Below are 57671 nucleotides of genomic sequence, written 5' to 3' on the forward strand. Positions count from 1 at the left end.
CGCTACGGCAGCCCCGTCGCCGCCTGGAACTTCTGGCAGACCCACGGCTGGTACTGAGCCGCGAAGTCAGAAGGTGATCGGGTCGCGCACGATGGGGCAGGTCATGCAGTGACCGCCGCCGCGTCCCCGGCCCAGCTCGGCCCCCACGATCGTGATGACCTCGACCCCCGCCTCGCGCAGCAGCGTGTTGGTCTGCGTGTTGCGGTCGTAGGTGAAGACGACGCCGGGTTCGAGGGCGACGGCATTGTTGCCGCTGTCCCACTGCTGGCGCTCGGACGCGTAGACGTCCCCGCCGGTCTCGATGACCCGCAGGCCGGGCAGGCCGAGCGCCTTCGCCACGACGTCGACGAAAGGCGTACCGCCCTCGTCGGTGATGTGCAGCCCCGGGGCCTTGTCGCCCGGCCGCAGCGTGAACGTGTGCACCGAGTCCATGATCTTCGGGTAGAGGGTGACGATGTCACGGTCGGCGAAGGTGAACACGGTGTCGAGGTGCATCGCGGAGCGCAGCCTCGGCAGGCCGGCGACGATGACGCGTTCGGCGGCGCCGTTCGCGAAGAGCGCGCTCGCGACCTGGGTGATGGCCTGACGTGAGGTGCGCTCGCTCATGCCCATCAGGACCACGCCGTTCCCGACGGGCATGATGTCACCGCCCTCGAACGTCGCCTGTCCCCAGTCCTGTTCGGGGTCTCCCCACCACACCGCGGAGCCGGCGAAGTCCGGGTGGAAGGTGTAGATCGCCTTCATCAGCAGCGTCTCGTCGTGCCGTGCGGGCCAGTACAGGGGGTTGAGCGTGAGTCCGCCGTACAGCCAGCAGGTGGTGTCGCGGGTGTAGAGCGTGTTGGGCAGCGGCGGCATCAAGTACTCGCGCACACCTGTCGATTCGCGCGCCAGGCCGACGTAGTCCGACCGGTAGTCGTCGGGGAGGTCGGCCGTGGCCAGGCCGCCGATGAGGAACTCGGCGAGCTGCCGCGCGTCCAGGGACTCCAGGAAGGCGCGGGTGTCGTCGACGAGGCCAAGGCCGACCTGGTTCGCGACGATCTTGCGTTCCAGGAGCCAGGACTTCGCGTCGGGGATCTCCATGGTGCGGGCGAGCAGGTCGTGCAGTTCGACGACCTCGACGCCCCGCTGCCGCAGCTTGCCGACGAAGTCGGCGTGGTCGCGCTGGGCGTTCTCCACCCACATGACGTCGTCGAAGAGCAGGTCGTCGGAGTTGGTCGGTGTGAGCCTGCGGTGTGCGAGGCCCGGCGCGCAGACCAGGACCTTGCGCAGCCGGCCCACCTCGGAATGGACGCCGTACGAAGCGGAGACGGGGGTGTCGGTCACGGCGGGGGTGTCGGTCACGGGGCCCTCCCAGGGGAGTCAGAGGCTGATCCAGCCGACGGCCAGGGCGACGACGCCGATCACGGCGCCGACGACGGAGACGGCGAGGATGATCAGTTCGCGCGGGGAGAACGGACGGCGCCCCTGTTCGCGCCGCGCCATCACGAACAGGACCGTGGCCGGGGCGTAGAAGATGAACGAGACCAGCACGAACTTCAGGCCCGCCGCGTACAGCAGGAAGGCCGTGTACACGGTGGCGAGCACGGCGACGACGAGATCGCCGGAGAACCCCGTGCCGCCGCCGACGGTCCTGCCGTCCGGGCGTACCGCGATCTTCAGGGCGAAGGCGGCGGCCAGCAGGAACGGGATCAGCGTGAGCGCGCTCGTCAGGTCGAGGGCGAAGTTGAACGCGTTGTCCGAGAACATCGTGATGACCAGGACGATCTGGGAGAGGGCCGTGGTCATCAGCAGCGCGGGGACGGGTACGTCCTCGGCGGTGGAGCGGCTCAGGAAGCGCGGCATGTCCTCGTCCTTCGCGGCGACGAACAGCACCTCGGCGGCCATCAGGGTCCACGCCAGATAGGCGCCGAGCACGGAGACGATCAGCCCGACGCTGACGAAGACCTTGCCCCATGTCCCGACGGCCTCCTCCAGGACCCCCGCCATCGACGGCTGGCGCAGTTCGGCGATCTCGGCCATCGGCAGGATGCCGTAGGACACGATCGTGACCGACGCGAAGACGCAGAACACGCTGACGAAGCCCAGGATCGTCGCCCGCCCCACGTCTGAGCGCTTCTTGGCATGCCGGGAGTAGACGCTCGCCCCCTCGACCCCGAGGAAGACGAAGACGGTGGCCAGCATGGTGCCGCGCACCTGGTCGAACAGGGAGCCCGCGTAGTCGGCGCCGCCCCAGTTGTCCGCGAACACCTGGGGGTCGAGGCAGAACAGGGCCAGCAGCACGAAGACCAGGATCGGCACGACCTTGGCCACCGTGACGATCTGGTTGATCGCCGCGGCCTCCTTGACGCCACGCCGGATGAGCAAGAAGAACGCCCACAGGCCGACGGAGGACAGCGCCACCGCGAGGAGCGTGTCGCCGTCACCGAGCGCCGGGGCGATCGCCCCGATGGTCGACATGATCAGCACCCAGTACGTCACATTGCCGACGCAGGCGCTGGCCCAGTACCCGAACGCGGAGAAGAAGCCCAGGTACTCGCCGAAGCCCGCCTTGGCGTACGCGTAGACGCCCGCGTCCAGGTCGGGTCTGCGCAGCGCGAGGCGCTGGAACACGAAGGCGAGCATCAGCATGCCGGTGCCCGCCACCAGCCAGGCGATCAGGGCACCGGCGACACCCGTCTCGGCGGCGAACCGCCGGGGCAGCGAGAACACGCCCGCGCCGACCATCGAGCCGACGACCATCGCGGTGAGCGTGAAGAGCGTCAGCTTGGCAGCGGGCGGGGACGCCGAGGGGCCGGCGTCCGGGGAGGTCTTCTCCATGCCGTTCAGGCCAGGCGGCAGGGGACCGTGAGGTCCTCCGTCAGGTGGTAGGCGGCGCAGACCCGGTGGTAGCCGTCGGCGATGATCAGTCCTTCGGGACGGCGGACGAGCAACACGGGGGAGAGTTTCTTGCCGCGCATGACCTTCTCGATGTTCTTCCTGACGTGCAGGTTGTCGGCCGGGAGCAGATCGACGCCCGAAGCCCGCATGATGTCCTTCGCCTTCCTGAGGCGGGTCTTCTCGTCCCGGAGGCGACGCACCGTCTCCCGCACCGGCTTCTTTCCGTAGAGCAGCGACAGGTAGTCGGCGGCCGCCGGAAAGTCGTGCTCCTCCGGTTCGCTCATCCAGATGCTGTCCCACTGGGTCCGCTTCGTGAACAGCGGGCCCTTCGCGCTGCTCTTCGCCTTCTTCTTCCCGGCCACGGTGTCAGCCTTCCGACGGGGTGGGGGATATCGGTGCCGATCATGCTGTCCTTCACCGTGGCACAGGGGCGGGGTTCGTGCGACGCGGACGGTCGCCGGCTCGGCGCTCGGCGGCCGAGAGCCGGGCAGCGATCACTCGACCCGCGCGGCGATGACCCGTGCGCAGTCGAGCGCCTCCGTGCGGGTGGTGTCCACCTGTACGTCGTAGGCCACACCCTGGTGGACCACCTCCGCCTGGGCGGCGGCCATCCCGACGGTCCGGTCGCCCCGCGCGACCTCGCGGCCGGCGGCCACCGTCGCGTCGCACCTGACGCCGACCCACAGCACCCGCAGGTCGCCCAGGGCTTCCTGCCACCGCCGCTGTGAGTACGCGCCTCCGAGAAAGACCTCGTCGACGATGACCCGGGCGCCCGCACGCGCCATCGCGGCGACCCCCGCGATCCACGCCGCCTCCAGCCTCCGGAACTCGGCACCGACGACCACCTCCCCGTCCGGAGCGAACTCGATCCCGCCGTCCGCCGCCCGCATGGACGCGGGCATCGCCTCGACCAGCGTGTCCGTCCCGAGCGCCAGCCACGGATCCGGGAGCACGGCCTGAAGACACCGGACGATCCCCGATTTCCCTGAGCTGGACCCACCGTTGAGAATGATCACCTGAGTCATCATCACGCCACAGTAGAAGCGCCGGATCCGCGCTCGAAACGAATTTCCGACTGCCCGGTGGGAGACCGGACTGGGCACCGACTTCCTCGACACCGAGGACGGCGGTTTGCTGCGCCGGGACTACGGGCTGGTGGAACTGTCGTTCCAGGAGGAGAACGGCTTCTGGCCGTGCTTCGGGGTGAGCGTGCGGGTGCACCGCCTGCGGTGGGACACCGTGGCCGGCGTACCGGCGGCCCTGCGTGGCAGGTACGGCGACTTCGCCGACTCGACGCGCTGGGCGGACCTGGCCGATGCGATCGTGCGGCTGGGCTGCTCGGTCGAACCCGAACCGGACGAGGCCGGAACCACGGGGGACATCCGCCGCTACCGGGTGCCCGAGTCCGGCGTGCGGATCTTCGTCCGCGGGGGCGAGGGCGCCCAGGGGGCGGCGGGTGAGGTCTGGAGCCTGAGTGTGTCACCTGCGTGGTGGCGCGAGGGCGGCTGACCGGACCCGTGGGGTGGGCCTCGCCGGGTCGAAACCCAATGGCCCAGGCCACCCTGCGGGCAGCGTGGGCGCGGGATAGAAACGGTGCATGGACCAGTCATCGGCACAGCCTCCTGTTCTCATCAGGAACGTGCGGGTCTTCGACGGTGTGAGCGACCGGCTCAGCGACGTACGGGCGGTGTACGTCGAGGACGGCCTGATCACCGAGGAGCCGGAGCGGCTCGACCCCGGGGCGGTCGTGGTGGACGGCGGAGGCCGGGTGCTCATGCCCGGCCTCACCGACGCGCACGTACACCTCTTCGCCGCCGGGGCCACCATGCCGGAGATGCTGTTCGCACCCACCGGTGTCCTGTACTACAAGGCCCTGGCCGAGGCGCAGCAGATGCTGATGCGTGGCTTCACGACCGTACGGGACATGGGCGGGGACACCACCTGTCTGCGCCAGGTGTTCGACGCCGGGCTGTTCCCCGGGCCGCGCGTCTACCCCAGCCAGGCCGCGATCTCACAGACGAGCGGACACGGGGACTTCTCCGACGTCCACCAGGCCGCCACCCTCTTCGGCGGAGTTCCGTCGCGTGCGGAGACGCTGTCGTTCATGCGCGTCGTCGACGGTCCGGAGCGGATCCTGACGGCGGTGCGCGAGCAGCTCAAACACGGCGCCACCCAGATCAAGCTCATGGCCGGCGGCGGTGTCACCTCGGCCTACGATCCGCTGGACACCCTCCAGTTCACGCAGGAGGAACTGCACGCCGCGGTCCGGGCGGCGGCCGACTGGGGCACGTACGTGTCCGTGCACGTCTTCACGTCCGACGGTGTCCGCCGAGCCGTGGACGCGGGCGTGAAGTCGATCGAACACGGCCAGCTCGCGGACGAGGAGACCATCGCGCACCTGGCCCGCAAGGGCGTGTGGCTGAGCACCCAGCCGCTGCTGGAGAGCGATCACACCTTCGACTCGGCGGACTCCACGGCGAAGAACCGCCTCGTGTGCGACGGGGTGCCCCGCACGCTCGGCTGGGCCCGTGCCCACGGCGTGAAACTCGCGTTCGGCACCGACTTCCTGCTCGACCCCGCCTCCGCCCCCAAGCAGGGCGAGACGCTCACCCGCCTCGCGACACAGTTCGGGTTCAGCCCTGTCGAGACCCTGAGGATCGCGACGTCCGGCAACGCCGAACTGTTCCGCCTCTGCGGGGAACGCGACCCGTACCGCCGGGCACCCCTCGGCGTGATCCGCCCCGGCGCCTGGGCCGACCTCCTGGTCGTCGACGGCGACCCGACCACCGACATCACCCTGCTCGCCGACCCGGAGGCCAACCTCTCCCTCATCGTCAAGGGCGGCCGGATCCACAAGAACCGCCTCGGCTGACGCGGGCCGGAACCGACGACAACGACGGTGTCCTCGCGGTCACTTGTAGATCGTGCCGGGCTCGGCCTCGCCCGGGGCGAGCAGTTGGGAGATCGTCACGAAGGTGTAGCCCTGTTCGTCGAGTGCCTTGAGGATGGCGGGCATGGCCGGCACGGTGCCCTTGTGCAGCGGGTGGAGCAGGACGATCCCGTCGCGACCGGCGCCCGCGAGCACGCGCTCGGTGATCAGCGCGCTGTCGTCCGTCTCATAGTCCTTCGCGGTCACCGTCCACAGCACCTGAGCCATCCCGAGTTCTGCCGAGATCCTGGAGACGCGGTCGTCGGTACGGCCCTGGGGCGGGCGCATCAGCGTCGGCTCGCTGCCGGTGATGCCGGCGATGGCCCGTGCCGTGCGGCGCAGCTCGTCGCGGATCCGCGCATCGGAGACGTCGGTCAGCACGGCGTGCGTCCAGGTGTGGTCGCCGATCTCGTGGCCGTCCTCGGCGATCCGCCGCACCACGTCCGGGAACTCGTGGATGCGCCGGCCCTCCAGGAAGAACGTCGACGGCGCCTTGTACTCCTTCAGCAGGTCCATCAGCCGGTCGGTGGGTTCGCCGGGGTTGCCGTCGAAGGTGAGCGCGATGCACTTGGCCTTCCGGCAGTCCACCTGCCCCGACGGTATCTCCGCTCCGGGCGCGGCCCGGTCACGTTCCGCGCGCGGGGAGCGCGTATCCATGGTGTTCGCCCGGATGACCATGCCGACGGTCACCGTCACGGCCGCGACGACGGCCAGGGTCAGGAGGATGAGCAGGCGGGTCCGCCTTTTGAGGATCTTCATCCCAGGGAGAAGAATTCAGCCCCGGACGGGTTGTCCGGCGGCCGCGATAGTGAGGCAGGACACGTGTGTACTGCACCGAAGGGTCGCGCTTCGGGGTCTTACCGAGTGGTGACGTCACCCGCGGGTCGCGGGACCGGTGGTCGCCGCGGATCTAGCGTGGCCGTATGCGTGTACTGGTCACCGGCGGTGCCGGGTTCATCGGGTCCCATGTCGTCGACGCCCTGCGGGCGGGCGGTCACGAGCCGCTGGTGTACGACGTCCGGGAGGATCCCGGCGCCGATGTGCGCGACCCCGTCGCCGTGGCCCGGGCGCTGGCGGGCGTCGACGCCGTCTGTCACCAGGCGGCGATGGTCGGGCTCGGGAACGGCGTCGCCGACGCGGCGGAGTACGTCTCGCGCAACGACCTCGGCACCGCCGTACTCCTGGCCGCCATGGCCGAGGCGGGCATCCGGCGTCTCGTGCTGGCCGGGTCGATGGTCGTGTACGGGGAGGGGCGGTACGCGTGTCCGCGGCACGGGGTCGTACGGCCCGGGCCGCGCGCCGTCACCGATCTCGACGCGGGGCGGTTCGAGCCCACGTGTCCGCGGTGCGGGGCCGACCTCGTCCCCGGTCTGGCGGGCGAGGACGCCCCGGCCGATCCGCGCAACGTGTACGCCACGACCAAGCTCGCCCAGGAACACCTGGCCGCCGCCTGGGCGCGCTGCACGGGCGGTTCGGCGGTGTCGCTGCGCTACCACAACGTGTACGGGCCCCGGATGCCCCGCGACACCCCGTACGCGGGCGTGGCCTCCTTCTTCCGGTCCGCACTGGCCCGGGGCGAGGCCCCTCGGGTCTTCGAGGACGGGCGGCAGCGCCGGGACTTCGTGCATGTGCGCGACGTGGCGGCCGCCAACACGGCCGCGCTGGAGGCCGGTTCGGGCGCCGGGGCGCTGACCGTGTTCAACACCGGCAGCGGGGAGCCGCGTACCGTCGGGGAGATGGCGCGGGCGCTGGCGGCGGCGCACGGCGGACCGGAGCCCGTCGTCACCGGCGAGTACCGGCTCGGGGACGTCCGCCACATCACCGCCGACTCGTCACGGCTGCGGGCCGAACTGGGGTGGAAGCCGGCGGTCGGCTTCGAGGAGGGCATGCGGGAGTTCGCGGCGGCGGGGTGAGAACAGCCCGTCGCGGACCGGACGTTACGGCGCCGTCGGCAGCAGCACCTCGAAACGGCAGCCGCCCGGGATGTTGCGGACGGTGGCCCGCCCGCGGTGCGCCTCGACGATCCCTCGGACGATGGCGAGGCCCAGGCCCGCGCCCGCCGGCGGGGTCCGGGCATGGGTGCCGCGCCAGCCGGTGTCGAAGACCCGGGACAGATCCTCCTCGGGGATGCCGCCGCAGCCGTCGGTCACCGACACCACCACACCCTCCGGTGAACGTTCGGCGGCGATGGCCACCGTGCCGTCGGCGGGCGTCCGGCGGATCGCGTTGACCAGGAGGTTGCCCAGGACCCGGCTCATCTCCTTGCCGTCGACCTCCACCGGGACCGGCTCCACCCGGTCACCGACCAGCCGGACGCCGTACTCGCGGGCGAGCGGGTCCGCGCCCGCGAGGGCGTCGCCGACGAGGTCGTAGAGGGAGATCCGGGAGCAGGTCAGCGGGAGGGTGCCGGCGTGGATGCGGGAGAGTTCGAAGAGGTCGCCGACCATGCCGTCGAGGCGCTCGACCTCGGTGCGGATCTGCCGCAGATAGCGGTCGGGGTCGGCGGCCACGCCGTCCTCCAGCGCCTCGGACATGGCGCGCAGCCCGGCCAGCGGGGTGCGCAGGTCGTGCGAGATCCAGGCGACGAGTTCGCGCCGTGACGTCTCCAACGCCCGTTCGCGGTCGCGGGATTCGGCGAGTCTGGCGCTGGTCGCCGCCAGTTCCCGGCTGAGCGCGTCGAGTTCGGCGGTGGCGGGTCCCGCCGGGGCGGCGAAGTCGCCGCTGTCGCCGAACGAGCGGGCGGCGACGGCGAGTTCGCGGCTGCGGGCGACGACCCGGCGGCCCAGCAGCAGCGCCGTGGCCAGGGAGACGACCGCCGCCATCGCCACCACCGTGGTCACCACGGTCAGGTCGTGCGGCGACAGGAACATTGCCCGGGCGACGGCGAGGGTGCCCGCGAGCATGGCGATCACGCCGACCGCCGCCACGACGGTGAGGGAGGCGGTGAGCGAGCGGCGGCGCAGCAGGCGCAGCGCGGCCGCGCCGGCCAGTCCGGTGGCCGCCGCCCCGGCGAAGGCGTACAGGGCGATGAGCATGGTGTCGCGCACGGTCACTCCCCGTCCGGTTCGAAGCGGTATCCGACGCCCCAGACCGTCCGGATCAGCCGGGGCCGGGCCGGGTCGTCCTCGACCTTGCCGCGCAGCCGACGGACATGGACGGTGACGGTCGACAGGTCGCCGAAGTCCCAGCCCCAGACCTCCCGCATGAGGTCCTCACGGCCGAACGCCCGTCCCGGGTGCCGCAGGAAGAACGCGAGCAGGTCGAACTCGCGCAGGGTGAGGGCTAGTTCGGTGCCGTCGCGGGTGACGCGCCGGGCCGCGGGGTCGACGGTCAGCCCGCCGGCGGACAGGGTCCCGGCGTCGGCGGGGGCCTCCGCCGCGGGGTGCGGGCGGGGCCGGGCGCGGCGCAGGACCGACTCGACCCGCAGGACCAGTTCGCGCGGGCTGAACGGCTTGGTGACGTAGTCGTCGGCGCCGACCTCCAGGCCGAGGACGCGGTCCTCCTCGTCGCCGCGCGCGGTGAGCATGATCACCGGGACGGGGCCGTGGCCGCGCATCCGGCGGCAGACCTCCAGGCCGTCCATGCCGGGCAGCATCAGGTCGAGGACGACCAGGTCCGGCCGGTGCGCCGCGGCCCGGGTCAGGGCCGTGGGGCCGTCGTCGGCCCGGTCGACGGTGTAGCCGGCCCGGTCCAGATAGCCGGCGACGACCTCCGCGACGGTGGGGTCGTCGTCGACGACCAGGACCCGGGCGGCCCCTGTGTTCTCGTCTCGCTGCTGCATGCCTCCACCCTCCCACCGCGTCCGGGGCCGCACGGCCCGGGAGCGGGGGAAGGGGCCTCGACGTCCGCGTTTCGTAAGGAGCCGAAGCCCGGTATGTCCGTTTCGCGTTCGTAGGGTGAAGCCGTGACCACCTCACCATCGCCGCCGGGCGAAGTCGACGTCGTGCTCCCCTGTCTCAACGAGGCCGAGGCCCTTCCCTGGGTCCTGGCCCGGATCCCGGCCGGCTGGCGCGCCCTCGTCGTGGACAACGGTTCCACCGACGGCTCCGCGGACCTCGCCCGGAAGCTCGGCGCGACCGTGGTGCACGAGCCGCGGCGCGGCTTCGGTGCCGCGTGCCACGCCGGACTGGCCGCGGCCGCCGCAGACGTCGTCTGCTTCTGCGACTGCGACGCCTCCCTCGACCCCACCCTGCTGGTGCCGTTCGTGGCCGAGATCCGGGCCGGCTCGGCCGATCTCGTGCTCGGCCGCCGGCGTCCGCGCGGCCGGGGCTCCTGGCCGGTGCACGCCAGGACCGGGAACCTCGCGCTGGCCCGGCTGCTGCGCCGCCGCACCGGCCTCGCCCTGCACGATCTCGGCCCGCTGCGCGCGGCCCGCCGCGAGCCGCTGCTCGCCCTCGGCCTCACCGACCGGCGCAGCGGCTACCCGCTCCAGATGGTGGTGCGCGCCGCCGACGCGGGCTGGCGGATCACCGAGCGGGACGTGCCCTATCTGCCGCGGGCGGGCGCCTCGAAGGTGACCGGCACCTGGCGCGGCACCTGGCAGGCGGTGCGGGACATGAGCCGGGTCCTGAAGGAGACCCCGCAGCGGGAGGGGGCGGCCCGATGACCACACTGCTCGTCATCGCCAAGGAGCCCGTGCCGGGCCGGGTCAAGACCCGGCTCACACCGCCGTTCACCCCGGACGAGGCGGCGTCGCTCGCGGCGGCCGCCCTCGCGGACACACTGCGGGCGGTGGCCGCCGCCCCGGCCGCCCGCCGGGTCCTCGTCCTGGACGGCGCCCCCGGCCCCTGGCTCCCGCCCGGCTTCGACGTCGTACCGCAGTGCGCGGGAGGTCTCGACGAGCGGCTCGCGGACGCCTTCGCCCGGTGCGCCGGGCCCGCGCTGCTGATCGGCATGGACACCCCGCAGGTCACACCCGAGCTGCTCGGCGTCGACTTCGCCGGCTGCGACGCGTACTTCGGGCCGGCCGAGGACGGCGGCTTCTGGGCGCTCGGGCTGGCCGAACCCGATCCCGGCCTGCTGCGGGGCGTGCCCATGTCGACGCCGGTGACCGGGGCCGTCCAGCGGGAGCGGCTGGCCGCCGCCGGGCTGCGGGTGCGCGAACTGCCCCGGCTGCGGGACGTCGACACGGCCGCCGACGCGCACGCCGTCGCCGCCCTCGCCCCGCACGGCCGCTTCGCCGCCCGGCTGGCCCACTGCACGGCGGGCACCGCCCGGTGAGCGCCCCGCCCGACGCCCGCACACCGGACGCGCCGCACACCCCGCTCCCGTACGCCGATGCGTACGAAGGCCCTGACGCCGACGGGTACGACGACCGGTACGACGTCCCGTGCGCCGACGGGTACGACAGCCCGTCCGCGGCCTGGGCGGCGGCCGATCCGTACGCCGCCGCCCTGCGCGCCGGCCGGGGCCCGCTGTTCCTGCGCCGCGCCGACGGCCGGCTGCTGCCGCTGGAGGTGGAGCGCTGGTGCGCCCGGCCCGACCCGGTCGACCTGGACGTACTGGACCGCTGCGAGGGCGCCGTGCTGGACGTGGGCTGCGGCCCCGGCCGGCTGGTCGCCGAACTCGCCGTCCGGGGCCGGACCGTCCTCGGCGTCGACGTCAGCGAGGCGGCCGTCGAGCACACCGCCCGGCTCGGCGGTCCGGCGCTGCGCCGCTCGGTGTTCGAGGCGCTGCCCGGGGAGGGCCGCTGGGACACCGTCCTGCTCATGGACGGCAACATCGGCATCGGCGGTGATCCGCGCGCCCTGCTCGCACGGACGGCGACGCTGCTCGCCCCGGGCGGGCTGCTCATCGCCGAGACCGCGCCGGTGGACGTCGACGAACGCTTCCAGGTCCGGATCAGCGACGCCCGTCGCACCAGCGGCGCCCCGTTCCCGTGGGCCCGGCTCGGCGCGCCGGCCCTGCTGCGGTACGCGCGGGGCTGGCGGCGGGCCGGTCAGTGGACGGCGGGCGGCCGGCGCTTCCTCGCGCTGCGCAGCCGCAGGGCCAGCAGCAGCGCGGAGCCGCCGAAGAGGACCGCCGTGATCAGCAGCCAGCGGGCGAGGAAGCCGTCCGGGGAGAGCCCGGTGGCCGACCGGTAGCGCCGGTCCACCATGCCGGCGATCAGCGGGAACCACACGAGCAGCAGCAGACCGGACAGGGCCGCCGGGACGCGGACGTACATCGTCCACGCCCGGCGGCCCGCCGTGTCGAGGCCGCGCATGAGCGCCCGGTCCGCCGCCGCGTACAGCGGCAGCAGGACCAGGTCGTGCAGCACCGCGGCGCCCACGATCCACAGCGCGACGCCGAACCAGTCGTCCGCGAGGAGCCGTACGCCCGCGTAGGCGGCGAGCGTGAACGAGCAGGCGAGCAGCAGCAGTTGCCAGGGGCTGCCCCAGGGGATCGGGCGCGGCATCACAGGTCTCCGAAGGTCATCCGGGCCACCCACTTGGTGTTGAGCACACCGGGTGCGGCGGGCACGATGACCCGTGCCGGGTGGCCGTGGTCGGGGGACAGCGTCTCGCCGTTGACGGACAGGGCGAGCAGGGAACGCGGGTCGGCGACCTGGTTGGCGCGCAGGGCCGCGTGCCGGAAGGCGCCGTGCCGCTGGAGGGACTCCACGAACAGGTCCGGCGGGTCGTCCTCGTGGCCGACGAGCGCGGCGAGGTCGCGCAGCCGCACCCCGCGCCACCACTGGTCGGAGGTCGACCAGCCCTCGACGCAGGCGATGGGCAACGCCGCGCTGTGCTGCGGGAGTTCGGCGAGCTGGGCGCGGCTGAGCCGGACGGTTCCGGTGCGTCCGACGATCTCCAGCCGCCAGGCGTCGGCGCTCGTCTCGGCCGGGTCGATCCCGGCGTACGCGGCGGTCTTGTTGATCTGGAAGGCGTTCGGTCCCTCGCCGGGGTCGGCTCCGCCGTGCGGGGCGAGGAGCGCCGTGCGGCGCAGGGCGTCGGAGCCCTGCCCCACCGTCGTCGCGAACAGCAGCAGGGAGCCGCCCCCGACGAACCACAGGGCGCCGCGTCGGGAGACGGTGGGCTCGGCGGGGCGGGGGGACACGAGGTCGTCCCCTGTGTCCACGTGCGGTTCGTCGCGCAGACGCCGCAGATTGCGCAGGGCGAGGGGCGTCTTGAGGACGGCGTGGGCGACGAACGCGGCGAAGAACACCCAGGCGCCGTAGAAGTGCAGCGGATAGAAGGAGCCGGGGAAGACGTAGTCGAGCTGCACGTTGAGGACGCCGGTCACGAACTCGAAGAGGCCGCCGCCGACCAGCAGGAGCAGGGAGATCCGCTCCAGGGCGTGGGCGAGCGAGCGGGCCGGGGGCAGCGCGAACAGCCTCGGCACCACCGACCACAGCTTGGCCAGCAGTACGGGGATCAGGGTGATGCCCAGGGTGACGTGGACGCCCTGGGTCAGCCGGTACAGCCAGTGTGGGTGGGTCGGCCACGCGAACAGGTAGAAGCCGAGGAGCCCCTTGTCCGGTGTCTTGTCGTTCACCGGCGACAGACCGGGGTTGTAGGCGGCGTACGAGAGCAGGCCCGTCACGAACAGCACCGTGACACCGACGAGCAGGACGACGCCGAGCAGGGAGGTGAACCAGGTGCCGCGCAGCGGGCTGCGCCAGAAGCCGGGGGAGGTGGGGAGCCGTGGATCGTCTCGCATGCGCCGACCGTAGGCCGGGACCGCCCCCGAACGGGCCGCGCGACCCATGACGAAACGCTGACGTCCGGCCCGGACGGCGGCCCGCGGCCCGCCGGTCGGCCTAGCGTGCCGGTGTGAACCGCCCCCTCTCACGTGATCTGTGCGCCGCCGCGGCCGCCGCCCTGCTCGTTGTCACGGCCGTCCTGGTCGGCCGTCACCTCCAGGACGCGCACCACACCCTGTTCGTCAACTGGCCCCCGCTGCTGGCCTCCTGGGGTCCGCACGCCGGTCCCGGCACCCCGGCCGCCCTGCTGGTGGCGGCCGCGGTGGCGGCGTACGGCCCGCGGGTGGCCGCCCGGCTGCCCTGGCGCGCGCTCCTCGCGGCGGCCTTCGGCACGGCCCTGGCGTGGATCGTCTCCCTGGCCCTGGTCGACGGCTGGCAGCGGGGCATCGCCGGCCGGCTCACCACCCGTCACGAATACCTGCGCGTCGTCGACCGCTTCCACGACGTCCCCGCCGCCCTGCGCGACTTCACCGGGCACATCCTGCTCGACTCGCCCGACAACTGGCCCGCCCATGTCGCAGGCCATCCTCCCGCGGCCACGCTGACGTTCGTCCTGCTCGACCGGCTCGGGCTGCGCGGGGGCGGCTGGGCCGGGATGTGGTGCGTCGTGGCCGGTGCGACCGCGTGCGTGGCTGTGCTCGTCGCGGTCCGGGCGCTGGCGGGTGAGGAGAGGGCGCGGCGGGCGGCGCCCTTCCTGGTCCTCGCCCCGGCGGCGGTATGGCTGGGCACCTCCGCCGACGCGTACTTCGCGGCCGTCGCGGGATGGGCGGTGGCCTTGCTGGCACTGGCCGTCACCGGCCCGGCACGGAACCGTTCGGTGGTCCAGGCGGCGGGCTCCGGCCTGCTGTTCGGGCTCGCCTGCTACCTCTCCTACGGCCTCACGCTCTTCGCGCTCCTCGGCGCGGCGGTGCTGCTGCTCGGCCGGGGCGGGGTCCGCGAGCGGCCGGTGCTGCTCGGGGCCCTGCTCGCCGGACTGGCGGTCGTCCCCGCGGCGTTCACGCTCGCCGGGTTCGACTGGTGGGAGGCGTACCGGCTGCTGGTCACGCGCTACCACCAGGGCGCGGGCGGCATCCGGCCCTACGGCTACTGGGTGTGGGCCAATCTCGCGTGCACGGTGCTGATCACGGGCCTGGCGACGGCGGCGGGACTGCGGCGGACGGGCGCCGTGCTCCTCGGACGGCGGACCGCGCCGCGCGCCGAGATCCGGCTCGCCCTGCTGGTGGCCGCCGCGCTCGCCGCGCTGCTGGCCGCCGACCTGTCGGGCATGAGCAAGGCGGAGACGGAACGCATCTGGCTGCCGTTCGCCCTGTGGCTGCTCCCGTCCTGCGCCTTCCTGACCCACCCCCGCGCCTGGCTGACGGCCCAGGCGGTCCTCGCCCTCCTCCTCAACCATCTCCTGCGCACCGGCTGGTGAGCCGACGATGCGCCGCCGTGCACCCAATGGGCTAGCCGTGCGCGCCACCGGCCCTGACCTGCTCATACGCTCGAAACGGCAAGGCGCCGGGCACGTGATGCCGCGACGCGGCAGGGCCCGGCCGCCGTGCTCATCGGTGCCGAGACGTGAGGAGTGCTGCCGCATGTCGTCGCAGATTGGGTTCGGATTCGAACAGCGCATCCGCGAGGGGGCCGTCCTCACGTTGAGCGATTTCATGGACGGGATTCCCGAGTCGCAGGTCCCCAGGGTCTTCGAGCATCACGACTTCAAGGGACGGGCAGCCGAGCTCGGGGCGGGAACCTACACCGTGCTCACCGATCAGCAGGTCGGTGACAACATCATCAGCTCGGTACGAGTCCCGGCCGGATGGAAGGTCTCGCTCTTCACCGACCCCGGCCTTCAGGGAAGGTCGCTGGTCCTGACGGCCGATCTCGCCCGCCTGGACGGTGAGTTCGACGACAAGGTGTCCTCGATCAAGGTCGAGAGGAACTGATCCGGACGGGCATGCCCTGAGCATGCCCGTGCAGCCCGCACCCGGCCTGACAGCCCACGGCCGTGAACCACCGCACCGCCGACGAGCCCGAGCCGTTGCTCACATCGACAACTCCCGCTCCAGACCCGCCACGAGCGTCTCCACGGACGCGGTGAAGGACGCGTCGATGCGGGCCGACTCCGATTCCCAGCGCTCGCTCTCCGCCGTCAGCTCGGGGCCGCCGGGAAGGTGCTCGGGCCAGGACTGGCGGTCTCCGGAGCGGGTGAGGGCCGAGCCCAGGGTGAGCGCGTCCACCAGGTCGATGACCTGTGCGGCGCGCGTGGGGGAGAGGCCGCTGGCCATGAGCTTGTGGCCGAGCTGTGTGTACGACGCCAGGACGCGTTCCGAGTCGATCGGCACCTGGGCCAGGAGCTGGATGAGTCCGGGGTGGTCGACGAACACCCTGTGGTGCGTCGTCGCGACGGTGCGGACGGCGTCCTGCCAGCTCATGAGGTCCAGGCCGTCCGTGGGGTAGGCGGCGACGATCCGGTCCCGGAGGTGGTTGACCAGCTCCTCCCGGGATCCGACGTGGTTGTAGAGCGACGACACATGGACGCCCAGCTCACGAGCGACGCGGCCGACGCTGAACGGCTGCCCCTCCCGGACGAGCTGCCAGGCCGTCTCGACGATCGCGTTCTCGGTCAGCAGGGGGGACGTCGGCCGGCCTCGCCGGACACGGCCCTGAGGTGGGGAGCTGGTCATCTCACCAACATAGCCAGGAATCGAAGCGTGCGTGCGTCTGGTGCTCCCCACCATTAACCAATAGCATCTGTTTCCGTTAACCAAGACCGTTGGTTAACAGCGTGGCGGCCGCCATCAGGCCGCGCTGACCAGCGAGAAGAGGCACGAGTGCTAGCCCCAGAGAGCGCCACCATCTCCGAGATCCAGGACGCCGTCGCCACGGGCGCCCTCACGCGCCGCGAGGTGGTCGCACGCCACCTGGAGCGCATCGAGGCCCACAACGGAGCCATCAACGGCTTCGTCGAGCTGCGCTCCGACGAGGTCCTCGCCGAGGCCGACGCCGCCGACGCCGCCCACGGACGGACGATCGCCGGGCCCCTGGACGGCGTCCCCTTCTCCGTCAAGGACTCCTACTCGGTGGCCGGGCTCCGCAGGACGGACGGCCTGCCCGTCAACAAGGACAACGTCCAGGACACGGACGAGCTGACCGTGCGGCGCCTGCGCGACGCCGGCGCCCTGATCCTCGGCCACGCCGCGATCCCTGACCTCTGCATCCGCTGGAACACCGTCAGCGGTCTGTACGGCACCACGGTCAACCCACGCGACCGCACGCGCACGGCCGGCGGCTCCTCCGGCGGCGACGCCGCCAACGTGGCGGCGGGCTTCGCGACGGTCGGCATCGGCGGAGACCTCGGCGGTTCGATCCGCGTCCCGGCGTCCTTCTGCGGCGTCTACGGCTTCCGGCCGGGAGCCGGCCGGGTGGCGGAGTTCAACCCGAACCACGTGCCGGAGGACGGGATCTCCCACGAAGTCATGTGCGAGACAGGTCCGTTGGCGCGCAGCGTGCGGGACATCCAGATCACCTACGACGTGATCCAGGGCCACCACGAGCGGGACCCCGCCAGCGTGCCGGCCGGCTCGCGACCGACGCGGGAACCCGGACGGGTCGCCGTCCTCCGGCACGAGACGGGTGCCGTTCTGGACCCGGTGATCGAGCGGTCCCTCGACCACGTCGCCGAGATCCTCACCGCCGAGGGATACGTGGTCGAGGAGCAGGTGCTCCCGGACCTGAGCCGCGCCCCCGACGTATGGGCACAGATCATCGGCACCGAACTCATCCGCGACTACCTCCCCGTCATCGGGGACAAGGTCATCGACAGCGGGCGCGTCCATATCGAGGAGATGTTCGGCGCGTACGAGACCGGCTCCGACGTCAGCGCCTACCTCGCGGCGTGGCGCGAGCGCCGGGCCCTTCAGGACACCCTGCTCGCGGCGATGGAGGACCACCCCCTCGTCATCGCCCCCGTCGCCGGGATGCCCGCACCGCCTCTCGACTTCGACCACCACATCGGACGCGAGGCGTCCGTCGCGCTGCTGGACAGGATGCGCTGCGTCCCCTGGGTCAACCTCTTCAGCCTGCCCGGCCTCGCCCTACCCAACGGCATCCAGATCGTCGGCCGCCGCTTCGCCGAGAACGAGGTGCTGGCGGCGGGATTCGCCGCCGAACGGCACCTGCCCCGCGTCGACATCGCCCCCCTCTGACGCCTGCACCGACACCGGCACCACGAAAGGCATGTCCATGAGACGTTCGCCCACCAGACGTCCGCTCACCGCTCTGGCCGCCGTGGCCACGCTCACCCTCCTCAGCTCCTGTACGACGGGAGGCCAGGAAGCCGCCGGCGGCACGACCGCCACCGTGACCATCGACGCGCCCAACTCGATGGATCCGCGCAAGGCGCTCGCGCTCCCGGACTTCCAGCTCGCCCGGCTGAGCTACGACACCCTGGTGCGCAGGGACGACGGCGGCCTGGTGCCCGGACTCGCCGCCACCTGGAAGGCCACGCCGTCCCGGGTCGACTTCACGCTCCGCGAGGGCGCCACCTGCGCCGACGGCACGGCCATCACCGCACGGATCGTGTCGGACTCGATCAACTCCTTCGTCAAGAACGGCGAGGCGTCCACCCTGGCCGCCATCTTCGGCGGAACCAGGCCGACCGCCACCGCCGACGGCGCGTCGACCGTCGTGGTCGAGACCGACGCGCCGTGGGCCGAACTCGCCCAGGCGTTCAGCGTCGCCGCCACCGGGATCGTCTGCCCGAAGGGCCTCGCCGACGACAAGGCCCTGGCCGGCGGTCCGGTCGACGGCTCCGCGTCGGGCCCCTACACCCTGACGAGCTTCGAGAAGGGCGTCCGCTACGTCTACACCCTGCGCGACGACTACACGACGTGGCCGAAGTGGCGGACGAAGCTCGACGGAACGCCCCCGAAGACCGTCGAATACCTGGTCGCCCCGGACCCCTCCGCCACGGCCAACATGGTCATGTCCGGAGACCTCGACCTCGCCCGGATCATGCCGGACTCCCGGACCCGCTTCGACGGCTCACCCGACGTCACGCTGACGAGCTACCCCTTCGGCACCTTCTTCCTCGTGTTCAACGAACGCAAGGGCAGCCCCTTCGCCGATCGCGCCAAGCGGGCCGCCGTCGCCCGGGCCGTCGACCGCAAGGCGCTCAACCAGTCGGCGCTCGACGGCACGGGAGCACTCGGTGTGACCCTCGCCAACCCCGGCAACACCTGTGTCCCGAAGACGAACGACTCCCTGATCGGCCAGGACCCCGAGGCCGCGGCCCGAGCGCTGGACGGCGTGAAGATCAGGATCCTGGGCGCGCAGGTCATCGGATCCGGCGGCGCCGGCAACGTCTACCTCCAGGAAGTCCTGCGCAAGGCGGGCGCCGAGGTCGAACTCGACAACGTCGACATCGGAACCTGGGTCTCCAAGGCGTTCAGCCAGCCGAACACCTGGGACATGACGATCTTCCCCGATCTGAACTTCCTCGGCTCGCTCGCCAACACCCTGCCGCTCTTCCTCGGGCCCGACGTCCTCGAAGGCGGCCCCAACCTCGGCGGCGTGAACAACACCGTCACCTCGGACGCCTTCGACCAGGCACGCGCCGACACGGACGAGACATCCCGGTGCGCCCTCTACAACAAGGCCACCGACGCGCTCATCGAGCGGGCCGACGCCGTACCGCTCGTCACCGAGCAGTACATCTACGCGCAGCGCGAGGGCTTCAAGGTCTACATGCTCGGCGGCTCGCTGGACGACCACATCTTCCGCATCACCGGCTGACCTCGCACCCGCCCCGGGCCGGACCGCCCGTCCGGCCGGCCCGGGCACGCCCCTGGAGACCTCACAGTGAGCACCATGATCCCGGTGTCGATCGACACCCCGCCACGAGGCCGGCCGGCCACCGGCCGGCGCGCGTTCGCCCTACGACGCGGTCTCGGCTTCGTCCTGTCCGCCGCCTTCCTGGTGCTGGTCACCTTCCTGATCGTGCCGCTGCTTCCCGGTGACCCGGCCCGAGCCGTGCTGGGCACCCGGGCGACCCCGGAAGCCGTCGCCGCACTGCGCGACAGGTTCGGCCTGGACGAGCCCCTGCCGGCCCGGCTCGCCGACTACGTCGGCGGCCTCTTCCACCTCGACCTCGGCGTCTCCTACCGGTACGGCACCTCGGTGTCGGAGACCATCGCCACCAAACTGCCCTACACCGTGACGCTCACCGCCCTGGCCATCGTCGTCGTACTCCTGGTCAGTGTCCCGCTCGGCATGACCGTCGGCGTCCTCACCCGCGGCGGCCGCCGCCCCCGGCTCGGCCTCGCCTTCGGAGTGATCGCGGGCTTCATGGCCTCCGTGCCCGGCTACGTCACCGGCACCCTGCTCATCGTGATCATGTCGATCTGGCTCGACCTGCTGCCGCCCGGCGGCGCCATGGAACCGTCGAGCGCGATCCTGCCCGTGCTGTCCCTCGCCCTCGGACCCGTCTTCGCCGTCGCCCGGGTCGTCCGCCAGGAGACCCAGAACGTCATCACCCAGGACTTCATGCGCACGGCCCGCGGCCGACGGCTGAAGGCCGTCAGGCTCTACACCGTCCACGCCCTGCCCAACCTGCTCACCAGCACGCTGACGCTCTGCGGACTGATCATCTCGGGCATGATCGGCGCCGCGGTCGTGATCGAGAGCGTCTTCAACTACCCCGGCATCGGACAGGAGATCGTCCAGGCCATCATCTACAAGGACTATCCGGTGGTGCAGGGGATCGTCCTCGTCCTGGGACTCATCGCCATCCTCGTCAACCTGCTCATCGACACGGTCCTCGGACTCCTCGATCCCCGCACGCTGGGAGACCGCCATGTCTGACACCCGACGCCGCCCCGTCCCGCTCGTGGTGGGCATCGCCATGGCCGCGGTCCTCGTGCTCGTCGCCGTAGCCGCGCCGCTCCTCCTCACGGACGCCGCGACCTCGCTCACCGACCAGGTGCGCCAACCCCCTTCCTCCCAGCACTGGTTCGGCACCGACCAGTTCGGCAGGGACATCCTCGCGCGCGCTCTCGTCGCCACACGGCTGACCCTGATCATGGCGGTCTCCGCGACCGCGCTGTCCGTCGTCCTCGGCGTCCTCCTCGGCGGACTGGCCGTCCTGCTGCCCTCGGGCGCGAAGGAGGCCGTACTGCGCTGTATCGACGCCTTCGTCGCCTTCCCGCCGTTCATCCTCGCCCTCGTCATCGCCGCCGTCCTCGGCCCCGGAACCTGGTCCGCGGTCGTCGCGATCGGCGTCGCCGGCATCCCGGGCTTCGCCCGGCTCAGCTCCACCCTGAGCGCGTCGGTGCTCGCCAAGGACTTCGTCGTCACCGCACGTCTCCTCGACGTCCGCCGGCCGGCGATCTTCAGCCGGCACGTCCTGCCCAACATCGTGGGCGCGCTGCTGATGGTCGTCACGTCCAGCTTCGCCCTGACCCTGCTGGAGATCTCGAGCCTCTCGTTCCTCGGACTGGGCGTGCAGAGCCCGCAGTTCGACTACGGCCGGGTCCTCAACGAGGCGCTCGCGACGATCTACGTCCAGCCGTGGGGAGCCGTCGCCCCCTCGATCCTCTTGGTGTACGCGGGCATCACGTCCATGCTCATCGGGGACGGACTCGGAGCACGTCTCCACCCGTCGTCCACCCCGCGCCGACGCCCGCACCCGTCCCGGAGCACGGACCGGGGCCCGTCCCGCCCCGAAGCGCTGGTGGAGGTCGACGGTCTCTCGGTCACCACCCCCGACGGCAGAGTGCTCGTGGACGGCGTCTCGCTCTCGATCGCCCCCGGCGAAGTACTCGGCCTGGTCGGCGAATCGGGCTCGGGCAAGTCGACCACGGCCATGGCGATCGCCCGCCTCCTCCCCGAGAACCTGTCCGTCCACGCCTCCACCCTGCGCCTTGACGACCTCGACCTCCTCGGCGAACCGCCCGCGCGACGCCTGGCGGCCGAGATCGGGCTGATCTACCAGGACCCCGGTACGACCTTCAACCCCGCTCTCCGGATGGGGCCCCAGCTCACCGAGACCGCCCGCGTCCACCTCGGGAAAAGGCGGCGCGACGCCGAGCGGACGGTGGTCACCGCCCTCACCGGCATCCAGGTACGGGACGCGGACCGGCGGATGCGGCAGCACCCGCACGAGCTGTCCGGCGGGATGCTCCAGCGGGCCACCATCGCGACGGCGATGCTCACCGACCCGAAGATCATCATCGCGGACGAGCCGACCACCGCCCTCGACGTCACCGTCCAGGCGCAGGTGCTCAGGCAGTTCAGGCGCATCAACCGGGAGAGCCGCACAGCGATGCTGTTCATCTCGCACGACATCGCCGTGGTCACCGCGTTGTGCGACCGGGTCCTCGTCATGCGCGACGGACGGATCGTGGAGGAACTCCGGGTCGCGGACCTCGAAGCCGGAGACGTCTCCCACCCCTACACCCGTCAACTGCTGGACGCGACACCGGCGTTCATCACCGTCAGCCAGGAGAGGACCGAGACGTGAACACCGGAGCATCCGTGGACGGACACCCTCGCCTCCTCGAAGTCGACGCGCTCGACGTCCACTTGGGCACGCCCAGGAGACACATCCTCAAGGACGTCGGCCTCGCCGTGGCCGCCGGCGAGACCGTCGGACTGGTGGGCGAGTCCGGTTCGGGCAAGTCGACGCTGGCCAAGACCCTCGTCGGCGTCCACCGGCCCACGAGCGGCAGCATCCATTTCGACGGAAGAGACTGCCTGCGGGCCGGCAGCAAAGACCGCGCACGCCTGCGCCGGGAGATCCAGTACATCCCCCAGGACCCGTACTCGTCCCTCGACCCCCGGCGGACCATCGGCGAGATCATCGCCGAAGCCCTCGATCCCCGGCGCGCCCGGGTGTCGAGACACCGGCAACGGATCCTCGAACTGCTCGAACTGGTCCGGATCGACGGCTCCTCTCTGGACCGCCGTCCCAGCGAGTTCTCCGGCGGTCAGCGCCAGCGCATCGCCATCGCCAGGGCGCTCGCCGTGGAACCCTCGCTCATCGTCGCGGACGAGATCACCTCGGCGCTCGACCTCTCCACCCAGGCGGAGGTCCTGAACCTCCTGGCAGACCTGAAACGCTCGATCGGCCTGACGCTCATCTTCGTCTCCCACGACCTGGCCGTCGTCCGGAGCATCAGCGATTCCGTCCTCGTACTTCTGCACGGCGAGGTGGTCGAGTCCGGCAGCGCCCGGGAGATCTTCGACGCGCCGACGGCCCCCTACACCCGCATGCTGATCGACTCGGCACCCGGCGGACCCGGCTTCTCACTGGACTGAGGGGGAGGGAGCTGGCGCCGCACGCGCGGGGGAGCGGTACAGACCGAGAAACTGATCGTCTCGACCGCCGTGGAACTCATCCGGCCTGGTGACGTCCGGCTTCCTGCCCCGGAAAGAGATCTCTGGTGCGCTAGTCGTACAAATGATCTAGGGTCGCGCTGTTCTCGAGGTGAGGGGGATGAACGCATGGTGCGTGGGAGCAGGTGGACTGTGCTGTGCGCGGCCACGATGCTGATGGTGGCAGGATGCGGGCAGCGAGCGGCGGAGCCCGACCCCGCGTTTGCGAGCGTGGAGGAACTGCCGGAGAAGCTCGGTCCGGACGGCGTCACCATCACCGTCGGCGATCCCGCCGCGCAAGTGCAGGTACACCTGTATGAGGACCCCCGCTGCCCGTACTGCGAGGAGTTCGAGACCGTGGGCGGAGGCCCGCACCTGCGGGAGGCGATGCTCCACCGGTGGGCCAGAGCCGAGTACACCCTGGCCTCCTTCCTGGACGACCGGCTCGGCGGGAGCGGGTCGAAGAAGGCGGTCAACGCGCTGCGCGCCGCGCTGGAGGAGGGCAAGTTCGCGGAGTACCACGAGGTGCTCTACGCCAACCAGCCCGAGGAGAGCGTCGACGGCTACACCGACGCATATCTGCTTCAACTGGCCGACAAGGTGGAGGGCCTGCGCAGTCCAACGTTCGACGCGGCCGTGAAGACCATGAAGTACCGCGCCTTCGTGACCGCCTCAGAGGCCGCCTACGAGAAGGCCGGAGGGACAGAGGACCCCGAAGGCCCCGGCACACCCACCGCGGTGATCAACGGCAAGTTGATCCCGGCGCAGTACAACGGCCTCCTCTTCCAGGGCGTCGCGTTCGCCGATCTGCTCCAGCAGATCTACGACAAGCCGTGGAAGTGGGAAGACACCACTCTGTGAACCCGGGGACCGACCACGAAGATCCATCTCGCCGCAGACATCCGCTGTCGCCCGCTGCGCATCGTGCTCACGCCCACGGTCGGAGGCACTCTCCCTGCGGGTCGAAGCAGACGAGACCGTGTTCGCCGGCCAGCTCCGCGGCGTACTCGGACACTTCCTCCGCCTTGCTGTAAGACATGAGCAGGTACACGATCGGGCCCGATGCCTCCTCGATGACCGGCGGTGAGGCCCATACGATGCTGCGGTCGTCGTCCGGGTAGCGCGCGACGAGGGCCTCCACGTACGCCACGATGCGCGGCACCGGAGGCACGACGACATCGTCCGACTCCAGGTAGCGCTCGTAGAGCTCGTCATACGTCGAGCCCGCAGCGCGGTTGTCGAATGGACGGTCACCGGCCCACACGGCAAGGTCATAGCTCACAGGCGCATCGTCGCAGGCAGCAGTCCCGTCAATGCCGGCAGGCCCTGTGATCGATTCCGGCCCGTCGGCGATCCGGAGCAAAGCGCTCTATGAGGACTCCGGGGCGACGCCGATCGGTACGGGCACCGCGACCCCGGCATCAACCTCTGCGTCCGCCCCCTGATGGGCCCTGGCTGCACTATCTCGGCCACCACCGCCTCAGCCCTTGGCCCTTCTTCGTGGAAGGCCAAGGGGCGAGGACAGATGCGGCGTGCTCCTGCCATAGGAGTCGGCGGCGAATGCGGGCTGCCCTCAGTACGGTGCCATCTCAAGGTCGCCGATCACCCGCAGCCCGACTTGTGCCGCGAGCCACGGTGCGCGTTCGGCCTCAACTTGCTTGACGTGGACGAAGACCGTGTGGTCGGCCGCAGGCTCTTCCAGATCGAGGTCGCGTGCATGCGCGCACAGGGTGACGAACGCGCCGCGGGTGCCTCCCACCCCGAGACCTATCTCCGGGGCCTCGGGCCAGGCGTTGAAATCCCACCGCACCGTCGCCGGGCTGTCACCCACCGCCTTGAGGAACGGCTGCACGGTCTCGGGTGCCGAGGCCATGCGTCGTAGCCAGATGGGCAGGCGGGCCGATGGGTCATTTCCGGCGTCCGGGGCGGCGTCGCTGTCTCCGTCCGCCCACCAGTTGGCGTCCGGCAGCAGGGCCAGCACCTGCGACAGAGAGTGGGTCGAGGAGATCCGCGCATCGAAATCGACCTCCAGATAACTGAGGTCGGCGATGCCAAGCAGCTTCTCCACGGCGTGCAATCCCGCCGAGAGGTCCGCCGTTCTCAGGATGGGCTGCGCATAGGAGTTGGACACGACGATCAGTGTGCCACCGCGTGAGCATCGGCCACCCTGGGCGGGACCCGGCACCGTGCGCCGGGCCCCGCCCCGTGGCGTTGTTGAGGATCCGTCAGTTCGTCAAGGTGAACTTCTGGGCGTTGGAGTTGTCGCAGGGCCGTTGGGACAGGCGGGTGCCGTTGGTGGTGGAGCCGTTGTCGACCGCGAGGCATTTTCCGCTGTGGCGGGCCACGAAGCGGTACTGGCCGTTCGTGGCGGTGGGCTCGGGGCGCCACTGCTGGTTGGTGCCGGTGACGTAGGTCCACAGGTGGACCTTGGTGCCGTCGGCCGTGGCGCCGGGGCCGCCGTCGACGTCCCAGACACGGTTGTTGAACTGATTAACGACCTGGTAGTAGCCGTCGCTGGTCGGCCGGAGCTGCCACTTCTGGTTGGTGCCGGTGGTGCAGGCCCACTGCTGGAGGGCCGTGCCGTCACCCGTGCCCCAATCGGCGGCGTCGAGGCAGGCGTTGCTGCCGGCGTTGACGACGCGGTACCAAGCGGCGGGGTCGATGGGGCCGTTCGGGTCGGGGCCTGTGGTGCCGCCCGTCCAGACGATCGTCGCGACGGCACTGGCGGGGAGGGTGTACGCGAGGGTCTTGCCGCCTTCGGTCAGCGAGAACCGCTGGGCGCCGGCGGCGGTGTTGACGACGAAGGTGGCGAAGGAGTTGTCGGGGTTCTGGAAGGTGACGTTCTGCACGCCGCCGGCACCCTGGCTGGTGGAACCGACGCGGGTCGCGCCGGGCTTGATGAACTTGGTGACGTGACCGAGGACGTAGTACTCGGCCCCACGCGTGACGTTGCCGTTCGCGATCTCGACGACGCCGTTGCAGCGGTTGGTGCAATGGCCCTGGTGGGGGCCGCCGTTCTGGTCGAGGGCGAGGTTCCAGTTGACGACGGTCTCACCGCCGTTGCGCATGTTCTGCACGACGAGGTTCTCGGCGTGCCACTGAAGGGTGTCGGCGAAGGTGTTGGCGGTGTCCGTGCCGGAGCACTCGGTGAAGAAGACCCGCTTCCCGGCGTTGACGACCTGCTGCTGCGCCGAGGGGGCACCGCCGTAGCAGTGGAACGCGGCGCCGATCACCCGCTGGATGCCCTGAGTGGAGTTGAAGACCTCGAGCGGGTAGTTCGGGTGATCCCAATTGTGGTCGTACGCGAGGATGTTGGTGGGCAGCGCCTCGGCGCTCAGCGTCCGGTCGAGGACTTTCAGGAACGCGGCCTGCTCGGACGACGTCATCGACATCGACGGGTACGTCGTCGCGAACTCGGGTTCGTTCTGGACGGTGAGGTCGCTCAGGGCGATGCCCTGCTGCCCGTACGCCTTGATCGCCTTGACCAGGTAGTCCGCGTACGCCTGGTACTGGTCGGTCCTCAGGCTGCCGCCGTTCAGCGAGTTGCCGGTCTTCATCCACGCCGGGGGCGACCACGGCGAGCCCATGAACCGGATGGCCGGGTTGTGCGCCGTCGCCTGCTTGACGACCGGGATGATCTCCTGCTGGTCGCGGGCGATGGAGAAGGAACCCTTGGTGTCCTCGTAGGTGTAGAAGCCGCCGGAGTTGAAGTCGGTGGAACCGAGCGGCTGGCGCAGATAGTTCAGCCCGATGCCCTCGGTGGGGGAGAACAGCGACTTCATCAGGTCGGCGCGCTTGTCGGCGGGCAGGCTCTGGATGAGATGGGCGGAGGCTTCGGTGATCGAGGCGCCGGCGCCGGTGAACTTCTGCCCCTTGCTGTTCGCGTCGACGCGGATGTCGATCGGCTGCACGGAACTGTTGAAGGGGACGGTCTCGGGCGTCAGTTTCCTGGACCCGTCGGCGGTGGTGACCCAGACCTGGGCGGTGGGGTCGGCGGCCTGCGCCGATCCGGTGCCGACGGCGGCGAGGCCGGACACGGCGAGGATCAGGGCGGCGCCCGTGGCGCCCGCAGCCCGTACGGCGCGTGTTCTGCTGGTCGTTCGGATGGACACGGTGCGGCTCTCCTTCGGTGGGGGTGACCTGATACGAGGGGTGGGGAACCGGCCTGCCCCGACGGCTCATCGGGGCCCCGACAGGGACGGCCGGGTCTCGCAGGAGTGGTGCACCCCGGTCGCCCGGGACGGGCACATCGGTGCCCGCGGGGGCCGACCGGAGGTCGAAGGGGGTGGTGCGCCCGGCCGGCCTCGGCGGACACGTCTGTGCTCGCTGCGGCGGACCGGAATCGAAGGGTGGTGCGCCCGGTCAGCCGTAGAGCCGTAGCGGACATCCCCGCTCGCTGCGGCGGACCGGTGATAGAGGGCTTCAAACACCCCCGTGGTGCCCGGTGGTGAGGCAGGGCGGACCGTCTGTCGTGCGGCGCGGTCCTCGGCGGGTGCGGGACCGGTTCGGCAACTCCCCGGACCCCGGCCCTACTTCAGACCGGTCGTGGCGATCCCGGCGACGAAGTGGCGCTGGAAGAGCAGGAAGACGACCAGGACGGGCACCAGCACGACGGCCGCGCCGGCGAGGAGGACGCCGTAGCGCGTGAAGTCCTGGCCGCTGCTGACGAGCGCGAGGCCGACGGGCAGTGTGTACTGGTCCTCGTTCTGGGCGACGACGAGGGGCCACAGGAAGTTGTTCCAGGACCCGAGGAACGTGATGATGCCCAGCGTGGCGAGGGCGGGCTTGGTCATCGGGAGGATGATCCGCCGGAAAATCGCGATCTCCCCGCAGCCGTCCATGCGGGCGGCGTCGATGAGTTCGTCGGGCAGTGAACCGATGAACTGCCGCATGAGGAAGACGCCGAAGGGCCCGGCGAGGAACGGCAGGATCAGCCCGAGCAGCGAGTCGGTCAGCCCCAGGTTCGTCGTCAGGACGTACAGCGGGACGAAGGTGACCAGGCCGGGGACCATGAGGGTGGCCAGGACCAGGGTGAAGACCGCCTTGCGGCCGCGGAACTCCAGCTTCGCCAGGGCGTAGCCGAGCATCGAGCAGAAGAGCAGGTTGCCGGCGGTGACGGAGAGGGCGACGAGGAGGGAGTTGGTGAACATGCCGATGAAGTCGAGGTTGTCGAACAGTTCGGCGTAGTTGGCGGTGGTCGGGTCGGTGGGGACGAGAACCGGGGGCACCTTGCGGATGTCCGCCTCCGGCTTGAAGGAGCCGGACAGCATCCAGAGGAAGGGCACCAGCATGATGAACAGGGCGCCCGTCAGGGGCAGATAGAGCCAGGGGTTGCCCCAGCGCTGCCGCACCCGGCGCCGGCCGGCGAGGCGTGAGTCGCTGAGGCGCGTGTCGGTGAGCGTCGTGGTGGCCATGGGTCAGTCCTTCTCCCGCATCACACGGAACTGGAGCACCGTGAGGGCCGCGATGAGCATGAAGACGACGTAGCTGGCCGCCGACGAGTAGTCGTAGTTGCCGTAGCCGAACTGGCGGTAGGAGAACATCGTGGCGGACAGCGTGGAGTCCAGCGGGCCGCCGTTCGTCATCACGAACGGCTCGTCGAAGAACTGTAGATAGCCGATGCCCGTGGTCACCGAGGTGAGCAGGAGGGCCGGGCGCAGCAGAGGGAACGTGACCCGCCAGAACCGCTGCCAGGGGCCCGCCCCGTCGAGATCGGCCGCCTCCATCAGCGACCGGGGCACTCCCTGGAGCCCGGCCAGCATGATGATCATGACGGTGCCGAGGTTGCGCCACACCGCCATCACGATCATGACGGGCAGGGCGAAGCGGGTGTCGGCCAGCCAGGCCGGTCCGTCGATCCCGATCCAGCCGAGCACCGTGTTGACCAGGCCGGATCGCGGTTCGAGGAGTGTCTTCCATACGACGGCGATGGCGACGACGCTGGTGACGACGGGCAGGTAGAGCCCGACTCGGAAGACGGCCCGGAAGCGGCGGATGCCCCGGTCGAGGGCAACGGCGGCGGCGAGCCCCGCCGCCAGGGTGAGCGGCAGGCCGAACAGGACGAAGACACCGGTGTTGCGCAGGGCGGTGAAGAACACCGGGTCCTGGAACAGCCTGACGTAGTTGTCCAGGCCGACGAAGCCGACGGCGAGCGGGCTGCGGAGGTCCGCGCTCTTGGTGTCGGTGACGCTCATCAGCAGCGACCAGCCGACCGGCAGCAGCATGAACACGGCGAACAGGGCGAGGAACGGCAGGGCGAGGATCCACGCGGCGCGGCTCTGGCGGCGGGCCGCGACGGACGGGCGTGTGCGCGGCGGCTGCCTGAGGGCGGCCTTCGCCCGCACACCCACGGCGGGTGTCGTGGTGGGCGGTGGCCCGGGAACTCGGGTGTGGGACATGGCGGTTGGGGCTCCGTCCGTGCGGGGCGGGGTGTCAGCGTCCGGTGCCGATGGACGTCGCCTTGGACTGAAGGGCCTTCTGCACGTCCTGGGTCGTGGCCTTGCCGAGCGCGAGCTTCTCCAGTTCCGAGTCGATGACCGAGGCGATCTGCTGCCAAGTGGTGAGCGCCGGCGGGGCCTTGGTGACGTCGAGCTGCTCACGGAAGGCGGCGAGCTTGGTGTTGCCCGTCATGCGCTCGTCCTCCCAGGCGCCTATTGCGGTGGGCAGTTGACCGGTCCCGGCGCCGTAGGCGGCGAGGTTCTCGGCCTCGGTGAGGAAGCGGACGAACTTCCAGGCGGCGTCCTTGTTGTCGCTGCTCCTGAACACGGCCAGGTTGCTGCCGCCTGCCAGGCCCGCGGCCTCCTTGTTGACCGGGAGCGGCATGGTCTTCCAAACGGCGTCGAGTTCGGGGCTGTCCTTGTGGAGGTTGCCGCCGACGCTGGCGCCCTGCTGGAGGGTGGCGATCAGGCCGTCGTGGAAGCCCTGTTGGCCGTCGGTCTTGTCCGTCGGCGCCATCTTGTTCGCGAAGATCTCGCCGTAGTAGGTGAGGGCTTCGGCGACCTCGGGGGTGTCGAAGGTGAACTTCTTCGTCTTCGGGTCGTAGATGTCGCCGCCGGACTGCCACACCAGGGGCAGCCAGAACAGCCAGGCGTTGAAGCCGGTCTGCATGCCGGAGGCGTAGCGCAACTTGGGATTCTGCTTGCCGGCGGTCTTCTGGAGGGCTTCGAGGTTCGCGGCGAAGCCCTTCCAGTCGGTGGCGAGTTGGGTGACTCCGGCCTTCGCGGCGATGTCGGTGCGGTAGTAGATCACCGACGTGTCGGCGATGAACGGGACCCCGTAGGCGGTGTCCTGGTAGGTGGTGGTGGCCCACTGGCCGGGGAAGAAGGACTCGGCGGAGATCTCCTTCGGGGTGGCCTCGAAGCCGTTCATGGCGGCCATCTCCGCCATCCAGGTGGAGCCGATCAGCGACACGTCGGGTCCGTTGCCGCCCGCTATGGCGGTGGTCAGCTTGTCGTGCGCGGCGTCCCAGGGGACGGGCGTGATCCGGACGTCGGCGTCGGGGTTCTTCTTCTCGAACTCCTTGGCCAGCGACTCCAGGGTCGGGTCCGGGTCGCCCATGGACCACATGGTCACCGTGCCCTTGGCCGGGCCCTCGCCGAGGGAGGCGGCCTCCTTGTCCGGTCCGCTGTCGGCGGACCGGCCGCAGGCCGTGGCCAGCAGCAGGGCGGCGAGGCCGGCGGAGGTGACTCTGGCGACGCGGGCGGTACGGGACATGCTCATCACTCCTAGAGGCGGGACTGTGGGGGACGGCGGTTGGGGCCGGCAGGGCGAAGCCGGGGTGCTCAGCGGGCAGGTCGCGGTGTCGGCCCCTGTCCGCTGTCACCGGGCGAGCGGCCGGGACCGATGTCGAGACCGATGTCGAGCAGCAGGTCGCGGCTGGAGCGCCCGATCCGAAGACGGCAGGGTCCGGTGCGCGGGCGCCACCGCCCGTGTACGTCGTCCCAGGTGTGGAAGGTCCGCCACGGCACGGTCAAGGTGACCGTCGTGGTCTCGCCGGCCCCGGCCTCGGCCACGGTGAACCCGGCCAGGACGCGGACGGGTTCACCCGGGGCGGCCGGTGCTTCGAGGTACGCCTGGACGACTTCCCGTCCCCGGCGCGGGCCGGTGTTGGTGAGGGTGACCGTGACGGGCAGTCCGTCCCCGCCCGCGGGGCAGGGCAGTTGGACGGGGACGGACGGTTCGGGGGCTTCGGCGGCGACGTAGGACCAGGTGGTCCAGCCCAGGCCGTGACCGAAGGGGAAGGCCGGCGCGATCCCGGCGCGGTCGTAGGCGCGATGGCCGATGTGGAGGCGCTCGTGGTAGTCGACGACGCCGTCCACCGGTACGGCGTGGGGGACGGGGACGTCCGTGGCGCGGGCGGGGAGCGTCCAGGGCAGACGGCCGGAGGGTTCGGCGTGGCCGAGCAGGACGTCGGCGAGCGCGTGACCCGCCTCCTGCCCGGGCAGCCACTGCCAGAGCAGCGCGGGGACCTGGTCGGCCCAGGGCAGCAGGACCGGGGCGCCGGCGTTCACCACCACCACGGTGCGGGGATTGGCGGCGGCCACCGCGCGCACCAACTGGTGCTGCTGGGCGGTGAGTTCCAGGTCGGGGCGGTCCCAGCCCTCGGACTCGACCTCCTCGTTGGTGCCGATGACCACGACCGCGACATCGGCCGCGCGGGCCGCCTCGACGGCTTCGGCGATCTCGTCCTCGACGGTCGGGCCGGGCGGCCGGTGGCGCAGGTGAGCGGTGACGAAGCGGCCGTAGCCCTCGCCGTCCACGACCCGCAGGTCGATCCGCAGGCGCAGTTCCACCGGCGTGGCGCCCACCCGCACGGTGTGGCGGTGGGTGGCGGGGTGGTTGTGGCTGGACTCGAGGATCAGCTCGATGCCCCGGTCGTCCGCGCCCGCGTGCACGACGTCGTGGTCCAGAACGACGGTGAAGCGCCCGGCGCAGCCGAACTCCAGGATGTGGGTGCCCTCTTCGGCCAGGGTGACCCGGCCGGTGAGGACGACGTCGTGCACGTCGTCGGGTACGCGGAAGAAGCCCCAGTTCCCCGTGGGGCGGACCTCCTCGCCCACCACGGTGCCGTCGGCGGCCAGACAGGCGGCGTGCAGGCCGGTGAGTCGGTCGGGGTCGATGAAGGGGGCGTGGCGCCGTGAGGAGCCGCCGCGGCACACGGTCAGGGTGACGTCGTCGGGGAGGGCGGCCCGGAGGCCGTCGGTGTAGCCGACGGTGCGGACGGCGGGGACGTAGGCGCTGCCGCCGCCCTGGAGGTAGGGCTCGACGGCGTTCGGGCCGATCAGCGCGACGCTGCCGAGCCGGCCGGGGTTCAGCGGAAGGAGGCTCTGCTCGTTGCGGAGCAGGACGGTGCCGCGGGTGAGGACCTCGCGCAGGGCGGCGAACTCGCTCTCGCCGGCCGGCGCCGGCCGCGCGGCGGAGGGGAGCGGCGGGGGCTGCTCGCCAGGGGTCCAGGGGTCGGTGAGCTTGCCGACGCGGGCGGCCAGGCGCATCAGGCGCAGCACCTTGTCGTCGATGACGGTCTCGTCCACCTCGCCCCGCTCCACCGCGTCGACGAGGGCGGCGCCCCACGGGCCGTCGGGGCCCGGCATCACGAGGTCGAGGCCGGCGTCGGCCGTGGGCGCGGCGGTCTGCGTGGCGGCCCAGTCGCTGATCACGGCGCCGTCGAAGCCCCACTCGTCCTTGAGCACGCCCCGCAGGATCCGCCGGTGTTCGAGGACCGGCGCGGACTCGATGCCGTCGTCGAGACCGGAGTAGGCGCCCATGACGCTCCACGGGCCGGCCTCGGCCACGATCCGCTCGAACGGTGCGAGGTAGACCTCGCGCAGGGTGCGGGCGTCGATCCTCGCGCGGTAGCGGGTGCGGTCGGTCTCGGAGTCGTTGGCGACGAAGTGCTTCAGGCACGCCGCGACGCCTTCCTCCTGAAGGCCCCGCACCAGGGCGGCGCCGAGCGCGCCGGACAGCAGCGGGTCCTCGGAGAGGCACTCGAAGTGGCGGCCGGCGACCGGGGTGCGCTGAAGGTTGACGAGCGGAGCGAGGACGACGTCCACGTTCTTGCGGCGGGCCTCGGCGGCGAACAGCCGGCCCAGCCGCTCGGCGAGGGCGGTGTCCCAGGTGGCGGCCGTCGCGCTCGGGGCCGGCGCCAACAGGCCGGTCTCGCCGGGTACTTCGCCGGTGCCCCGCACACCCTGCGGCCCGTCGGAGGCGACGACGGCGTGCAGGCCGAGCCGCGGTTCCGCGGGCAGCGCCCACAGGGTCGCCCCCGTCAGCAGCCGCACCTTGTCGGCGAGATCCAGCTTCCCGACCAGCCCGGCCCAGCGGCTCTCATCCAGATGATCCAGCCGGTCCGCAAGGCCGGAGGGAGCGGGCGACGAGACGGGCATGGGGGTCCTTTCGAGCCGTGACAGCGGCATGTCGTCGTGATGACGGCCACATGAAAGCACACCTACTAAGTACTTAGTAAGTGGTCTGGGTCACAGAGAGCGCTTGTCGTTGGGAAGTCGATCACTGAACGCGACGGGGACCTATGCTGGGGTAGGTGAGTAACCAGTCGGTAAGCGGAACGAACCGCAAGACGCAGCCGCGTACGCCCCGTAGCCCGGAGGCCAGGCAGCGGCAGCAGGACATCCTGCGCATCGCGATGGACACGTTCGCCGCCCGCGGCTACAACAACGCCTCGCTCCAGGAGATCGCCGACCTCGCCGGGCTGACCCAGGCCGGAGTGCTGCACTACTTCCGCTCCAAGGCGAACCTGCTGACCAGCGTGCTGGACAAGCGCGACGCCAGCGACATCGAGCAGTTGGGCACCGAGCGCCCCCGCGGCCTGGCGTTCCTACGGCACCTGGTCGACACCGCGTCCCGCAACGCCGAACGCGAGGGGATCGTACGGCTCTACACCGTGCTGTCCGCGGAGAGCGTCACCGACGGGCACCCCGCCCAGGACTACTTCCGCACCCGCTACGAGGGCCTGCGCGCGATGGTCGCCGAGGCCCTCCGGGAGGCGTGCGACCTCGGCGAGATCGACGCCGACACGGCGGTCGAGGACACCGCCAACGCGATCATCGCCGTCATGGACGGCCTCCAGGTCCAGTGGCTCCTGGCCCCGGACCGGGTGAACATGGCCGCCTCGACGGACCGAGCTGTCACGGCCCTCCTGGCGGGGCTTACGGCGCGCTGAACCCCTGGACTGAACAAGGGCGCTGTCCGCACACGGATGTGGCCCCACGGCCGGACCCGGGTCGACCACGTGCCCACCCCGCCCCGGCTCACCGCCCCCACGGCCCGAGCAGCTCGCTGAGGTTGGCCAGATCAGGGGGCGTGATGACGACGAGACGGATGCCGGCCTCGTGGGCGAGTTGCTGTTTGGCTCGGATCTTGGTGACGTACTCGTCGCTGGTGAGGCCCGCGTACTCGACGTACGTGCCGTCCGGCAGCTCCCAGTCCGCGCGACGCCGTCCATGCGGATTGTGTTCCGGATGCCTGGGCCAGACCGGTTCGATCCGATGCTCCACGCCGTGGCGCGTGAACCAGTCGTCGATGGTCCGCTCGGCCAGCGACCTGCACGGGTGGCCGTCAGCCGCCACACAGTAGGTCCCGCGTGCGGGCCGCCACGCCTCGGGAACCAGACCGGTACGGCGCAGAACCTCCACCCAGCTTCCGGCCTTCAGCGCCGCACGGACCGTCGCGGCCGGAGGACACGTCCTCATCGCACCCACGATGGCATCACGCTGCTCGTCCGGAAGATCGAGAGGGACGGGGCGCTGGGCGAAGTCCTGTGGGGGAGCGGCGGCGAGGTGCGTCGACAGGGCGGTCAGCCTCTGCTGCGCCTCATCCGCGGTGATGGCACCGCTGTTTCCGTTGCGCGCCTCGACGCAGCATTGCTTGCACCAGCGGGCCGGCCCGAACTGCCGGACCATCCACGGATTGAGCTGCCCCGCCGTGAAGACGGTCGCACACAACGGGCACTTCTGCGGCCGCGCGTCCGGCCAGGACCGCCGTGCTCGCGCGGCATGGAAGGAGCCGTACATGGCGGCGTGTTCGTAGACCACATCAGGCCGGTCCGCGTACGTGTGCCCCTGCCCGATCAGCCTCCGGCGCGCCAGCTCGTACACCTCCTCCGCGAGGGCCGGCTCCCGCGTGAGCAGACGCCGCGGACACATCCAGGGCCACATCACTCCGTAGTCCTCGATCAGGGCGTCCACGAGGTCGTCACCCGCGTCGGTCCACACGCCGTCGAACCGCGCCTGGTCGCTCCTGCTCCACCCGTAGGGGTTGAAGCCGCCTTCAGGGTCCGTGCTCCTGAACGACCAATCCCTGTTCCGCCCCCGGTTGTCGGATGCGACCGGCATACATGTACTCCCTCGACTCGGCCACCGCGGGAAGGACATGCTTCTCCGAGCGGATCCGGATCATCCATCATCCCGGCCCTTTCGGCGAGAGCCACGCAGAGGGCTGGTCTCCAAGATCGGCGGTCCGTAGGCTCGTTCTGACAGGGCCGGAGTGACCGTGCATGATCAGGAGTCGGGGGCGGCGGAGTGACCGAGAACGATCTGACACTCGACGACGGCCGTCGTGTGCGCGTCCACGACACCGGGACCCACTCGGGCGCCGACTCCCTCGTCGTCTTCTGGCATCACGGCACACCGAACATCGGCGCGCCGCCCGTGCCCCTCTTCCCGGCCGCCGAGCGGCTCGGCATCCGCTGGATCTCGTACGACCGACCCGGGTACGGCGGATCGACGCCTCGCCCGGGCCGCGACGTGGCGTCGGTGGCCGGCGACGTCGCCGCCGTCGCGAGCGCGCTGGACGTCGAACGGTTCGCCGTCATGGGCCACTCCGGGGGCGGCGCGCACGCCCTGGCCTGTGCCGCCCTCCTGCCCAACCGCGTCCTGGGCGTGGTCGACGTGGCGGGACTGGCTCCGTTCGGCGCCGAGGGCCTGGACTGGTTCGAGGGCATGACACCCTCCATCGCGGCCTCGCTCCGCGCCGCCGCCCAGGGGCGCGGGGAGAAGGAGAAGCACACGGCCGGCGCCGAGTACGACCCGGAGATGTTCACCGCGGCCGACCACGCCGCCCTCGCCGGTGAGTGGTCCTGGTTCGACGACGTCGTCGCACCGGCCGTCGCGGCGGGCCCGGGCGGGCAGATCGACGACGACCTGGCGTACGTCGCCCCGTGGGGCTTCGACGTACGGCGGATCAACGTGCCGGTCCTCCTCCTCCACGGCGACCAGGACCGCATCGCGCCCAGCTCACACGCGCAATGGCTCGCGGACCACTGCCCGTCGGCCGAACTGTGGCTGCGCCCCGGAGACGGACACATCTCCGTCCTCGCCGCCGGCCCGGCCGCCCTGGAGTGGCTCGCGGAACGCTCCGCGGGCTGACACTGCCGGCGATTTCCCCGAGGCAGCGGCCCCGCCCGCCCCGCCCTCAGTCGAGCATGAACCAGCCACGCACCTGGGCCTCGTGATCGATGTAGCGTTCGCCGGAGACGTCGACGACGACCTTGTCGATCGTGCCGCCGGTGAACGGGAACGGCCCTCGGTAGTCGGGTGTGACCGGTGACGCGTCGTCGCGGCCCACACAGATCCCGTCCCCGACGACACAGAAGCTGCCGGGCTGGGTGACGATGTCCTCGCGGCCCACCTCCTGGTCGTCCATGTAGAGGGTGAGAGTGCCCGCCGCACCGGGCATCGCGGGGTCGGCGCTGCGGCCGGTCGCGGTGAACTCGGCGGTGAGCACATGCCGGCCCGGCGGGATCTCCCGGTCGGCGTCCACGACCTGGAGATGCGTGCCGACCCAGTTGAACGCGTAGTGCAGACGGTGGTCCTTGACGTAGAGGCTGTGGCCGCCCGCCACACCGCCGTGGGCGTAGAGAACGCCCTCGGCGTCCGCCGACCCGATGTCCACCCCGGCGGCGATGGTGTACGACCGGCCGCTGGTCACCACCCCGGACTGCTCGGGCACCGCCGCGGTGTCGGGGTAGTAGACGTATCGGTCCCGCTCGGGGCTGCCGTGTGGGCGGTCGGCCAGCACCTGTTCCAGGGCGTTGCGGTCGTCCAGCGGCAGCCCGTTGTAGCGGCCCGCGTAGTAGTACCAGAGGCTCTTGAGGGTCTCCAGCCGGGCCGGTTCCCGCGCCGCCAGGTCCGTCGACTGCGCACGGTCGGTGCCGAGGTCGTACAACTCCCAGACGTCGTGCTCGAAGTTGCCCCAGCCGCTCAGCGGCGGGTGGACCGTGCAGGCCAGCCACCCCTCGTGGTAGATCGACCGCTGCCCCAGCATCGCGTAGAACTGGGTCTGGCGTCCCGGCGCCTCGGGATCGGTGAGGGACGCCTTGAAGCTCTCGCCCTCGATCGGATTCTGCGGGTAGCCCTTGAGCACCTCGGGCGGCTCCACGCCCAGCAGATCGTAGAGCGTGGGCACGACGTCCACCGCGTGGACGTACTGCCCGCGCACCTCGCCCCGGGCCTCGATCCCCGCCGGCCAGGCGACCACGCACATGTCGGCCACGCCGCCCTCGTAGCCGGCCCAGCGCTTCCAGTACGGGAACGGCGTGTCGAACGCCCAGGCCCAGCCGGTGTTGTAGTGGTTGTACGACGTCGGACCGCCGAGTTCGTCGAGGTGCTCCAGGGACAACTCGACCGGGGTGTCGAGGCCGTTGAAGAACCGCCACTCGTTGAACGTGCCGTTCGGACCGCCCTCACCGCTCGCCCCGTTGTCGGAGACGGCCACGATGATCGTGTTGTCCAGCTCGCCCGCGGCCTCCAGGAAGTCGATGACCCGGCCCAACTGGTCGTCGGTGTAAGAGACATACCCGGCGAACACCTCGGCCATCCTGATGAACAGCCGCCGTTCGTCGGCGGTGAGGTCCGCCCAGGGCCGTACGGTGTCGAGCATCGGCCACAACTGCCCGTCAGGGCCCGTCACTTCGGGCTCGCCGTGCGGGTTGATCGGCGACAGCTCGGTGTCCTCCGGCAACAGGCCCATCTCCTTCTGCCGGCGCAGAATGCCGGGCCGGATCGCCTCGTACCCCTCGTCGAAGACGCCCTTGTAGCGGTCCGCCCACTCCTTGAACACATGGTGCGGCGCATGGGCCGCGTCGAGGGAGAGATACATGAAGAACGGCTTGTCGGGATCGACGACCTTGGCGTTGCGGATGTACTCGATGGCCTTGTCGGAGAAGTCCTTGGCGATGTGATAGCCCTCTTCGGGCGTGGCCGGCGGGGCGACCGGATGGTTGTCCTGGATCAGGTCCGGGTACCAGCAGCTCGACTCGCCGCCGAGAAAGCCGTAGAACTGCTCGAAGCCGCGCCCCAGCGGCCAACGTCCCTTGTACGCGGCCTGGTTGATCTCCTCGCCGGGGGTGAGGTGCCACTTGCCGACGCAGTACGTGTTGTAGCCGCGCTCGCCCAGGACCTCGGAGACGAACCCGTTCTCGAACGGGATCCGGGTGGAGATGCCGGGGAAACCGGAGCTGAACTCGGCGATCGTCGCCATGCCGTTGGACGTCGCGTTCCTGCCGGTCAGCAGGGAGGCCCTGGTCGGGGAGCACAGCGCGGTGGTGTGGAAGTTCGAGTACCGCACCCCCATGTCGGCGATCCGCGACATGGTGGGCGTCTTCACCGGACCCCCGAAGCAGTCCATCGTCCCGTAGCCCACGTCGTCCCACGCGATCACCAGCACGTTCGGGGCGTTCTCGGGAGCCTTGGGCGCGAGGTACGGCGCCCAGTCGGGTTGAGAGTCACGGACGTCGAAGGCGATCTTCCCCCTGAAGGGCCTGGGCATGACGATTCTCCTCGCGTCGCCGGTCCTGAGCCGGATGGCCCCTCCACCGTCACCGGGGACGCCCTCGCCCCGCCTCACCCTCCAGGGGTGAGCGCCCTATCGCTGGTGACCTGTGCAGACGCGGGCTGACGGCCCTGGGAGGGGGAATGGCCATCAGCCCGCGTCTTCGGTCAGGCGGTCATTGCCGCTCCCGCGATGTCAGGGGTTGCCGTAGCCGTCTCCGTACCCTTCGTGACCGCGCTTGTTCTTCACCGTGACGGTGATGTCGTCGTCCGTGCCGTTGATGACGTACGGACCGGTCACCGGGTTGCCGGGCATGACGTACCCGTTGGGTACGGCGGTCTCCCGCAGGTAGTACGTGCCGTACGCGAGCGGGTCGAAGTCACAGGCGCCCCTGAGGTTCGTGGTGCACTCGCCGGCGAGGGTGTCCGGGTCGGCACCGTTCGTCTGAAGCCCGGCCCGGCCGTTCGACTCCTTCCACAGCTCGAACTCGGCACCCGCCAGAGCCTGCCCGCTCTTGGCGTCGGCCTTCTTGAGATGCAGCGAACCGTCGGGCACGTCGGGCGTCTTCGTGTTCCTGGCAGTCACGGACACCCCGGCGTCGGCGTTGTCCTCGGTGAGGGTCAGGGGCCCGAAGACGGCCGGGTTGGGCAGGTCGTAGCCGTTCGGGGCCGCGGTTTCCTGCCAGTAGTAGGTGCCGGTCGGGACGGTCTCGGCGCATTCGCCGTCGGCGCCTGTTGTGCACGGGTCGCCGACTTGGGTGTCGGGGTTGGTGCCGTCGGTCTGGAGTCCGGCTTGGTCGTTGGTCTCGCGCCAGAGTTGGAATTCGGCACCGGCCAGTGGCGCGTCCGTGTCCGCGTCCACCTTGTCCACGCTGACCGAGCCCTGGGTCGGCGGCTGGGGTGTGCGGGTGTTCTCCGCCGTGATGGATACCCCGGCGTCGGCGTTGTCCTCGGTGAGGGTCAGCGGTCCGAACACCGCCGGGTCCGGCAGGTCGTAGCCGGTAGGTGCGGCGGTCTCCTGCCAGTAGTAGGTGCCGGTCGGGACGGTCTCGGCGCATTCGCCGTCCGCCCCCGTCGTACACGGGTCCCCGACCTCTGTGTCCGGGTTCGTGCCGTCGGTCTGGAGCCCCGCCTCGTCGTTGGTCTCGCGCCACAACTGGAACTCGGCGCCGGCCAGCGGCGCGTCGGTCTCCGCGTCCACCTTGTCCACGCTGACCGAACCGGTGACCGGGGTCGGGGTGTCGGAGTCGCACCGCAGGTCGGCGTCGAAGGGGAAGTAGTGGATCTCGCCCGCGTTCACCGCGCCGCCGCCGGACCCGCCGGACAGGGGGCCCGCGACGAGTTCGTGGGTGATGATGTCGCCCTCGATGTTCGCCGGGTCGAGGTCGGTGAGCTTGGCACGGGGGGCGTAGATCGTGCCCTCGACCGTGTCGCCCTCCTCGATGGTGATGTCGGTGGCGTCGGCGAAGTTCCACAGGATGTACGGCGCCTGGTCCCCGGACACGCCCGCAAGGGTGGGCGTGTTCCAGGTGAGGACCCCGGCGCTGCCCGTGGTGTCCACGTTGATGAGCAGCGGGGTGTCGGCGGTGGGCTCGTCCTGGAAGGTCAGCTCGTCGATGTTGTTGAGCTGCTCGCCGGTCAGGCGCAGCACGTTGGTCTGCCCCGAGGTGAGCTCGATCTCGATGTCCGAGCCCGGCGGGATCGTGTTCTGGTCGGGCAGCGGGACGCCGTTGCCGTCCAGCAGGATCACGGTCGCCGCGCAGGTGGCCATCGAGTCGGCCCGGTCGCGGTAGGTGGAGAACAGGGCCGTGAAGTCCATCAGGCCGGACTGCTCGACCGAGGCCACCGGCTGCTGGACGGTGAGCTGGACACGCGGCGTGGAGTTGTAGCCGGCGCCGTCGGCCACGACCTGTGTGTCGACGCTCGCCCCGTTCTGGTCCTCGATGAGGACGTCGCTGGCAGACGTGTCGCCGATCTTGGCGTAACCATTCTGCAGAACCTGGAGGACGCCGGACGGGCTGCTGCCCGCGTAGTCGACGCCGCCGCCGACGAGGAGGGCGGTCGGCTGGTCGTCGCCGGGGGCGGTGAAGGTGCCGGGGGTGTTGAGGGCGACGTTGTAGTTGCTGCCGAACGTGAGGTTCCCGCCGACGGCGACCGGGCCTTCCGACTCCGTGCTGCCGAACGTCGCGTTGCTCTCCGTCACGACCCCGAAGCCGTTGCTGCCCGCGACCGGATTCCCGATGTCGACGGGGGCGAGCACGGCGGCGCCCGCCGGGCCGCCGGTCAGCACGAAGGCCGTCAGCAGCCCCATGCCGGCAAGCCCTGCGGCGGCACGCGACGGGAGCGGGTGCACGGACGGGCCACTACGGACGGTGTTCAAAGCGGTCGTTTCATGGCTGAAAGTTATGGGTGTGGCCCATTTTCGGCTGGTACGTGTTTGTGACACTCCGTGTGACCACTCGTCTGGCCACTTGGCGGGGAACGCCGGTGGGCCTTCGCGACGAACATGGACAAGACCAACCCCGGAACCCGCACATGGCCCACCTGCGCCGACCGGGGCCTCGTGTTGCTCCCCGCCCGAGATCGCCCCGGTCACGATACTGACCCCATGCCCGGCCAACTCCGCGCCAAGGTCCTGCCGGACCGGCAACGCCGATCCCTGGACGATCTCCAGCAGGACCTCGATCTCTCGTCCGGGGACAGCCGGTCGAAGCAGTCGGCCTTCTGGACCATGCTCACGCTGTCCGCGGTCATCGCCGCGTGCGGCATCCTGACGAACTCCACCGCCACCGTCATCGGCGCGATGATCATCGCCCCGCTCTCCACCCCCATCATGGGCATCGCCCTCGGCGCCGTACAGCGCCGCCGCAGCTCGGCCGCCGCCTTCGTGGCCTTCGGATGCCTGCTGGTGATCACGGTCGGGGCGGTGGCCTCACTGGTGGTGCCCCCGTCCTACGACCTCCTGACCAACAGCCAGATCTCCGGCCGCACCTCACCGGGACTGCTCGACCTGGTCTCCGCCCTGGCCACGGGCTTCGCCGGCGCCGTGGCGCTGGCCCGCAAGGACGTCGCCGCCGTACTGCCCGGAGTGGCCATCGCGATCTCCCTCGTCCCGCCCCTCGTCGTCACCGGCGTCTGCGCCGGCCAGACGGCGTGGTGGCTGGCGCTGGGCGCGCTGGTGCTCTTCCTGTCCAACCTCTTCGCCCTCGTCTTCGCCGGCATGGTCGTCTTCACGGTCCTCGCCCACACCCCGGCCGACGGCCGCCGCGCCCACCGCGGACCACGCCGCGCCCAGATCATGCTCGGACTGCTCTTCACGGCCGTCCTGCTCCCGCTGGGCGCCAACACGGTCGCCACCGTCCTGCTCAACACCTGGACCCTCAGAGCCAAGAGTGCCGCCGAACGGTGGCTCACCGACACCCCCGGCGCGATGGTCACCGGCGTCGACGCACGCTCCCGGACCCTGTACATCCATGTGCGCAGCCCCAGCGAGCTGCCCCCGATCGACGGGCTGCTCAGCAGCCTGGAGGGTCAGATCCCCGACGGCGTCCCCATCGTCGTCGACAGCACACGCGGCCGGGAGATCACGGCCGGCAAGGTCGGTGGATGACGCCCTTGGGACGACGTCCGGTCAGGGAGCGGACCGCAGTGGCGGCGCCTGCCACGTCATCCCCGGCGGCTGGAGGAGGGGCGAGGGCTCGGGGCCCGGGTCGTCGGTGGCGACGACTCCGGCGGCCGTCGGGTCGAAGCCCTCGGGCCAGCGGGTGCGACCGCTGGCCAGGGCGCCGGTCAGACGCGCTTCGGCGAGATCGGCGGTGCTCAGGTCGGTGCCGCGCAGGTCGGCCAGGCGGAGATCGGCGCGCCGGAAGACCGCGCCACGGGCGTCGGCCTTGCGCAGGTTCGCCTCGCGCAGGTCGGTCTCGGTGAAGTCGGCGTCACGCAGGTCGGTTTCGACCAGCTTCGCGCCCCGCAGGTCGGCCAGGACGCAGCGGGCCCGGCGGAGAATCGCCGTCGTCAGGTCGGTGTGCCGCAGGTTGACCGAGACCAGGGACGCCTGCGTCAGATTGGCGTGGTAGAAGCCCGCCGCCTCCATGCAGGTGCGGTCGAAGTTGACCTCGGGGAACCACAGTCCGTCGCAGTCGGCGCGGCGCAGATCGGTCACGCTCAGATTGACCCAGGACTGCTCCCGGTCCCGGCACAGCACGCCGAGCGCGGTCAGCGCCACCTGCGCGTCGGCCGCGCGGGTCTCCAGCGGCGCGATGTCGTTGATGGGCACGTCCGCCGACGGTGACTGCGGCCCGGTGGGCGGCCAGGGCAGGTGGGTCCGCAGATACGCGGCCTGGATGGAGATGATGGCTTCCCGGTCCCGGCCGGACTGCTCCGCGATCCGCCACAGCGCGTGCAACCCGCCGATGCGCACATCCAGCTTGTCACTGCCGAGCTGGTCGACGGCCCGGCTGAACCGGTCGGTGACATAGCCTTCCTGAGTGGCACGCAACCCGTCCTGGCTCACCCGCAGTTGCCGCCAGGTGGCGTACGCGCCGAAGAGCACGACCAGTCCGCCGACCACCTGAAGAAGCGTCGTACGGACATCGTTGACCGCCTTCAGCCGATCCTGCGCGGCGACGCTCGCCCCGGCGAGATCGTGGTCGACCACCACACCCGGCAGCACGACGAACACCGCCCCCAGAACGACCAGCCCCACCGCCCCGCCCAACAGCCCTACGACCACCCGCCGCCCCTGGCCCGGTTCCCCCGTCTCCATGGGGATGAGGCTAGGCGTCGCGCGGAAGGCGATCAAGAGGCGGAAGACGATCAAGAGGAGGGGGCGCGGCCGGCTGCCGGTTCAGGCACCCGGCCAGGTGGCGAGGGCCTGTTCGGCGACCCGGTGCAGGTCCTCACGGCCGGTGCCGCCCGCCGCCTGCACCGAGATGCCCTGGCCGACCGCGGTCAGGTAGCGGGCGAGGCCCTCGGCGTCCGCGTCCGGCGGAAGGTCGCCGTCCGTCTGCGCACGTTCGAAGCGGGCACGCAGGGCGGCGACGCCGGACTCCCGCCGGGAGGCATGTTCGTCTTGGGGCTGCCGGCGTCGGCTCGGGCCGATCGGTTGCGAAACGACTCACCGACCCGAGCGGAATCGATCCTCGCTCGCTTCATCCCGTCAGAGCGAGGGTGAGGGCCGTACGTGTGGCGTGCGGTGCCGTACGGGTGATGCACGCGGCAAGGTCCCATCCGTGTGTCGTGGGGCGCCGGATTCCCTTCACAGCTCCGGGCGATCTGCCCGGGGCATCGGGAAGGGAAGACACCATGCGTAAACGTGTGATGGCTGCTTCGGCTGTCGTCCTCGCGGCCTCCTGTGCGGCTCCTGTGCTCGCGTTCGCCGACGCCCCGGCCGCATCCGGGGGGCGCGGGCTGACCGCGATCGGCCTGACGGGGGATCAGCGGCTGGTCGAGTTCGATGTCGACCGGCCTGCCGGGGCCCGGTCGCTGGGCAAGGTCTCCGGACTGGCCGGGGATCGCAGGCTCGTGGGGATCGACTTCCGTGTGCAGAACGGAAAGCTGTACGGCGTCGGTGACAGAGGAGGCATCTACACCCTGGATGCCCGTGCGAAGGCGTGGAAGGTCTCGCAGCTCACCGTGACGCTTTCGGGTACCGCGTTCGGGGTGGACTTCAACCCGGCCGCAAACCGCCTACGGGTCGTCTCCGACACCGGGCAGAACCTGCGGCACAACATCGACGATTCCGCGGCCCCGCTGACCACCACCGTCGATGGCGCGCTCACCAATCCGACGATGCCGCCGTCCACCGCGCGCGGTGTGACCGGTGCCGCCTACACCAACAACGACCTCAGCACGACGACGGCGACGACTCTGTTCGACCTCGACACGCTGACCGACCGGATCTCGCTGCAGTCCCCGGCCAACGCCGGCACCCTGGCGCCCACCGGGAACCTCGGTGTCGACGCGGCCCCGGACGCCGGGTTCGACATCTACTACGACCGGACCACCGGCATGAACCAGGGATTCGCCACCCTCGGCACGGCCGGCGCCTTCCGCCTCTACGGGGTGAACCTGTTGACCGGAAGGGCAGCGGACAAGGGCGCCTTCCCGAAGAAGTACCAGGTCACCGACCTGGCCCTGCCGATCGACCAGACGTAACCGCACCAAGCGGCAAGGGGGGAGGGGAAGGGGTCCCGCGGGAGCTGTCTCCCGCGGGCTTCCTGGCTGGTGTCGACAGACGCCCCCGATATTCCTTCGCCGCCTGGGCATCGTGGAGCTGGAGGGGATGGGCGGGGGCCGTCGGCGGCGGGCTGCGGGCGTCGGCCACGAGTTGCCTCCGCCCGAGGAAGGCAAGATGGGGTAATCCGTTGCGGAATGCTCGGCGGATTGGTGCGAAATCCCATTTCACCTGATCAGGTATCGGACCAATCCACCCTGGGGCGCAGAACCGGATTTCCCGTGTGAGGGACGAAGAGAAGGATCTGCGCGTACGGCCGGGCCGACCGCGTCTGGCGCTCGGGGCGTTGAGCGGGGTGCTGGCCGGCTTCACCGCGCTGGCGGTGGCCGAACTGGCCGCGTCCGCGGTGCGTCCGCAGTCACGTCCCGTCATCGCGGTGGGTGGTGCGTCCATCGACGTGACTCCGGCGTCGGTCAAGGACTGGGCGATCCGTCACTTCGGTACCGACGACAAGCTCGTGCTTCAGCTCGGCATCCTTGCCGTGCTGACCCTGCTGGCCATGGTGCTGGGCGTACTGGAGGTGCGGTTCCGTCGGGCCGGAGTCGCCGGCGTCCTCGTCCTCGGGGCTGTCGGGGCAGCGGCCGCCGCCGGCCGGCCCGACTCCACGGGTCTCGCCGACACGCTCCCCTCGCTCGCGGGGGCTCTTGCAGGAGCTCTGCTTCTCCATGTCCTGGCGGGCCGACTGACCGCCGTGAGGCGGTCGCCGGAGTACGGGCACGAGGCGGGGGTGGTATCCGGGGAAGGGGGAGCAGAGTCGGCCGTGTCCGGCGGGTGGGACCGGCGGGGGTTCGTCCTCGCGGCCACGTCCGCCGCGGCGGCCTCGGCCGTGGCGGGTGCTGCCGGCCGGGTACGGAACGTCTCGGGTGACCAGGACGCGGTCACCTCCCGTGACGAGGTGGTGCTGCCGCGACCGGGGTCACCGGCCCAGCCGGTACCGAGGAGGGCCGCACTGCGCGTCCCGGGGATCAGCCCCTTCGTCACACCGAACGACAAGTTCTACCGCGTGGACACCGCGCTGGTGGTGCCCATGGTGGACGCCACCACTTGGCGTCTGCGCATCCACGGCAAGGGTGTACGCCGGGCGGCCACGTACTCCTTCGGCGATCTGCTGGGCAGGGAACTGATCGAGCGGGACATCACTCTGGCCTGTGTCTCCAACGAGGTCGGCGGCCCCTACGTGGGCAACGCCCGTTGGACCGGAGTGCGGCTCGCCGACCTGCTGGCCGAGTGCGGTGTGCGACCCCCGTCCCGGGGAGGCCCCGCGGATCAGTTGGTGGCGCGTTCCGTGGACGGTATGACGATCGGCAGCCCCGTCGACGACCTCATGGACGGCCGCGACGCACTGCTCGCGCTCGGCATGAACGGGGAGCCGCTGCCCTTCGCACACGGTTTCCCGGTGCGGATGGTGGTTCCGGGCCTGTACGGCTTCGTCTCGGCCTGCAAGTGGATCGAGGACATCGAGCTCACCACCTTCGATGCCTACGACCCCTACTGGGTCAAGCGCGGCTGGGCCCGCAGGGCCCCGATCAAGACCCAGTCACGTATCGACACCCCCAAGCCCTTCGCCCGGCCGAAGGCCGGCACGGTGATGGTCGCCGGGGTCGCCTGGGCTCAGCATCGGGGCATCGACAAGGTCGAGGTACGGGTCGACGACGGGCCCTGGCAGCAGACACAACTGGCCGCAGAGGACACCCGGGACACCTGGCGGCAGTGGTCTCTGCCCTGGCAGGCGACTCGAGGCAGCCACACCCTCACCGTACGGGCCACCGACCGCACCGGCACCCTCCAGACCGGCCGACGCACACGCACCATCCCCGACGGCGCCGACGGATGGCATTCCGTCGTCGTGACCGTCGACTGACCACCCTTCCACGCCGAGGGCCCCGTGCTCTTCGCGAACCATCTGTCCGACACCCCTCGAACGCAGCCGCATCGTGCTGCGCCTTCCCACTGGAGAACATGATGAACACCCGTATCCGTCGCACCGTCGGCCTGCTTGCCACTGCCGCTGTCCTGCCCCTGGCACTGACCGCCTGTGCGAGCGGCAGCGGTGATTCGGCCACGTCCGCCTCCTCGAGCAAGGCGTCGGCCCCGGCCACCCGGGACAGCGACGACATGGGCGGCTCAGGCAGCGGCGCGAGCGGTATGGACCGGCCGTTCGGGGCGGCCTGCTCCGCGGTGCCGAAGAGCGGTGCCGGCTCCTTCGACGGCATGGCCCAGGACCCGGTCGCCAGCGCCGCCTCCAACAATCCCGCCCTCTCTACCCTGGTGGCGGCCGTGCAGAAGGCCGGCCTGGTCGACACCCTCAACAATGCCCAGGGCATCACGGTGTTCGCGCCGACCGACGAAGCCTTCGCCAAGATCCCGAAGGCGACTCTGGACAAGGTCCTGGCCGACAAGGCCGAGCTGACGAAGATCCTCAGCTACCACGTGGTGGGCCAGAAGCTGACCCCGAAGGACCTGGAGAACGGTTCGTTCGACACGCTGGAGAAGTCGCGGGTGACGACGTCCGGTTCGGGCGACTCCTACACCGTCAACGACTCCGCCAGGGTCGTGTGCGGCAACGTGAAGACCGCCAACGCCAACGTCTACATCATCGACACCGTTCTCATGCCCTCGAGCTGACACCTGCGGTCCGAGGACGCCCGGGCCACAGGCCGGCCCCGTTGAAAGGCGACCTCGCCGCCAGGCCATGAGCCTGCTGCCGAGAGGCGGAAGAGGGCAACGTCCGTGAAGCTCCCGGCTGGAACACGTACGTGACAGGTGGCAGCGGCCTTCCCCCGCTGCCACCACGCTCAAGCAGGCGAATCACGTGGAGGGGAGTCCGCCTGCCGTCGGACTCCCCTCCCACCTGCACGCCTCTAGGCCGGCACGCCGAGCAGGACGATCGGTGCCGAGGTGGGCTGCTCCGATCCGCCGGCCGGCTCCACCGTGATACCGATGCCCGAGGCACCGCCGACCGTGCCCTGAAGGAGCACGGCTTGGTCGCTGCGACCCGGATCCATCAGCCCGGCGGAGCGCATCTTCCCGCCCTCGGCGAACCACAGTTGGTACACCGCGCCCGGCGGCGGCGGTGCCACTCCGGAGGCCACGAAGACGGCCCGGTCACGGTCGGCGGAAACCACCAGCGTGCCCGCACCGCCGGCCACCTTCGCCGAACGCGACCTGGCATCGGGTGCGGCCAGCACCACCGCCATGTCATCGGCGAGCCGCTCCGCCCGCGCCGACCGGTCCTGAGCGTCTTGGGCGCGCTCGTACTGCCACAAGGCGCCGACGCCGAAGGCGGCAGTGGCGGCCACGGAGGCAGCCAGTACCCACCACCCTGTGGCGCGCCCGAGCCGCGCTCCACGGCGTAGCCGCTCCGACGCCGCAACACCGGGCGACATCTGCCGTACGGAGGTGATGCGTTGCAGAACCCGGTCGCGCATGGCAGGGCGCGTGCGCACTGTGGAGGCGAGTGCCAGACGACCCGCAGTGGCCGCGAACTCCGCGGCCTCCTGACCGCAAGCGTCACAGGAAGTCAGGTGACGCTCGAAAGCGGCCAGTTCCTCGTCGTCCAGCGCGTCCACCGCGTAGGCGCCGGTCAGCGCGTGCAGATCGGTCGTGGTCGTCATGCGGTCACCCCCAGGCAGTCACGGAGCCGGATGAGTCCGTCGCGCAACCGCGTCTTGACGGTCCCGACCGGTACTGCCAGAGCCTCAGCGACCTCTCGGTACGTCAGGCCCCGGTAGTACGCGAGAGTGACCGACTGTCGCTGCAACTCGGTCAGGGTGCGCAGGCAGCGTCGTACCTGCTCCCGCTCCAGCCGGGTCTCGACCTCCTCGGTCACCTCGTCGTACGCGGGCTGATGATCGAGCAGAGCGGCCTTGGTGTCACGGGCCGCCGCGGCCTCCACCGACCTCACCCGGTCCACGGCCCGCCGGTGAGCGAGGGTGAGGATCCAGTTGATCACTGTGCCCCGCTCGGGCCGGTAACGCGGGGCTGTGCGCCAGACCTCCACGAGCACGTCCTGCGCCACTTCTTCCGATTGCGCCTGGTCACGTAGAACGGCCCGTGCAACCCCGAGGACAGAACCAGCTACGGCGTCGTAGAGCGCGGCGAAGGCTTCCTGATCACCCAGCGCCACCTCGTGCAGCAGACGCTGCAAGTCAGGTTTCACAGACACCCTGGTGCCGATATGTACTGGTTCCTTCACAATGACCCCTCTTCCGCATGTGTGACAGTCCGGCGCATCCGTGCGTAATCCGGGGCCGCACGGGCTGCGGATTGGTCGCATGCGAAAGGCGGGCACCTCAGGACATTTCTCAGACCCGGAAGGGTGTTCGCAGGGGACACCTGCCGAGGCGAGTCACGCCGCACACTCCTCGGTGCGGGACAGGGTCACTGCGTCGCCGCGCATCAGGGTGGGGTCGACGTTGCTATGACGGGCAGGCGGTGGAGCGGGTCGTACGGCATCGAGTGTCAGCCTCCGGGACGCAACAGCCCGCGCTCGTACGCCTTCGCCAGCCGCTGAGGAACCAGGTGGGACACGCCGTCCACGATGACCGGCACGAGCTGCGGCGTCGTGGCCTTCCACTGGGCGCGACGGTGACGGGTGTTGCTGCGGGACATCTTGCGTTTGGGTACGGCCATGAGGACCTCCGGAGTGGGTGGGTTACGGAGGACGCTACATGAAAACGATTCCCATTACGAGTCATGGTGCCCGAGGGCGGGCTCACTCGCCCGACGTCTGCCCCCGCCGCGGCACCTGGGACGACATCGCCGCCGCGGCCTCCGCCTTGGCGTCGCTCACCGCGGCGGCGGCCTGCTTCCCGGCCTCGTCGGCGGCGGCCGCGGCGTCGAGTGAAACTGTCGATCCCGCCTCGAGCTCCGGAACCCCGCTCTCCTGCGAGGCGTCGTCGGCAGGAGCCGCTTCGTCAGGCTGCCCGGGCGTGGGCGGAGCCGCCGTCGCCTGATCACCGAACGCGCGGGTGACGGTCCGCACCGCCTCGGTCAGCTCCCCCGGGATCACCCAGAACGTGTTGTTGTCGCTGCTCGCCAGATGGGGGAGCGTCTCGAGGTACTTGTAGGCCAGCACCTTCGGGTCGGCGTTGTTGCGATGGACGGCCTGGAAGACCAGCTCCACCGCCTTGGCCTCGCCGTCCGCGCGAAGGATCATGGCCTGTTGCGTGCCCTGCGCCTCCAGGATGTCCTTCTGCTTCGTGCCCTCCGCAGTGAGGATCTTGGCTTGCCGTTCCCCTTCGGCGTGCAGGATGGCCGCGCGCTTGTCGCGCTCGGCCCGCATCTGCTTCTCCATCGCCTCCTTGATGGTGGCCGGAGGATCGATGGCCTTGATCTCGACGCGGTTGACCCGGATGCCCCACTTGCCCGTGGCGTCGTCGAGGACGGCCCGGAGCCGGGAGTTGATCTCCTCGCGCGAGGTGAGCGTCTCCTCCAGGTCCATGCTGCCGATGACGTTGCGCAACGTGGTCACGGTGAGCTGATCGATCGCCTGGAGGTAGTCGGCGACCTCGTAGGCCGCGGCCCGTGGGTCGGTGATCTGGTAGTAGAGCACGGTGTCGATGTTCACCACGAGGTTGTCCTCGGTGATCACCGGCCTGGGGTCGGACGAATAGACCTGCTCGCGCACGTCGAGCTTGGTGTTGACGCGGTCCGCGAGCGGTACGACGACGTTCAGGCCGGGTTGTAGCGTCCGGCGGTACCGGCCGAACCGCTCGATGTTGTAGCGCCGCGCCTGCGGGACGATCCGCACGGCGGACGCCACGAGGACGACCACGACGAGGGCCACCACGAGAAGAGGGACGACAAGTGGATCCACAATGCCTCCGTTGCTGTGCGTTCAGCCCTTCACGGAAGGAGTTCCCGGGGGTAGACGATGGCCGTGGCACCGTCGATCTCCATGACATCGACGAACGCTCCCACGGGGATCACCAGGCTCTCGTCGAGGGCGCGGGCGGACCATTCCTCTCCGGAGAGCTTGATCAGGCCGTGGGTCGCGGTCACCTCCTGCATGACCTCGGCCCGCCTGCCGATCAGCGCGTCGGTGCCCTCGCGGATGAGGGGCTGCCGCGCCATGTGGCGCAGCGCCACGGGACGGACGAGAAGGAGCCCCGCCGCCGTCACCGCACCGAAGGCGGCGATCTGGCCGGCGGCGCCGATGCCCGCACCGGCGACCACGGCGGCCACCAGGGCGGCGCCCGCCAGCAACCCGAAGACCAAGGTCAGGGTGAAGAACTCCGCGGCACCCAGTACCCCGGCGGCGAGCAGCCATACGAACCAAGGCATCGGATCGCCCACCTTGAAGAGGTTTCCACCAGGCTACCTTCGGTGACGCCGGGCAGAACAGACGCGGGAGCGGGGATACTTGCCCATCGAAGGGCTTGCCCTGACCGGCGGGGTACCCGCGGGCGGACGAACGGCCGAGCCGACGGCACCGGGCTGCGTCATGGCTCCTCCTCCCGAGAGTCGACGGATCCCGAGAGTCGACGGATCCGTGAGTCGACGGATCGACGGACAGGGTCCATGCCAGCGTCACACACGGCCTGACGGCACCGCCATCGGGGCCGACACCCACTTCCACCGACCCTTTGCCAATCGCCCCACGCCCCACGCTGCCCTGCGGCCACCCGCCCTGCGCCCCCACGCTGCCCCGCGGCCACCCCACCCCCGTCAGCCCGCCGCCCGCGCGAGGCCGTCGAGGACGAGATCCAGACCGAACTCGAACTCGTCGCTGTAGGCGTACCCGGGCCGCAGCACGTGAGCGGTCGCGATCTCGGTCAGGTACGGATACTCGCCGTCACCGAATCCGCTCATGATGGACTCCGCCACTTCGGCGGTCTCGGCCGGGGTGTCGAAGGGCAGGGTCTTCTCCTGGAGGGCGAACCCGTAGATGTAGCTGTCGAGGACGGAGACGGCGTGGGCCGTCAGGGCGAGGGAGAGCCCGCCCTGACGCAGGCAGCCGAGAACGGCGTCGTGGTGACGCAGGGTGGCCGGTCCCGGCGTGGACCGGGACTCCATCATCCCGATCGCCCAGCGGTGGCGGGACAACACCTGGCGCATGGAAAGCGCCCGTTGCCGCATCGCCGGTCTCCAGCCGTCGTCCGGCGAGGGCAGTTCGACCTCGGCGAAGACGAGATCGACCATCCCGTCCAGCAGGTCGTCCTTGTTGGCCACGTGGTTGTACAAGGACATCGCCTCGACCCCGACGGCCTCACCCAGCTTGCGCATGCTGAGCGTCTCCAGTCCGCCGGTGTCGGCGAGTTCGACCGCGGCGCGCAGGACCCGCTGCCGGGTGAGCGTCTCGCGGGCCTGCTGCGGGCCGGTTCGACGGGGCACGGTGAACGGTCACTTCCTCTCGTGGTCTGCCAGCGTTGACGAGCTTACGCCGTAAGTGCTGTACTTACGGCGTAAGCAGGTACTTACGCTGTAAGGGACCGAAAACGAAACGGGGAGCAGCGACGATGCGGAACACGAACGAGCCCGTCGCAACCGACGGCGGGACGACGACCATGGCCGCCGTCGTGCAGGACCGGTACGGCGCAGAGCCGGAAGCCGTGCTGCGCCCGGCGCGCCTCGCCCGCCCCGGCATCGGGCCGGACGACGTACTGGTGCGGGTGCGCGCCTCCAGCGTGGACCGGGGGACCTGGCACCTGATGGCCGGTCTGCCGTACGCCGTCCGACCCGTGAGCGGGCTGCGCAGGCCGAGGCTCCCCAACCCCGGCCGCAACATCGCCGGCGTCGTCGAAGCGGTCGGCCGCGACGTGACCGGGTTCGCGCCCGGCGACGAGGTCTACGGCACGGCGGCCTCCGCGTTCGCCGAGTACGCCGCCGCCCGTCCCGACAGGATCGCTCCCAAGCCGGCCGGACTCACCTTCGAAGAGGCGGCGACGGTCCCCGTGAGCGGGCTCACCGCACTCCAGGCGGTGCGCGACAAGGGCCGGATCCGGGCGGGCCAGCAGGTCCTGATCACGGGCGCCGCCGGCGGCGTCGGCGCCTTCGCGGTCCAGCTCGCCCACTCCTACGGCGCCCAGGTCACCGCCGTCGCGAGCACCTCCAAGCTCGACGCCGTGCGGGCCCTGGGCGCCGACCACGTGAGCGACTACACGCGCGAGGACTTCCTCGCCGGACCCCGCCGCTACGACGTCATCATCGACATCGCGGGCAACCGCGGCCTGCGGGATCTACGCCGGTCCCTGACGCCCCGTGGCCGACTGATCATCACCGGCGGCGAGACGAACGGCCGCTGGCTCGGCGGCACCGACCGCCAGCTCCGCGCCCAGATGCTGTCACCGTTCACCGGCCAGCACCTGGGTACGTTCATCTCCTCCGAGCACGCCGACGGGCTGCGCGACCTGACCGCCCTCATCGACGCGGGCACCCTCCGCCCGGTGGTGGACCGCGTCTATCCGCTCGCCGAGACCGCCGCAGCCGTCCGACACCTCCTCGACGGCCGCGTGATCGGCAAACTGGCGCTCACCCTGCCTGCCGAGTAACGCCGTACGGCGACCCGACCACCACGCCGCCGACCTGCGGCAGCTCCGCCCCGGCCGGGGCGGCCCCCGTCAGGACGCCGATCCGTCCTGTGGGTTGGTGTCATGGCCGCCGCATTCCTCGGTCATCGCGGCCAGGACGGTGGTGTCGTCGCGGTCCCAGTCCGTGCCGTGGTCCTCGGCGACCCGGTAGAGAAGGTCGACCACGTCACGTGGGCCGGTCCCGTCGCGGGCCACGGCGTCGGTGACCGCCTCCCGGCCGAGCATGGCCCCTGTGCCGTTGCGGGCTTCGGTGAGACCGTCGGTGGCCAGTACGACCAGGTCGCCGGGGTCGAGCGGGCAGGACTGCACGTCCCACATGCCGTCGGGGTCGGTGATGAACGGGCCGATGACCGGTCCGGTGGGTCCGAGTTCCTCGACGGTGCCGTCGGCACGGCGGAGCAGGGCGATCTCATGACCGGCGTTCAGCCAGGCGAGGCGGCCGGTGCCGGGGTCGAGGACGGCGATGACGAGGGTGGTGAAGCGTTCGTCCTCGGGTTCGATCACGGTCCAGGCGGCGGCCGCCGCGGTGCGGGGGTCGGGGTCGAGGCGGAGGACGGCGAGGACGGCGCTCTTGATCTGGACCGCGAGCAGACCGGCATCGGTGCCGTGGCCGGCGACATCGCCCTGGAGAAGGACGGTGGTGCCGTCGGGCAGGGCGAGGGTGCCGAGGAAGTCACCCGCGATGACGCCCTCGGCCGTGTGGATGCTGCCGTGGACGGCCACGCCCGGGCCGGGGGAGTGCTGGGCGTTCAGGATGCGGCGCAGCCCGTCGGAGGCGGCGGCGTCGGTGCGCAGGGCCTCGCGGTCCTTGTCGGCCTGGTGCTGGGACCTCTTCAGGATCAGAAGGGTGCGTTCGGCCTGGCCGAGCACCCCGCCGAGCCACGGGGTCGGGCGGTGGGCGATGCGGGTGTCGGGGGCGGTACCGCTGGCGGTACGTCCGAGATGGGATTCGAGGTCGGCGAGCGGCATGACGATTCTGCGCCACACCGCGAAGGCCAGACCGCCCAGGATGAACAGGAGGGCGGTGACGCAGACCATCTGGAGGGTGAGCAGGGCCTTCTGGGCGGTGACAGCGTCCTCGCGGTCCTTCGCCTTGTGCGCGTCGAGGGCGGCGGCCAGGACGTCGGCGGCGGCGAGGAGGGGATGGAGGCCGGTGTCGGGCCGGGCGAGCCAGTCGGTGAGCGCGGCGCTGAGCGCTGAGCTCTCCGCTGTCAGACCGAGCGGGCGGGCATCGGCGTCGATGTCCTCGGCCAGAGCCCTGACGCGGATCGCGTACGGGGCCTGCACCGGTCTTCTGGTGGCGGCGGAGGAGGCGTGCTCGGTCTCCTCGTCAACGGTGTGGATGGTGGAGAACAGCGCGCCCACGTTGCGGCTGGCGCTGTCGGCATGACCGCCGGTCATCGCGCTGCCGGTGTAGACCCGGAACGCGAGCGCGACGTCCAGCACGGTCAGCGCCACCGCCACGATCACGGCGGCCACCAGCGCCGCTCCGGCAGAGCGGAAGACGGAACGTCTCTTGGTCACGCCGATCTCCGATCCACTGACTCCGGGTGTCAGCCCTGGCGGGGGCTGAGAGCGCCCCGGTGGCCTGGATCAGCAGGTGGGACGTCTCGAACAGCCACTCACGTGACCTGTGCATCAGCGGTCTCCTGACCTGGACCGTGATCAACAGGCCCAGCGTGACGGCCAGCCGGCGCAACTGCTCATGATTAGTCCGGAAGCGGCATGTTTCGTACGATCGCACCGATTGGCCCCGGATCTTGCCGGAGGACAACCCGCTCCAGAACACACCAGGGTCGCGGCTCTTCTCTCCCCTGTCCGGGCCTGCCACCTTCAGCAGGTCAGGTCAGGTCACCAGGCCGTGGCGGTAGGCGAAGACCACCGCCTGCACCCGGTCGCGGAGGTCGAGCTTGGTCAGGATGCGGGAGACGAACGTCTTGACGGTCTCCGGGCTGATCACCAGCTCCACGGCGATCTCGCCGTTGGAGAGGCCGTCCGCGATGAGCCGCAGGACCTCCAGCTCGCGCGGCGTGAGCGGAAGGTCGCGCACGGCGTGCCGCGCGGGCCGGATACGGGCGGCGTAACGGCCCACCAGACGGCGGGTCACGTCGGGGTCGAGCAGCGCCTGACCGAGGGCCACGGTCCGGATGCCGTGCAGCAGCCGGTCCGGTGGCGCGTCCTTCAGCAGGAAGCCGCTCGCTCCGGCGCGCAGGGCCTCGTAGACGTACTCGTCGAGGTTGAACGTCGTCACCACGAGCACCTTCACGGGGTCGGCCACGCCGGCGCCGGCCAGCAGCCGGGTCGCCTCGATGCCGTCGAGCACCGGCATGCGGACGTCCATCACCACGACGTCCGGGCGCAGTTCGCCCGCCAGGTTTACCGCGGTCCGGCCGTCCCCGCACTGCCCCGCCACCTCCAGGTCGGGCTGGGCGTCGATGATCGTCGCCAGCCCGGCGCGGATCATCACCTGGTCGTCGCAGACGAGGACCCGGACCGGCGCCGTCACGACGCGTTGCCCGCGGGGATCCGGGCGTGGACGACGAAGCCGCCGTCCGCCGGGCGCCGGGTGCTGAAGTCGCCACCGAGGACGTCCACCCGCTCCCTCAGACCGGCCAGCCCGCGCCCGCTTCCCCCGGGGGACGCGGCCCCCGTGCCGGAACCGTCCGTGCCCACCTCCACCGTGATCTCCGTCTCGCCGTGGCGCACCAGGACCGAGGTCCGGGCGCCGTGGTCGTACTTGAGCGCGTTGGTCAGGGCCTCCTGCACCACGCGGTAGGCGACGAGGTCGGAACTGCCGGTCGACGCCGCCGGTGTGCCCTCCTCGGTGAACTCCACCGGCTGCCCGGCCCGGCGCGTCTGCTCCACGAGCGTGAGGACGCGGCCGACGGCCGGTGTCCTCGGCTCGCCCGTACCGTGGTCGGGGTTGAGCAGGTCGAGGAGGTGCCGCAGATCGGTGATGGCCCGGCGGCCGGTGTCGCTGACGGCGGCCAGCGTCGCGTCGAGGCGTTCGGGCGCGGCGGTCAGATAGCGGGCGGCCTCCGACTGCACGACCATCGCGGTCACATGGTGGGTGACGACGTCGTGGAGTTCGCGGGCGATGCGGGTGCGTTCGGCGGTGCGGGCGTCCTCCGCGGCCCGGCCGCGGCGTTCGGCCTCCGCGGCGCGCGCGGAGCGCATCCAGGCGCCGATGCCCCAGGCCAGGGCCAACGCCAGGTAGAACGTCACGAATTCGGCGACGGGTTCGTCCGAACCGCGGCGGTACAGCCCGGCGGACAGAGCCACGAACGCCAGGGTGGCGGCGGCCGGGACCGCGCGCCGGTACCGCTCCAGGAAAGAGCCGGTGCTCAACAGCGCGATGGGCAGGGCCGTGCCCGCGAACAGGTGGTAGCCGCGGAGCTGGTCGAGGGCGAAACCCAGCGACACCAGGGCCAGACAGACGGCCGGCCACCGGCGCCGCAGGGCGAGCGGAAGGCACTGGAGCACGGCGGCCACCACGGCCAGGGCGTCGGCGGGCCGGGTCGGCAGACCGCCGATCTCCGTGCCGTTGCCCCGCAGCCCCGGCAGCACCGAGGCGGCCAGCAGCAGCACCCCGAGGGGAAGGTCCCGAACGGTGACGTCCAGCCGGCGCCACAGCTCCGGGACCCGTCCGCGAACGCTCATCGGGGCAGTGTAGCGGGGGACTTGACACCCGCGGCACGCCGAGCGCCGAAGGGCACGACGGTCCCGCGGCGGTGCGCCAGCCACAGGAAGACGAGGGTCAGCAGCACCCCGAACCCGATCGCGTACACGCTGCCCTCGGGTCCGAAGTCGCCCCCGGTGAGCAGCTTCGGGCCGGACGTCGCGGCGTCCAGCAGTCCCTGGCTGGTGCCGTTGCCGGAGACCTCCGTGCTGAAGACGCCGGCCGCGGCGAAGTTCCAGCCGAAGTGCACGCCGATGGTCAGCCACAGGCTGCGGGTCGCGGCGTACGCGGCGGCGAGCATGAAGCCCGCCTCGACGGCGATGGCCAGGGCGCCCCACAGGGTGGCGTGCTCGTTGAACAGATGCGAGAGCCCGAACACCAGGCCGGTCAGCGCGAGCGCGAGATAGGTACCGATGTGCTCCTCGACGACGCGGAACAGGACGCCGCGGAAGACCACCTCCTCCGTCGCGGCCGCCGCGGCCATGAAGCCGACCAGGCCGATCGCGCCCGGAACCGAGCCCAGGCCGTCGACCTCGTAGTGCCCGGAGGCGGAGAGGTTCACGATGACGGCCCCGAACATCCCGGCGCCGATCAGCG

Annotated in this window: 51 protein-coding genes (1 of these 51 running past the window's edge); 21 read left to right on the top strand and 30 right to left on the bottom strand. The window is 71.0% G+C overall.

Annotation, left to right across the window (positions count from 1 at the left end; all coding sequences use genetic code 11):
* Positions 1-66 precede the first annotated feature (66 nt).
* From G6W55_RS23825 to cpt, 4 genes are all read right to left on the bottom strand, one after another.
* A complete protein-coding gene (locus G6W55_RS23825; protein WP_375372465.1) occupies positions 67-1341 on the bottom strand; it encodes an arginine deiminase in 1275 nt (424 codons plus the stop codon).
* Between the two features lie 18 nt (positions 1342-1359).
* Positions 1360-2817 carry a basic amino acid/polyamine antiporter gene (locus G6W55_RS23830; protein WP_175522878.1) on the bottom strand — a complete coding sequence of 486 codons (1458 nt, stop codon included), beginning with the start codon at positions 2815-2817 and terminating at the stop codon, positions 1360-1362.
* A gap of 5 nt (positions 2818-2822) precedes the next feature.
* Positions 2823-3239, bottom strand: a complete 417-nt coding sequence (locus G6W55_RS23835) for a hypothetical protein (protein ID WP_217687285.1) — start codon at positions 3237-3239, stop codon at positions 2823-2825.
* Between the two features lie 132 nt (positions 3240-3371).
* A complete protein-coding gene (gene cpt, locus G6W55_RS23840; RefSeq protein ID WP_175522879.1) occupies positions 3372-3905 on the bottom strand; it encodes a chloramphenicol phosphotransferase CPT in 534 nt (177 codons plus the stop codon).
* A gap of 103 nt (positions 3906-4008) precedes the next feature.
* Here cpt and G6W55_RS23845 point away from each other — a divergent pair, with 103 nt between their 5' ends.
* Positions 4009-4386, top strand: coding sequence for a hypothetical protein (locus tag G6W55_RS23845; RefSeq protein WP_175522880.1), 378 nt, complete (start codon positions 4009-4011; stop codon positions 4384-4386).
* Between the two features lie 88 nt (positions 4387-4474).
* A complete protein-coding gene (locus G6W55_RS23850) occupies positions 4475-5749 on the top strand; it encodes an amidohydrolase family protein (RefSeq protein ID WP_175522881.1) in 1275 nt (424 codons plus the stop codon).
* A gap of 39 nt (positions 5750-5788) precedes the next feature.
* Here the strand turns inward: G6W55_RS23850 and G6W55_RS23855 are convergent, their stop codons facing one another.
* A complete protein-coding gene (locus tag G6W55_RS23855) occupies positions 5789-6565 on the bottom strand; it encodes a polysaccharide deacetylase family protein (protein WP_175522882.1) in 777 nt (258 codons plus the stop codon).
* Positions 6566-6729: 164 nt separating this feature from the next.
* On the opposite strand from G6W55_RS23855, the gene G6W55_RS23860 reads away from it, so the two are divergent.
* Positions 6730-7719: an NAD(P)-dependent oxidoreductase gene (locus G6W55_RS23860; RefSeq protein WP_175522883.1), complete on the top strand. Its 990-nt coding sequence runs from the start codon at positions 6730-6732 to the stop codon at positions 7717-7719.
* A gap of 24 nt (positions 7720-7743) precedes the next feature.
* Here G6W55_RS23860 and G6W55_RS23865 read toward each other — a convergent pair whose 3' ends face one another.
* Positions 7744-8853: a sensor histidine kinase KdpD gene (locus tag G6W55_RS23865; protein ID WP_175522884.1), complete on the bottom strand. Its 1110-nt coding sequence runs from the start codon at positions 8851-8853 to the stop codon at positions 7744-7746.
* A 2-nt stretch (positions 8854-8855) separates the two neighbouring features.
* Positions 8856-9587 (bottom strand): response regulator transcription factor, encoded by a 732-nt coding sequence (locus G6W55_RS23870; RefSeq protein ID WP_175522885.1) that lies wholly within the window; start codon positions 9585-9587, stop codon positions 8856-8858.
* A 123-nt stretch (positions 9588-9710) separates the two neighbouring features.
* On the opposite strand from G6W55_RS23870, the gene G6W55_RS23875 reads away from it, so the two are divergent.
* From G6W55_RS23875 to G6W55_RS23885, 3 genes are read left to right on the top strand one after another with little or no spacing between them, the layout of a single operon-like run.
* Entirely contained in the window at positions 9711-10412 is a 702-nt protein-coding gene (locus tag G6W55_RS23875; protein ID WP_175522886.1) for a glycosyltransferase family 2 protein, read from the top strand.
* Positions 10409-11026: a DUF2064 domain-containing protein gene (locus G6W55_RS23880; protein WP_175522887.1), complete on the top strand. Its 618-nt coding sequence runs from the start codon at positions 10409-10411 to the stop codon at positions 11024-11026. Before G6W55_RS23875 ends, G6W55_RS23880 begins: the two co-directional genes overlap by 4 nt.
* Positions 11023-11889: a class I SAM-dependent methyltransferase gene (locus G6W55_RS23885; RefSeq protein ID WP_175522888.1), complete on the top strand. Its 867-nt coding sequence runs from the start codon at positions 11023-11025 to the stop codon at positions 11887-11889. The genes G6W55_RS23880 and G6W55_RS23885 overlap by 4 nt, the downstream gene beginning before the upstream one ends.
* A gap of 313 nt (positions 11890-12202) precedes the next feature.
* Here G6W55_RS23885 and G6W55_RS23890 read toward each other — a convergent pair whose 3' ends face one another.
* Positions 12203-13447 (bottom strand): molybdopterin-dependent oxidoreductase, encoded by a 1245-nt coding sequence (locus G6W55_RS23890; protein WP_175522889.1) that lies wholly within the window; start codon positions 13445-13447, stop codon positions 12203-12205.
* 113 nt (positions 13448-13560) lie between these two features.
* Here G6W55_RS23890 and G6W55_RS23895 point away from each other — a divergent pair, with 113 nt between their 5' ends.
* Together G6W55_RS23895 and G6W55_RS23900 are read left to right on the top strand one after the other, a co-directional pair.
* Positions 13561-14904: a hypothetical protein gene (locus tag G6W55_RS23895; RefSeq protein ID WP_175522890.1), complete on the top strand. Its 1344-nt coding sequence runs from the start codon at positions 13561-13563 to the stop codon at positions 14902-14904.
* Positions 14905-15067: 163 nt separating this feature from the next.
* On the top strand, positions 15068-15418 hold the full coding sequence (locus G6W55_RS23900; RefSeq protein ID WP_175522891.1) for a hypothetical protein: 351 nt from the start codon (positions 15068-15070) through the stop codon (positions 15416-15418).
* A 99-nt stretch (positions 15419-15517) separates the two neighbouring features.
* Here the strand turns inward: G6W55_RS23900 and G6W55_RS23905 are convergent, their stop codons facing one another.
* Positions 15518-16159, bottom strand: a complete 642-nt coding sequence (locus G6W55_RS23905) for a TetR/AcrR family transcriptional regulator (protein ID WP_175522892.1) — start codon at positions 16157-16159, stop codon at positions 15518-15520.
* 147 nt (positions 16160-16306) lie between these two features.
* Here G6W55_RS23905 and G6W55_RS23910 point away from each other — a divergent pair, with 147 nt between their 5' ends.
* The 6 genes from G6W55_RS23910 (at position 16307) to G6W55_RS23935 (ending at position 23708) form a co-directional block, all read left to right on the top strand.
* The gene (locus tag G6W55_RS23910; RefSeq protein ID WP_175522893.1) at positions 16307-17680 is read left to right on the top strand and encodes an amidase; all 1374 of its coding nucleotides are present in this window, start codon (positions 16307-16309) and stop codon (positions 17678-17680) included.
* A gap of 37 nt (positions 17681-17717) precedes the next feature.
* Complete coding sequence (locus G6W55_RS23915) at positions 17718-19268, top strand: ABC transporter substrate-binding protein (protein WP_175522894.1); 1551 nt, start codon at positions 17718-17720, stop codon at positions 19266-19268.
* A 75-nt stretch (positions 19269-19343) separates the two neighbouring features.
* On the top strand, positions 19344-20336 hold the full coding sequence (locus tag G6W55_RS23920; RefSeq protein WP_175522931.1) for an ABC transporter permease: 993 nt from the start codon (positions 19344-19346) through the stop codon (positions 20334-20336).
* On the top strand, positions 20329-21993 hold the full coding sequence (locus G6W55_RS23925; RefSeq protein WP_175522895.1) for a dipeptide/oligopeptide/nickel ABC transporter permease/ATP-binding protein: 1665 nt from the start codon (positions 20329-20331) through the stop codon (positions 21991-21993). The genes G6W55_RS23920 and G6W55_RS23925 overlap by 8 nt, the downstream gene beginning before the upstream one ends.
* On the top strand, positions 21990-22790 hold the full coding sequence (locus tag G6W55_RS23930) for an ATP-binding cassette domain-containing protein (RefSeq protein ID WP_175522896.1): 801 nt from the start codon (positions 21990-21992) through the stop codon (positions 22788-22790). The genes G6W55_RS23925 and G6W55_RS23930 overlap by 4 nt, the downstream gene beginning before the upstream one ends.
* A gap of 186 nt (positions 22791-22976) precedes the next feature.
* Positions 22977-23708, top strand: a complete 732-nt coding sequence (locus tag G6W55_RS23935; RefSeq protein ID WP_175522897.1) for a thioredoxin domain-containing protein — start codon at positions 22977-22979, stop codon at positions 23706-23708.
* Positions 23709-23775: 67 nt separating this feature from the next.
* On the opposite strand, the gene G6W55_RS23940 is transcribed toward G6W55_RS23935, so the two are convergent.
* The 7 genes from G6W55_RS23940 to G6W55_RS23970 form a co-directional block, all read right to left on the bottom strand.
* Positions 23776-24129: a hypothetical protein gene (locus tag G6W55_RS23940; protein ID WP_175522898.1), complete on the bottom strand. Its 354-nt coding sequence runs from the start codon at positions 24127-24129 to the stop codon at positions 23776-23778.
* A 291-nt stretch (positions 24130-24420) separates the two neighbouring features.
* A complete protein-coding gene (locus tag G6W55_RS23945) occupies positions 24421-24978 on the bottom strand; it encodes a hypothetical protein (RefSeq protein ID WP_309243805.1) in 558 nt (185 codons plus the stop codon).
* 94 nt (positions 24979-25072) lie between these two features.
* Positions 25073-26959 (bottom strand): RICIN domain-containing protein, encoded by a 1887-nt coding sequence (locus tag G6W55_RS23950; RefSeq protein ID WP_375372466.1) that lies wholly within the window; start codon positions 26957-26959, stop codon positions 25073-25075.
* 417 nt (positions 26960-27376) lie between these two features.
* A complete protein-coding gene (locus G6W55_RS23955; RefSeq protein WP_175522899.1) occupies positions 27377-28261 on the bottom strand; it encodes a carbohydrate ABC transporter permease in 885 nt (294 codons plus the stop codon).
* Positions 28262-28264: 3 nt separating this feature from the next.
* The gene (locus G6W55_RS23960; RefSeq protein WP_175522900.1) at positions 28265-29245 is read right to left on the bottom strand and encodes a carbohydrate ABC transporter permease; all 981 of its coding nucleotides are present in this window, start codon (positions 29243-29245) and stop codon (positions 28265-28267) included.
* A 34-nt stretch (positions 29246-29279) separates the two neighbouring features.
* A complete protein-coding gene (locus tag G6W55_RS23965) occupies positions 29280-30560 on the bottom strand; it encodes an extracellular solute-binding protein (protein ID WP_175522901.1) in 1281 nt (426 codons plus the stop codon).
* A 68-nt stretch (positions 30561-30628) separates the two neighbouring features.
* The gene (locus G6W55_RS23970) at positions 30629-33229 is read right to left on the bottom strand and encodes a beta-glucosidase (protein ID WP_175522902.1); all 2601 of its coding nucleotides are present in this window, start codon (positions 33227-33229) and stop codon (positions 30629-30631) included.
* A gap of 155 nt (positions 33230-33384) precedes the next feature.
* Here G6W55_RS23970 and G6W55_RS23975 point away from each other — a divergent pair, with 155 nt between their 5' ends.
* Complete coding sequence (locus tag G6W55_RS23975) at positions 33385-34023, top strand: TetR/AcrR family transcriptional regulator (RefSeq protein WP_309243806.1); 639 nt, start codon at positions 33385-33387, stop codon at positions 34021-34023.
* An 88-nt stretch (positions 34024-34111) separates the two neighbouring features.
* On the opposite strand, the gene G6W55_RS23980 is transcribed toward G6W55_RS23975, so the two are convergent.
* Complete coding sequence (locus G6W55_RS23980) at positions 34112-35194, bottom strand: hypothetical protein (RefSeq protein WP_175522903.1); 1083 nt, start codon at positions 35192-35194, stop codon at positions 34112-34114.
* A 186-nt stretch (positions 35195-35380) separates the two neighbouring features.
* On the opposite strand from G6W55_RS23980, the gene G6W55_RS23985 reads away from it, so the two are divergent.
* Positions 35381-36226, top strand: a complete 846-nt coding sequence (locus tag G6W55_RS23985; protein WP_175522904.1) for an alpha/beta fold hydrolase — start codon at positions 35381-35383, stop codon at positions 36224-36226.
* Between the two features lie 46 nt (positions 36227-36272).
* Here G6W55_RS23985 and G6W55_RS23990 read toward each other — a convergent pair whose 3' ends face one another.
* Both G6W55_RS23990 and G6W55_RS23995 read right to left on the bottom strand, forming a co-directional pair.
* Positions 36273-38627 carry an arylsulfatase gene (locus tag G6W55_RS23990; protein ID WP_175522905.1) on the bottom strand — a complete coding sequence of 785 codons (2355 nt, stop codon included), beginning with the start codon at positions 38625-38627 and terminating at the stop codon, positions 36273-36275.
* 198 nt (positions 38628-38825) lie between these two features.
* Positions 38826-40940 (bottom strand): choice-of-anchor A family protein, encoded by a 2115-nt coding sequence (locus G6W55_RS23995; protein ID WP_175522906.1) that lies wholly within the window; start codon positions 40938-40940, stop codon positions 38826-38828.
* Between the two features lie 297 nt (positions 40941-41237).
* On the opposite strand from G6W55_RS23995, the gene G6W55_RS24000 reads away from it, so the two are divergent.
* Positions 41238-42239 (top strand): DUF389 domain-containing protein, encoded by a 1002-nt coding sequence (locus tag G6W55_RS24000; RefSeq protein ID WP_175522907.1) that lies wholly within the window; start codon positions 41238-41240, stop codon positions 42237-42239.
* 21 nt (positions 42240-42260) lie between these two features.
* Here G6W55_RS24000 and G6W55_RS24005 read toward each other — a convergent pair whose 3' ends face one another.
* Positions 42261-43394 carry a pentapeptide repeat-containing protein gene (locus G6W55_RS24005; RefSeq protein WP_254876413.1) on the bottom strand — a complete coding sequence of 378 codons (1134 nt, stop codon included), beginning with the start codon at positions 43392-43394 and terminating at the stop codon, positions 42261-42263.
* Between the two features lie 554 nt (positions 43395-43948).
* Between G6W55_RS24005 and G6W55_RS24010 the strand changes: the two genes are divergently transcribed.
* From G6W55_RS24010 to G6W55_RS24020, 3 genes are all read left to right on the top strand, one after another.
* Entirely contained in the window at positions 43949-44785 is an 837-nt protein-coding gene (locus G6W55_RS24010) for a DUF4394 domain-containing protein (protein ID WP_175522908.1), read from the top strand.
* Between the two features lie 302 nt (positions 44786-45087).
* A complete protein-coding gene (locus G6W55_RS24015) occupies positions 45088-46725 on the top strand; it encodes a molybdopterin-dependent oxidoreductase (RefSeq protein WP_309243807.1) in 1638 nt (545 codons plus the stop codon).
* Between the two features lie 101 nt (positions 46726-46826).
* Positions 46827-47489, top strand: a complete 663-nt coding sequence (locus G6W55_RS24020; RefSeq protein ID WP_175522909.1) for a fasciclin domain-containing protein — start codon at positions 46827-46829, stop codon at positions 47487-47489.
* 236 nt (positions 47490-47725) lie between these two features.
* On the opposite strand, the gene G6W55_RS24025 is transcribed toward G6W55_RS24020, so the two are convergent.
* The 6 genes from G6W55_RS24025 to G6W55_RS24050 form a co-directional block, all read right to left on the bottom strand.
* A complete protein-coding gene (locus tag G6W55_RS24025; protein ID WP_175522910.1) occupies positions 47726-48478 on the bottom strand; it encodes an anti-sigma factor domain-containing protein in 753 nt (250 codons plus the stop codon).
* Positions 48475-49059 carry a sigma-70 family RNA polymerase sigma factor gene (locus G6W55_RS24030; protein WP_175522911.1) on the bottom strand — a complete coding sequence of 195 codons (585 nt, stop codon included), beginning with the start codon at positions 49057-49059 and terminating at the stop codon, positions 48475-48477. The genes G6W55_RS24025 and G6W55_RS24030 overlap by 4 nt, the downstream gene beginning before the upstream one ends.
* A gap of 266 nt (positions 49060-49325) precedes the next feature.
* A complete protein-coding gene (rpmF, locus tag G6W55_RS24035) occupies positions 49326-49496 on the bottom strand; it encodes a 50S ribosomal protein L32 (protein WP_175522912.1) in 171 nt (56 codons plus the stop codon).
* Positions 49497-49578: 82 nt separating this feature from the next.
* The gene (locus G6W55_RS24040) at positions 49579-50682 is read right to left on the bottom strand and encodes an SPFH domain-containing protein (RefSeq protein WP_175522913.1); all 1104 of its coding nucleotides are present in this window, start codon (positions 50680-50682) and stop codon (positions 49579-49581) included.
* Positions 50683-50711: 29 nt separating this feature from the next.
* A complete protein-coding gene (locus G6W55_RS24045) occupies positions 50712-51149 on the bottom strand; it encodes an NfeD family protein (protein WP_175522914.1) in 438 nt (145 codons plus the stop codon).
* A gap of 384 nt (positions 51150-51533) precedes the next feature.
* Entirely contained in the window at positions 51534-52199 is a 666-nt protein-coding gene (locus tag G6W55_RS24050) for a TetR/AcrR family transcriptional regulator (RefSeq protein WP_175522915.1), read from the bottom strand.
* A 125-nt stretch (positions 52200-52324) separates the two neighbouring features.
* Between G6W55_RS24050 and G6W55_RS24055 the strand changes: the two genes are divergently transcribed.
* On the top strand, positions 52325-53356 hold the full coding sequence (locus G6W55_RS24055) for an NAD(P)-dependent alcohol dehydrogenase (protein ID WP_254876414.1): 1032 nt from the start codon (positions 52325-52327) through the stop codon (positions 53354-53356).
* Positions 53357-53425: 69 nt separating this feature from the next.
* Here G6W55_RS24055 and G6W55_RS39445 read toward each other — a convergent pair whose 3' ends face one another.
* The 4 genes from G6W55_RS39445 to G6W55_RS24075 all read right to left on the bottom strand — a co-directional run.
* On the bottom strand, positions 53426-54919 hold the full coding sequence (locus G6W55_RS39445) for a PP2C family protein-serine/threonine phosphatase (RefSeq protein ID WP_175522916.1): 1494 nt from the start codon (positions 54917-54919) through the stop codon (positions 53426-53428).
* A gap of 322 nt (positions 54920-55241) precedes the next feature.
* A complete protein-coding gene (locus tag G6W55_RS24065; protein ID WP_175522917.1) occupies positions 55242-55901 on the bottom strand; it encodes a response regulator transcription factor in 660 nt (219 codons plus the stop codon).
* Positions 55898-57055: a sensor histidine kinase gene (locus G6W55_RS24070; RefSeq protein ID WP_175522918.1), complete on the bottom strand. Its 1158-nt coding sequence runs from the start codon at positions 57053-57055 to the stop codon at positions 55898-55900. The genes G6W55_RS24065 and G6W55_RS24070 overlap by 4 nt, the downstream gene beginning before the upstream one ends.
* Positions 57052-57671 carry the 3' portion of a CPBP family intramembrane glutamic endopeptidase gene (locus G6W55_RS24075; protein ID WP_175522919.1) on the bottom strand. It continues 220 nt past the right edge of the window, so 620 of the gene's 840 nt are visible here — the last part of the coding sequence; its start codon lies off the right edge, out of view; the stop codon is at positions 57052-57054. The genes G6W55_RS24070 and G6W55_RS24075 overlap by 4 nt, the downstream gene beginning before the upstream one ends.

Source organism: Streptomyces sp. CAI-85 (genome assembly GCF_013363615.1).
Classification (GTDB): domain Bacteria; phylum Actinomycetota; class Actinomycetes; order Streptomycetales; family Streptomycetaceae; genus Streptomyces; species Streptomyces antibioticus_B.

What these genes read in the sequence shown, in the direction of transcription:
- G6W55_RS23890 (WP_175522889.1), bottom strand. Translation starts at nt 13,447, where the DNA reads ATGCGAGACGATCCACGGCTCCCCACCTCCCCCGGCTTCTGGCGCAGC.
- G6W55_RS23995 (WP_175522906.1), bottom strand. Translation starts at nt 40,940, where the DNA reads ATGGGGCTGCTGACGGCCTTCGTGCTGACCGGCGGCCCGGCGGGCGCC.
- G6W55_RS24045 (WP_175522914.1), bottom strand. Translation starts at nt 51,149, where the DNA reads ATGCCTTGGTTCGTATGGCTGCTCGCCGCCGGGGTACTGGGTGCCGCG.
- cpt (WP_175522879.1), bottom strand. Translation starts at nt 3,905, where the DNA reads ATGATGACTCAGGTGATCATTCTCAACGGTGGGTCCAGCTCAGGGAAA.
- G6W55_RS23830 (WP_175522878.1), bottom strand. Translation starts at nt 2,817, where the DNA reads ATGGAGAAGACCTCCCCGGACGCCGGCCCCTCGGCGTCCCCGCCCGCT.
- G6W55_RS23935 (WP_175522897.1), top strand. Translation starts at nt 22,977, where the DNA reads ATGGTGCGTGGGAGCAGGTGGACTGTGCTGTGCGCGGCCACGATGCTG.
- G6W55_RS23920 (WP_175522931.1), top strand. Translation starts at nt 19,344, where the DNA reads ATGATCCCGGTGTCGATCGACACCCCGCCACGAGGCCGGCCGGCCACC.
- G6W55_RS23970 (WP_175522902.1), bottom strand. Translation starts at nt 33,229, where the DNA reads ATGCCCGTCTCGTCGCCCGCTCCCTCCGGCCTTGCGGACCGGCTGGAT.
- G6W55_RS23960 (WP_175522900.1), bottom strand. Translation starts at nt 29,245, where the DNA reads ATGTCCCACACCCGAGTTCCCGGGCCACCGCCCACCACGACACCCGCC.
- G6W55_RS23905 (WP_175522892.1), bottom strand. Translation starts at nt 16,159, where the DNA reads ATGACCAGCTCCCCACCTCAGGGCCGTGTCCGGCGAGGCCGGCCGACG.
- G6W55_RS23925 (WP_175522895.1), top strand. Translation starts at nt 20,329, where the DNA reads ATGTCTGACACCCGACGCCGCCCCGTCCCGCTCGTGGTGGGCATCGCC.
- G6W55_RS23850 (WP_175522881.1), top strand. Translation starts at nt 4,475, where the DNA reads ATGGACCAGTCATCGGCACAGCCTCCTGTTCTCATCAGGAACGTGCGG.
- G6W55_RS23955 (WP_175522899.1), bottom strand. Translation starts at nt 28,261, where the DNA reads ATGGCCACCACGACGCTCACCGACACGCGCCTCAGCGACTCACGCCTC.
- G6W55_RS23880 (WP_175522887.1), top strand. Translation starts at nt 10,409, where the DNA reads ATGACCACACTGCTCGTCATCGCCAAGGAGCCCGTGCCGGGCCGGGTC.
- G6W55_RS23965 (WP_175522901.1), bottom strand. Translation starts at nt 30,560, where the DNA reads ATGTCCCGTACCGCCCGCGTCGCCAGAGTCACCTCCGCCGGCCTCGCC.
- G6W55_RS23990 (WP_175522905.1), bottom strand. Translation starts at nt 38,627, where the DNA reads ATGCCCAGGCCCTTCAGGGGGAAGATCGCCTTCGACGTCCGTGACTCT.
- G6W55_RS23860 (WP_175522883.1), top strand. Translation starts at nt 6,730, where the DNA reads ATGCGTGTACTGGTCACCGGCGGTGCCGGGTTCATCGGGTCCCATGTC.
- G6W55_RS23855 (WP_175522882.1), bottom strand. Translation starts at nt 6,565, where the DNA reads ATGAAGATCCTCAAAAGGCGGACCCGCCTGCTCATCCTCCTGACCCTG.
- G6W55_RS24000 (WP_175522907.1), top strand. Translation starts at nt 41,238, where the DNA reads ATGCCCGGCCAACTCCGCGCCAAGGTCCTGCCGGACCGGCAACGCCGA.
- G6W55_RS23915 (WP_175522894.1), top strand. Translation starts at nt 17,718, where the DNA reads ATGAGACGTTCGCCCACCAGACGTCCGCTCACCGCTCTGGCCGCCGTG.
- G6W55_RS24010 (WP_175522908.1), top strand. Translation starts at nt 43,949, where the DNA reads ATGGCTGCTTCGGCTGTCGTCCTCGCGGCCTCCTGTGCGGCTCCTGTG.
- G6W55_RS24055 (WP_254876414.1), top strand. Translation starts at nt 52,325, where the DNA reads ATGCGGAACACGAACGAGCCCGTCGCAACCGACGGCGGGACGACGACC.
- G6W55_RS24025 (WP_175522910.1), bottom strand. Translation starts at nt 48,478, where the DNA reads ATGACGACCACGACCGATCTGCACGCGCTGACCGGCGCCTACGCGGTG.
- G6W55_RS23870 (WP_175522885.1), bottom strand. Translation starts at nt 9,587, where the DNA reads ATGCAGCAGCGAGACGAGAACACAGGGGCCGCCCGGGTCCTGGTCGTC.
- G6W55_RS23900 (WP_175522891.1), top strand. Translation starts at nt 15,068, where the DNA reads ATGTCGTCGCAGATTGGGTTCGGATTCGAACAGCGCATCCGCGAGGGG.
- G6W55_RS24020 (WP_175522909.1), top strand. Translation starts at nt 46,827, where the DNA reads ATGAACACCCGTATCCGTCGCACCGTCGGCCTGCTTGCCACTGCCGCT.
- G6W55_RS24070 (WP_175522918.1), bottom strand. Translation starts at nt 57,055, where the DNA reads ATGAGCGTTCGCGGACGGGTCCCGGAGCTGTGGCGCCGGCTGGACGTC.
- G6W55_RS24005 (WP_254876413.1), bottom strand. Translation starts at nt 43,394, where the DNA reads ATGGAGACGGGGGAACCGGGCCAGGGGCGGCGGGTGGTCGTAGGGCTG.
- rpmF (WP_175522912.1), bottom strand. Translation starts at nt 49,496, where the DNA reads ATGGCCGTACCCAAACGCAAGATGTCCCGCAGCAACACCCGTCACCGT.
- G6W55_RS23980 (WP_175522903.1), bottom strand. Translation starts at nt 35,194, where the DNA reads ATGCCGGTCGCATCCGACAACCGGGGGCGGAACAGGGATTGGTCGTTC.